Origin of the sequence: Synechococcus sp. 1G10 (genome assembly GCF_002252625.1) — a bacterium.
Classification (GTDB): Bacteria; Cyanobacteriota; Cyanobacteriia; order PCC-6307; family Cyanobiaceae; genus Regnicoccus_A.
Genome location: NZ_NQKW01000008.1, coordinates 1 through 53752, shown reverse-complemented (window position 1 = coordinate 53752; position 53752 = coordinate 1). Strand labels below are relative to the sequence as shown.

The window sequence follows — 53752 nt, the reverse complement described above, 5'->3', positions numbered from 1 at the left end:
CCATGTATTTTGACAGGACGCGATTAATCCTGTCTGCGTGGTGCTTCTTTGCATCCTTCTCGCTCGCCTCATTCATCCGTGTCATTTGGCTTCAGGGCAAGCTAATTAAGCTCTAGGCAGGTGGGCCTCTAGCGTGCATGAAAATTCAATCGCTTCCAGGGACCACGTCTTGCGTAGTGCGATCTCCTTCCTTGCTGATCAGCCCTCGATCATTGGACTGGATCACGCAAAACTTCATCCGCATCCCGGCGAGATCAGCCGCCAAAGTCTCCCCCAGCCTATGGGGTCTGGCGCTGATCAGCTCAGCACAGTCAAGTCCCCGCTCGACGGGTCCTATATCTGCAATCCGTGTGCTGAGGCGTCTGGACAGCTGAAGAAGCGCGCGCAGGAGTCCTCAGTGTGCACAGCCGCGCAAGGGCGTTGCACGTTCACCGAATCGCGCCTGTCTGTTATCATCAGCGGGCTGTCGATTCACAGCCACCAGCCAGCCACTGAGGCCATTTCAGCCTTCGTGTGCCTGGCTCTAGGGCTCCCCCTGTGCCTGCGCCTCCGGACAGATCAGATCCGCCGCCTGCCGCGCCTCGCTGAGCACCTGGAACAGCACCTTGGGCGTTTCCTTGAGCAGCTCGACCCAGTGCCCGAGATAGGTGGCATGGCTCTCGATCTCGCTGCCGATCTCCAGCCGATCCCCCAACAGCACCGCCCCCAGCTCAGCGACCAGCTCCTCACGGGCATAGCGCGCCTTCCCAAAGACACCGCCGAGATCCCGCTTCAGGCGCCATTCATGGCCGGTGGAGTGGACGGCTTCATGGGCCCAGGTGGCGCAGAACGCTGCTGGTGAGTGGAAGCTGGCGCGATCGGGCAGTTGTGACTGTGAGGCCTGGATCTCGTGGCGATTCGGGGGAGGGAGCAGGGCGGTGAGCCACCAACACCACCGCCTCTCACACTGAAGGATCAGGAGGCGATCCTCAACCTCTCCGAGTTGTTACCGTCTTGGTAACGAGGTAGTTCTATACACCATGTAACTTCACCTCTACCCAGCTTGGCTTAGAGCATGAACTCCGGGTCAACTGCAATTCTCGACACTACGATGTCAAGTGCAAAAATGTTGAACAGTGAGTATCTGGCAGTCCACAATCTCCGTTCCACTTGGTCAGTTAGTTGAGAGAACTGACTTCAGAGTCCACAGGACAAACCGACTTCAGTCGGCCACTAACTGGCTCAAGATCTCCGTTCAGGATGTGTGCTGATCAGTCTTAAGGCTGGCGGCTGCAATCTTTTCCTCGATGATGTCGATCTGCTCTAGACAGCGAGAGCTATGATAGGGCGTGTCGCTGACCGGGAGCATTTTCTTGTAGAAACTTAGTTCATCTTCAAGAACGTGCAAGGGAAGCGAACTAGTTCTTGGCTTTGTGGTTAGAGCCCTGGATCCGTCTTTCAAGGTTACCTCTTCCCATTCGATTCCAGCATTCCTGATTGCATCGGCATTGATCATGATTCGGGAGTTCTTGGTTTTGATTACCAGCTTGTCAATCCATTCTGGTTGGTCATAGGCGTCGATGTTGATCGTCATAGGTTTCCCAGCTCGGGCACGTGCAAACATCCAGCCCTCCTCCTTAAAAGGGCGCCCCCTCTTCGATTCACGTGGATGGTTCATGATCGCGATCCGCTCGTTCATGGAGGTCCTGGCGGGCTCGCTGGCCTGTTGGTCCCACAGCAATCTGTACCGCGCAATTCCTTCGTCCTCACCAGGCATGGGGATGTTCCGCACGGTCCACCGCGCCGCCCCGTAGATCCAGCGTTCCGATCGACCAAGGGTCCAGGGGTGGCCAGCAGACGCCAGATCCGAGATGCAGAGGCATCCCATGTCAGTCAGCTCAGCTTCTGAACACCAGTTCGTCGGACTCATGGAGATGCCGGAGCCGGGCGTTCCAGCGACCCCCAGCAGCCCCCTAGCGGAATCAATCTCCAAGTGAGTCATAAAACCGACTAGAAGCGACATCCTCAGGCTACCCACGCCTTCTCCATGGGCCACGGACGCCTTTGACAGCGGACCATGGCACGAGCATCAGCGGCTCGAGTTGGCCCGTAACCCTGCAGTTCATCGCAGCGCAGACAGCTATCGCCTTGTTCTGCCGAGGGTTCACAACAAGGTGGATTGCCTGGTGCTGCGCCCAATAAATGGAAGGCTCGACTGAATATTCGTCCATTTAATCGATCTATGTCCTCGTCATTTTCGACTTAGTGTTGTCCCGTGGGATTCATCCTGCTCATTCGATTCCTGACTGCCTTCACGATGTCGTTCTCTCTCACTACTGCGGAAGCCGCTGATCTGCTGCGTGTTTCAGATGTCACTCTTCGCCGTCTTCGGAAAAGTGGAGTCCTCAAAGCCGGAGTGCATTTCCGTGTCCAGGGTCTTGGCACAGTTCGGCCGCCACTTCTCTGGGATAAAGACGCTGTTGATGCCGAACTTGTAAAGCGAACTCGCAGGGCAATGGATATACCTTGCTGAGTTTCTAAGAGTGCATCAATTCGTCTAGGAGTGCACAATGCCTATTCCCGACCCCTTACTCAATAGTTCTCCTATTGCTGGGTCGGGCGTCAGCGCGAAGCTGTGGCCTCAGCATCTCGCCAAGCTCCGCCAGTCCGCCCTCAGCGACCAGCAGATCGCTGCCACCGGCTACTGGACCGACGGGGCGGGCCATCTCCAAATTCCCTACCTGTCCCCCGACGGAAAGCCTCAGACCTGCCGCAACGGGCGTCCTTTCTTGCGGTTCCGCCTCACCGACGCGGAGATTGCCGCCAACCCCGAGGGGGGCAAGTACAGATCCCCCAAGGGCAACGGCTGCCGCATCTTTCATTCCCGCCTCGCGATCGACGTCGGCGGTTACGAGGATCGGCTGGCGAACATCCATGTTCCGCTGCGAATCACCGAAGGAGAGTTCAAGACTGATTCCGCCACCGTCCACGACACCAAGCGGCTCACTATCGGGATCGGGGGCGTTAATTCCTGGCAGGACCGCTACGACGGCGGCGTGGAATCCCGGCCGATCGTTGAGCTTCAGGAAATCCCCCTAAAGGGCCGCGAGGTACGGCTCTGTTTCGACAGCGACGTTCACAAGCCACAAGTCCGTTCCGCCCTGGAAAAGCTCGCAACCTGGCTTCGAGACCAAGGGGCCCACGTCCTCATCGAGCGCTTGCCCAACGCCATGGCCCTGGACCCCGAGGGGGATCCAGTGCGGTTGGGGCTCGATGATCTGATCTATCGCCACGGTGCAGCGTTCTTCCTGGCGATTGCCGCTGCAGCGGAGCCCGCCTGGGTCATCAAAGGCAAGGGCGACAAGGCCGAGGAGGTGTTCCACCTGCCGTCCGAACCCATGGGGCCAGAGGCCACCTTCCGCCGCGCGCTCTGGCTCTATGGGCTGATCGGCTGCGAATGGCGCGTTGACCCCGAGAGCCGCGATGGCTGGTGGATGTGGACCGGCACCCATTGGCGCCGCGTCAACGGCAACGACCACCTACAAGAGCAGATCGAGGTGTTCTTCGCTCGGCAGGGCTGGAGGGAGGCCCTCACTATCGGCTCCGTCTGCTCCCTGCTGGCCGCCTTCCGCCGCCAGTTGGGAATCCTGAAGCCAGCCGCCATGGATGGCCTGGTTCCATGCCAGAACGGCGTCCTGCGCCTGTCTGATGGCGCACTGCTGCCCCACGACCCCGGCTGCCGAAACACATGGGCGCTCGGCATCCCGTGGCAGCCGCTGGCGGATCCCACGCGGATTGAATCCTTTCTGGCGGAGGCGCTGAACGATCCAGCCGACGTGGTTGTGATCCGCGCCGCGATTCGCCGCATGGTCGCCGGGCCCAGATGGAAGGGGTTCGTCGAGCTGACAGGCCCGCCTGATTCCGCCAAGTCGGTGATCGGCAACCTGTTCACCGCCCTCACCGGAGAAGGCGGTACGGCCTCGATCGAGCTGGCCACCCTTGAAGACCGCACCCAACGCTTCGAGACTCTCAAGCTGCGCGGCAAGCGGCTGGCGATCATCTCAGAAGCGCAGGACTATCACGGAAAACTGGAGCGGATCAAGGCGCTCACCGGCGGCGACCTGATCCGCGCCGAGCGGAAAGGATCCAACGAACACGTCGATTTCTATTTCAACGGGCTTGTCCTGGCGATCGGTAACGCCTCGATCCGGTCAACCGACGCCAGTGCTGCCGTGCTCAACCGGCGCCGTTCCGTCCTTACCCCTCGGGCCGTCCCGCCAGGGCGGCAGCGACCCATGCTGGACCGCACTGAGGATGGCGGCTGGACCGGTGAGCTGGCGCCACATCTCCCCAGCCTCCTGCGATGGGCTCTGGCAATGCCAGAGGCAGAGGCAGCCGCAGCCCTGGGCCGCTCGGCCCCCAGTCCCAGCCGGATCGAGGCCGAGCTGTCGATTCTCCTGGATTCAGACAACCTCGCCGCCTGGGCTGATGAGGCGCTGATCTTCGATCCAGCCGTCTTCACCAGAACAGGAGCCAGCGACGACTCCAGGCTTGAGTTCCTCTTCCCCAACTACCGACTCGCGCTGAAAGGGGACGAGGCCCAGCCCTTGAGCGCAAAGAACTTCAAGACCAGATTGGTCGGGCTGCTGCGCGACGCGCTGGACCTGCCGCTGCCCTCTGGTCTGACCAGCAGCGGGGCCTACAGGGTCCGGGGACTGGGTTCCGTGGTCCCCTGCGTCCGGTTCCGCACCGCGTTCGACGGCGACGCCCCTGGCGTGATCCGGTACGCCATGCAGCTGCGAATGTGTCCCAAGGAACCTGAATCGCCGGAGACTCCAGTAGGGAACGGATCGGCGGAATCGGGAACGGCAGCGGAACGGCAAGAACCCAGTGGGGACACGGATGGAATGGATGGAACGGAGAAATCTCACTCCGCGCGTAAGGGAGAAGCAGTAGAAGAAAACCCTCTTATAGGGGGGAGTGGGCCGCTATCCGTTCCATCCGTTCCACCCGCTCCTGGACAGGGATTTGGCCGTTCCGCTGCCGTTCCCACCCGTTCCCGATCCGTTCCCGGTCGGTCTGCGGAGGCCGCCGCCGAGGCTGATGGAGCTGATCGAGCCGAAACTGCCGAGTCCGTCAGTCGCCGGCCGGCGACGAACCGCCAGTGGGTTGAGGCCGCCCTCAAGTCGTTGAACCTTTCGCCGGACCCTGAAGCCGCTGGCCCGGTCTGGGGCTGGATCGCCGAGCACGGCGGCGAGGTTGGCCGCACCACGGTGCGCGAGACGTTGGACAGGTTGCAGGAGGAGGTTCAGATGGACCTTCTCACCGCTCATGGTCCACCACCACCACCTCACGCCACCGACGACGCCCCACCCGACCGACCGCTGGCCATCGGTGATCCGGTGTTGGTGCTGATCGGTGAACCGCCTGCATGGGCCAACGGCTACCGCATCGCACTGCTTGAGGGGGATCACCATCGCGTCGTACGCACCAACGACCCGGCTGACTGGCGAATCCTGCCGAGGAAGAAGGTTCGCCCTGTCTCCACCACCAGCCAGCAGTAGCCTACTTTGCCCGTTCCCGCTCTTGCCCAGTGGCGAGACGAGAGATAGATCACATGCAGTGGCAGCAGCACTGCTGGCCGATCCGCCGGCGGTTTTAGACCACGCTCGAGCGGGTGAGTGATCTGAGCTTTGACTGCTGGTTAATGACAACAAGTATTTTCGATCAATTAAGACTGCCTCTGCACTCTCAATTCTCTTGTAATCGCCTTGCTGGATGGAGGTGATTCCCAATCAAGCCCCTGCATCAATAACCATAACTTTTGTTCCGTCGGGCTGTATCTCAACCACGCCGAAGCGCTCCCACATGTCGGCCATGGCCTGAGGTCTGGTCCGGACGTGCACGATGGCCTCGCCGTCGCTGGTGCCCTGGTGCAGCTCTACCGCGTCTGCGCCATCAAGGTGCCGCACAACCATGAGGGGGGGCTGCCCCTGTTGCTGGGGCTGATGGAGCTGTACCGCCAGGCCGAGGGCCAATAGCCAGTCATTGAACTGCCGCCGGGTTGCTGGGTCGTGCCGAACAGCGGCCATGAACGCCTGCATCCTGGAGGCGATCTCCTGGGCCATGGCCTGGCCATCGGGGCGGGCCTTGAGCTGCTGAAGCTGGAGCCGGGCCGCATGGAGCCGGTCGGAGGTGGCCGCCGCTGCCGCCTGGGCATCCTGCACCGTCTTGCCCAGCAGTGTTGCGGTGGAGTGATCGAGCTTGCCGGAAGTGAGCAGCTTGGCCAGGTTGGCCTCAGAGTTCGCGGCTGCCTGCTGCTGCTGGGCTAGATGCTGCTCGAGGGCGAGTACCTTTTGCTCTTCTTGCTGGCGCTGCTGAGAGTCGGCTGGTCTGTGGAAAAACTCAGCCCAACGCCAGTGCATGAACAGCTCCAGTAGCTGGCTTTCGTCGTAGCGATGGTTCCTGATCTGGCAGTTGCCCGTCCCCTTGCCTTTACACACCAGATAGCGATGCATCCTGCCGGATGGCTTGGTCTGGGTCATCAGGCTGTAGAGCTGGCCGCAAGGGCAGCGCAACAGCCCTTGGAAGAGGTTGTGGCGCTTATCGGTTTTGGTCGGCTGCCGTGAGTGGTAGCTATCCCGCCCGCGCATGAGATGCTGACAGCGCTCGAACTCCTGCTGACTAATCGCTGGAGGGAAGAATCCGGCTTGCACCTTGGTTGGCACCCGCTTGCGGCGCCCGTCTGGCAGTTCTTGCAGCTCGCACCATTGGCGCTCACCAATCAGGCGCCGATCCCGCAGCACCTGGCCAATACCTCCTGGTGACCAGAGCCCGCCGCGTGAATTGCGGTGCCCCTCGGCGTTGAGGGTCTGGGCCGACTTGACCTGCCCCAGTCCTGCCAGGCAGAGATCCACGATCCGCCGGTAGGTTAGCCACCGGCTGTTGAAGGAGAAGGTCTGGATCTGTTCGTCGAAGTCGAGCCACTGGGGGCGGCAGTGGGGCAGCACATGCTCACCCGCAAGGCTGCGCTCGATTCTGCGATCTGAAGCCGCCTTGACCCGTTGGCTGAGCTTGCGGCTGTAGTCGTGCGCCGCGTCACGCCTCACCAGTAGCTGGAGTCGAACACCGATGTCGGAGTCGTATTTAGCACGATCAACAACAACGTCATCGCGCACGATGCCGAGGGCCAGGCCGAGATCCCACAGCTCGTGCAGTAGCTGCTCTGAGTGACTTGCGGCCTCCCTTGAGAAGCGGTCGAGATCCTCAACCACCAGCACGGAGCCAGGAATGATCTCACCCTGCTCAGCAGCGTTGATAAATGCCCCCAGAGCCCCCTGGCTGCGGTGGCCACCCCGGTAGGCGGAGAGACCCCGATCGATAAGGGGATCTGGGTTGGGGGTGAGCCCGTGCCGGTGGCAGAAGGGCAGGAAGCCACTGGCCTGGCGATCAATGCCGGTTCGGCCATCGGCTGCCTGCTCTGGTGATGAGACGCGCAGATAACTGAAGGCGATGGGCATGGCCCTTGGGGATCTGAATCGACCGTATCTCAGTAACGCATGATTCTTTGGCTGGTGATCGCAGAAGCCAACCGGATCTTCGGGTTCGACGGCTGGCAGCGCGAGACGGTTGCGCTGCGGTGCGTCTCCCAGGCGGAACGGCGCATCGGCCGTGAGCCGAGCAAGCCATCCGATCCACCGCAACGCGACGGCTGGGGCGTCACCTACACCGCCCGGGTGCGGGTGGTCGTCGGCGGAATCGTGCGGGAAGGCAGCGGCGCCGGTCACGGCATCGACGTCGACCTGGGCCAGGCCCATGAATCCGCTCTCAAGGAAGCGGAAACCGATGCCATGAAACGGGCGTTGATGACCTTCGGGAACCCGTTCGGGCTTGCGCTCTACGACAAGCAGCAACGGGAAGTGACCCGCTCGGTAGGGCAGAGCACTGATCAGAGTCCTGCCAGCAATGGCACGCGGTCGATCCACCGCAGACCCTCGCCTACCGCCCCAATCGCTAGCGACGACCCAGGACTTATGCCCCTAGACACGGCCACCACCCGCCAGATCCTCGCCACCCTGCGCGGTTTACCCAGGCCTGTGCTGGATGGCTTCACCAAGGCCTTCCGCAAGCGGTTCCAGGTGCCGGAGGACGCCACATCCATCGCCGATCGGATTTGCCAGAGGCGGCATCACGACTGGATCGAGACGTATTTGGTTCAGCAGCAGACTGTCGCCTGAGATCCAGTCATCCGGCAGCTCATCCGACTTGAGCTGCTTACCATTCAAGAGACCGGCCGCCCTGAGAGCCATGACCACGCAAACAGATCTGGGCTGGGCTGGGCAGGCTGCAGCGCTGTGGAAAGGGATCCTCAGCACTTGAGCGGCGCATGGGTATTCCGAGGCACCCGGATTCCAGTGGCGGCTCTGTTTGAAAACCTAAGCTTGCAAATAAGTCACTCGCTCAGGTATGAGGACTGGGCAACAGCGCTACGCAATGAATCAAGCTATTCATCAACCTACGACCTCGCAGGAATTCTTAGTGTCGATGCATCAGCCAACCCGATTCACTGCCAGATTGCTGATTGTGGCAGCGTTTACACTTATCGGAGCAAGTAGCTCAGCAACTGAGCATCCTTTGCGCCTCCTAGCCCTGCCATCTCCCATCCTTGCCCAGAGTACGGAGGGAGTGGATTCCGAACAACCACAGGGCCATACCAGTGGGGTGACCTCCGTGGTCTGGAGCCCTGACAGCCGCCGCATCATTTCGGGATCAGATGACCGTACTCTGCGCTTCTGGGATGCCACCACTGGAAGGCCCATCGGCCAGCCTCTTCAGGGCCACAGTGGTTCCATCCGTGCTGTGGCCATCAGCCCTGACGGCCAGAGAATTGTCTCCGGATCCTTTGACAAAACAGTGCATCTCTGGGATGCAACCACCGGGAAGCCCATCGGCTCACCCTTGGAGGGTCACAAAGACTGGGTGTATGCCGTGGCGTTCAGTCCTGATGGCCGTTGGGTCGTCTCTGGCTCAGGCGATTTCAACTTACGCATCTGGGATGCGACAACGGGAAAGCCCATAGGGTCACCGCTTGAGGGACATTCAGCTGGGGTGTCCTCTGTGGCCTGGAGCCCTGACGGTCTGCGTATTGCATCTGGTTCCTACGATGCAACTGTTCGCTTATGGGATGCACGCACCGGGAAGCCCATCGGCCCACCATTTGGAGGCCATACCAATACGGTGACTTCAGTTGCCTGGAGCCCAGATGGACGTCGGATCTTTTCCGGCTCCTACGACACCACGGTTCTCTCCTGGGATGCAGTCACCGGGAAGTCCGCCAGCCCTTTGTTCCATGGACATACCGGTGGTGTTCTCTCCCTTTCCTTGAGCGCTGACGGGAAGCGCATGGTCACTGGCTCCGAAGACAAGACCGTGCGCCTCTGGGACGTCTCCACCGGAAGGTCGTTGGGCGAACCCTTGAAAGAGCATGAATTTAATGTCAACGCCGTGAGCTTCAGCCCCGATGGTCGTCGCATCGTCTCAGGGTCAGAGGACAACAAGATCTGCATCTGGGATGGTGCCACAGGCCAGCTTGTCTTTGTGTGCCACTGAGGCCACACCGCCCAGCTGTGCTGTGCCTCAAGCCGGGCGATGAGTTCAAGATCAAACTGGGCAAGAAACAGATCCGGCTGGTTCCGCTTTGGGGGCAGCGACGAGGAGGGATGGGGCACTGCCGCCTCAATCGTTCTCAGCCGGGGTAGTGGAAGAAAGCGACTCCTTGGCTGAATTCGTCGAACTGTTCCCAGGGGTGAGCCTCGAGCAGTCACGGCTGGTCCTGGAGCACGCCGCTCGGAGCAGGAGGGCTACGAGCTTCTGATTACCACCGATACGAACCTGCGATATCAGCAGAACCTGAGCGGGCGCAGCATCGCGACCCTGGTGCTGACAACAACCAGCTGGCCGCGGATTCGAAAGAGGCGGCTACGAGGAACTGTTCATTCCCTGAACACCTCAACGCTGCAGCAGCCAGCGCAGCAGCGACAGGCCGATGATCAGCCCGACGCCGGTGTTCCACAGCAATGAGGACCGCTGGGATAGGCGTTGGAGCCAGCGCGGCATTCGATCGGCCCAGCGCTCCAGCGCCAGCACCGCCAGCAGCAGAAGGACCACGGGGAGTCCGATGGCCAGCACAAGCTCACGCAACATTCCATCGCTCGCCTTTACAGGCACCGTATCCAGCTAGATCCAGAGCGGCAGCCGGTTGGCGGCCCTGACCTGAGGCTGCGAATCCGCCGCTAGTTCCTACGATTGGCCTATGCCTTTTTCCCGCATCAGCCACGATCCTGCAGTGATGGGGGGCAAGCCCTGCATCCGCGGGCTGCGAATCACGGTGGGCACGATCGTGGGGCTGATGGCCACTGGCAGCAGCCGCGAGCGAATCCTGCAGGCCTACCAGCAGCTTGAGCCTGCGGACATCGATGAGGCCCTGGCTTACGCCGCCTGGCGCATGGAAGAGAGGGAAGAGGCGCTGGTCCTGAGCTGATGGCCAGGCTGCTGGTCGACATGAACCTGTCGATCGAGTGGATCCCGCTGCTGACTGCCGCCGGCCATGAAGCTGTGCACTGGTCAGAAGTGGGCGATCCACGGGCGCCAGATACCGACCTGATGCAGTGGGCCACTGCCTATGGCTATGCGGTGTTCACCCATGACCTGGATTTCGGAACGATGCTGGCGTTGAGCGGTGCCAGGGGGCCAAGCGTCCTGCAGGTGCGTGGGCTGAACGTGCTGCCGGAAGCCATTGGTTCGCTGGTCCTCAGCCTGCTCAGCACCTATGCATCCGAGATCGAGCAAGGAGCCTTGCTGGTGGCCGATGAACGGCGCCAGCGGGTGAGAATCCTGCCGCTGGCCCGAGCATGCTGAATCAGGTCTGCCCCAGCTCCTGCATCCGCTTCCAGAAGGCACTCTTGCGGGCATGGCCTGAGCGGATGCCGGCCAGGTAGGTCTCATGGCTGGGGATGTCGCCCCAGGCCTCGATGCGTTTGCTGAGCAGAGCGCAGGTCTGCAGGTGGCGGGCCGCATGGCCGTAGCGGCTGGAGCGGGCCTCAGCGAGGGTGAATTCCACCATGCAGCGCAGAGCCAGCGTGGCCGCCAGGGGGTAGTCCTTGCTCAGCATTTCGGCAGACACACCCATCACCCCGTACTGGGCGCCTTCCAGTTCGCTGCGCCGATTCACCACCAGCTCAGCGGTCTGCATCAGGGCCGAGGGCCAGCTGAGCAGGAAACAGAGGCTCTGGGTGAGGCTCGGAAAAGCCAGTGCATGGGCGATCGCCCGCTGCTCGGCCTCCACGTCCTCAAAGGCTGGCAGCTGATCGAGGTAGGCACGCAGCAGGGTGCCGTCGAGGCAGCGCTCAAAGCAGTTCCAGCGAGCCGCCTGGGCCTCTTCAATGCGACCCAGGGCCTGCAGTGCTGCGATATGGGTGTGCTCCCACGTCATCTCCGGCCAGCGCGAGCGATCGGGGATGGCCCTGATGAGGAAGCCCAGGGCCTCCTCGGCGCGACCTGCGGCCAGCAGGCGCCCTGCGATGTCGGCGGCGATGCGGGGAAATCGTTGCTGCTCCGGGGTGTACTGGTCGATGAAGCCATCCACATCGCCGCTGACTTCCGCCACGGCCCGCAGGCCGAGTTTCACGGTCCACTGGCGTGAGCTCTCGGCCAGCTCATGGGCAAAAGTGGGCCCGCCGGAGCCGTAGGACACCTGCTGCCACTCCTCCTTGGAAGGAACCGGCACCGGCTGCTCACCCAGCTGCTCAAAGCGCTGCTTGAGCGCCGCAAGACCCACCGGGCCGAGAGTCTCGGCCAGCTGCTGGATCACGTCGTCGTACACCCCATAGCCGTTGTGGCAGAAGGCCTCGAACACCTGCTCCGCCAGAGCCAGGGGCTCAGGCTTGGCGGCCGTGGCGATCGGGCCCAGCTGGCGGATGGCCTCACGGAAGATGTCACCGATCATTCCGCTGCTGTCATCGCAGCGGCCGAGCACGTTGTCCCCCAGCTCCAGGAACTGCCACAGCAGCGCCAGTGCGGCAGCGGGATCGCCCTGAGCGATCGGTCCGGTGATGGCGTTGAGCTGTGCCGTGAGGTCCTTGCGGATCAGCTGGCGCTGCTCGTGCTCCAGGAAACGTCTGGAGCGGCCGATCGTGGCCAGCCGCTGCCGCACTTGGGCGGCAGCGTCCTGGGGACTGGAGGTGGTGGCAACCGCCAGCTTGAGCTGCCGCTTGATCGCCGGGTCACTGGCGGCCAGCTCCAGCAGCAACTCGGTGAGGCGCTCTGGCCCAAGGGCCTGCAAGGCCTTGGCATCAAGGGCAGAGGTGCGAGGCATCAGGGGAGTGCCGCTGGGATGGTCTGGGCCTGCAGCGCAGACTCTGCCCTGGATCGTCGCAGTGGAGCCGCCAAATCCAGCGGTGATGCATTCCACGGGGCCATTGCACAGAGTCACCAGCAGAGACCAGCGTCTCAGTGCTGATGACAGAGAAGAACCGGATTGAGGTATTTCTGATGCAGCACTTAGTCGTCGCCTGAGGACCAGCACCCAATCGGTCAGCCGCTGGCCTTGTGCCTGGCACCGGGTGTTGATCCCATCGAGTCCTGCCGCTCTCTTGGCGCCACGGTGGAGCCAAGATCTCAGAGCGAGAGCTCTGGCGAGGGCGGCAGCAGCGGGGACGCTGAGAACCGCACAACCGAAGGCAGCGGCAGGGAGAACTGATCGGGTGATGCCCTTCTACCTGTTCCAAACATTGCTCCACAAGCAGGAGGGCTGGGTGGATGCCCATGTGCTGTTCCAGCTGCTCGTCTGAACCCAGCAGCCCGGTCAGCTTTGCTGTGGTCAGCTCAACAAAGCACCTGTTCAGGTCATTCCGTCCACGCGGAAGTAGCCAAGGATCATCTCGGGGTTACGGATGGCAATCTGGACATGAGTTCGGTCCTTGAATCCGGCCCCGGGATAAACGAGCCCCCCTTCTTCAAAAACTCCGTAGACAGTGTCGTAGGCATCCATGCCTTCATCCATGCGGATCTCATGCACCATTTGAATCACAGCGCAGTCCAATTGCCGCATCATGAAAATCCCCTTCTGCAGCACTGAATTTTTGGGAAGCGCCGTGCCTGCTGCTTCCGAAATACCTTTGGTGGCCTCGTAGGCGAGGGCGAGTTCATTCATCACCCCGTAATCGGTCAGATTCAGGCAATGCCCGGGGTACGCAAAGGAGCCAACCACTGACGGATTGTTTCTGCGTTCCTTGGCCCAATCCTTGGCCCTCTCAGGACTGTCGACCCAAAAGTAGATGCCAGGTCCAAGCCAGTCATAGTCGTTCTCGCTGGGCTGGAGGGTTGACTCCCCCCTCAGGACGGATTCAGCGACTTCCTTATCGCAGCCGTGATACAGAACCAGAGGACCCAGGCTGTTGTTAGGCCGTCTGGGCATCCTGGCTGCGGTAGGGGCGGGTGAGCTGGCCGTCAGCGTCGATTAGGCCAGCGTTCATCAGGAATTGGCGCGCGAGGCTGGGATCACGCAGCTTTTCCAGCAGCGTATCGATCTGCTCGCGGGTCAACTGCCCTGAGCTTTGGCTTGTCGAGCTCTTGATGGTGGTTGACGGTGCCATGCGGGTGGGGGATGCGATGGCGGTGCTTGACGGTAACTGCTTGGCGGGGGGCGGTTGGTGGGCCTTGCCACATTCATCATGAAGGCCCGGGGACCGGCTCGCCAACATTGCGAGTGGAACAGATCGAGCCTCCCCCGGCAGGACCTGGGGCCGCCTCGATCCGCTCGCGCAGCCTGACGGCCACAGCCAGCACAGCCTCAGTACTGGCGAACTCCTTGGGCACCAGCAGCCAGAGGCTCTCCACGAGCGGCTCCCACGGCCACACCGCCGTCAGCGCAGCCTGCCGCCAGGGGCTGCTCTGCAGCAGGGACGGGGGAACCGGCAGCAGCCCATCACCCCGTTGCAACTCCGCCATCCAATCGGTGGCAGCTACGGCATCGAGCGAGGTGATGGGGGCCAGCTGCTGCTCCTGCAGGGCGTGATGAAGCCCCGGTGCGGCCGCCAATGGCGGGGCCAGGAACCGGAATGTCCGGGGCGATGGCGCGGCGGCTGAATCGAGGCCGTTCAATCGGCAGGCGAGGAGCAATACCCAGGAGCCAAGGGGCAGCCAGGCCATCCCCTCCAGCGGAGCGGGGCAGACGCTCGCCAGCAGCACCGCCTCCAGTTCGCCAGCACGCAGCAGCTCACACCACTGGTTCAGGCTCCGCCACAGCAGCGGAGTGGGCCCCATGGGGGCGAGTCCGTCAAGCAGGTGCTGATGGAAGAGACCAGTGGTCACACGCAGGCCGGTGGCAGGGCGCAGGGGAGGTGGAATCGGAGCAGGCAGCGGATCTCGCGCTGGTCGTCGGGTGGCGGAATGCTCCTGCGACCACGGCCATAAACGGCCTTTGGTACTGACCGCCACCAGCACGGCATGCAGCGCTACCGAATCGTGATGGTTGCAGCAGGAAGGACACCGCCACTTGCTGCCCAATGGAGCTGGGGATGTGTCCCTCGATCCAACGCCCATGACTCGCTTATCTCCATCGACGACGGCCGAGCAGCGCCGCAACAACTCCGACTCGTCGGCTCGTCCGCTGCGCTGTCACCTGCTGATCGGCCCGCCGGCCAGCGGCAAATCCACCCTCGCCCGCCAACTGGCCACGCTGCTGAGCGGGCCCGGGGAGCTGCCGCCCTGTTACATCAGCAGCCGCGACATTCGCGCCGAAATCTTTGGCGATCGCGGTGTCTTTGGCCCTTGGGATGACATCGCCGCGGTGATGCACCAACGCATTCAGGAGGCTGTTCGCTCAGGTGCTCCAGTGATTGTCGAGGCCACTTTCTCGCGCCGCGCCTGGCGGCTGGCGATCACCCAGAAGCTGGAGCTGCCGGTCCCGGTGGAGTGGATCGGCTGGTGGCTGCGCACACCGCATGAGCTCTGCCAGCAATGGAACCGGCGCCGTGATCACAGCGTCCCTGAGCAGGTGATCGACAACCATGTCGCGCTGCTGGAGGAGGCCCCCTTCTCACCCAGCCGCTCGGAGGGATTCGCGGCGGTGGTCTGCGTTGAACCCCACCACCATGGGCAGCTGGAACCGCACCTGCATGTGGTGCTGGGGACGTTGGAGCGGCGGATCAGCGCCGCCCGCAACCGGGACGCTCGGCTGATTCCCCATGGCTACTCACGCCTGCTGGAGTGCGAGCGGCTGCTCCATCTGATCCAGCTGCTCAGCCGCCAGCCGGAACTGACCGCGACCAACGCCCTGCCGGCGGCGGACGCACCGGCAGGCCTGGCCGAGCGTGCGGCAGCCCAGCTCCGCCAGCAGCACGGGCCTTGCTATGCGGATGTCGGAGCGATCGCAGCCGACCTGGACTGGTTACGGCAACAGGGGTTCACCACCGCCTGGCACGTCAACTCTGAGCAGGGTGAGGCCGCGCTGATGCGGGCGGTCGAGCCGCCGCCCTGGCCGGCGTCGCAACCGCTCAGCGCGGGTGGCTGGTCAGCACTGGGCGATCGCGAGGCTTTTTGCCGTGCGCTCACCCTGCTGCGCCACATCCTTCATCACCCGTTTGATCGGCAGGAGGGGGTGGCGATCGACCACCACCTCGCTGCTCGGCTCAAGGCCCTCAGCGGCGGCCGTCATTGCTGGACACCCCGCCAGTTGCACCAGAGCATCACAGCGATCCTCACGCCCTATGGCTTTCGCGATGCGGCAGGCAGTGGCCGCCATGGCTATGCCCTCGGTGCCTCGCTGCTGCCCATGCCGCTGCAGGTGGAAATCCATGGGCTGCTGCAGGCCAATGCCGATCGGCTCGGTGATCCGAGCGGGCAGGCGATCGCCCGGGAGCTGGGCAGGCGGTTGCAACGCAGTGGCATCGTCATCGAGGCGGTGCCGCCGGTGCGGGCTTACTTCAACCGTTCCTTGCTGGCGGGAGATCAGCGCAGAAGCGGCACCCTGCTCAACACCGAGCAGGCCGAGCAGCTGCGCGGAGCCATTCAGCAGCACCAGCGGGTGGTGTTCACCACCTTGGCCGCCTCCCATGCCGGTCTGGCGAAATCCGTGGATGGCCCTTGCAGCTGATCTTCCACACCAGCGCCTGGTACCTGCTGTTTGAGCACGACCACATCGGGCAGACGGAGGGGTTGCTGGCTTGCCGGCGAATCGATCAGCTGGGGCTGCGCCGGATCGAAATCGGCAGTTGCCGCAGCCAGCCGTCCCATGCGGCGGCGCTGCGGCGCGGCGAAACCTTGCAGCACTACTGCGGCAGCCTTGAGTTCGGTGGTTCCCTCCAGGCGCAGCAAGCGGTCTGCGGATCGCCATCGGAGCAGCGCAGCAAGGCGATAGGCACCTTGCAGCTGAGCTGTGATGCCGCCGCCTTTGCCCTGCTCCGTGAGGAGGTGCGCCGCTTCCCGGCGGCGGCGGTGCGCCTGTCGCGGCCCCTGCCCGGTGATGGAGTGATCAGCCCGCCGGGCGATCAGCCGGCTCTGGTGCCATGCAGCCACTCCAGCCACCCCTACCCAGTGGAGATCGAGCTGCCGCTTTGGACCCTCGAGGGTGACCAGGACCTGCGCCGCTGGCTCTACGCCCTGGGCGGTGGGGTGCGAATCGAAGCGCCTCTGACTTTGCAGCGAGAGCACCGGCACTGGCTGCAGTGCGCCCTGGCGGCCTACCCCAGGAGAAGGGAGATCAAGAAACGGCAGCAGCCGCTGCGGCGGCGGGCTGCAGGAGCTTCTGGCCGGAAGGGAACGGTGCTGGAGGCGGGCGAGACTTGAGGGCAGGGCCGCCCTGCGGCTGTGTCTTCCATCCCAGCCCCGAGCACTACATCCCTCTCGGCCAGAGCACCCCGCTGCTGGGCCTGCCGTTGTCGCCTGCTGCCTCCTGCTGCGCGTAGAAGGGGTGCTGGGCCACACCAGGGGCGCCGAGGGCCACCGCGCTCCAGTCCGTCAGGAAGTCAGGCCCCAGCACAGGCCCCATAAGAACCGGACCCGGGGGCACTGCCGGGCAGAAATACAGCCGATCGGGGATCGTCTGCCAGCTGCTGAGTGAACCGATCGTGCTCCAGCCCGCCATTGCCGGCGTGCTCGGTGGCACCAGCACCCAGCAATCCATGCCACCGCTGTTGATCGCCGCACCGAGTTGATAGAAGGTCCCAGGCCCACCCGGGTTGCTCACCCGGCCCAGACGGCGCGGGTCCGAGTACTGGTTGCTGCCGAACCAGAAGAGCTGTGGCAGCGGCAGCCGTTCCTGCTTGGTGCCGTAGGCGAACATCTGACCCGGCCCGAAGCCGGACGGGATCAGACCAACACCCGTCACCAACATCTGCTCCAATCCACTCGGCGCCACCGGGTATGTGACAGCCGCCTGCAGCACATTGTTGTTGTAGCAGTAGAAGTTGCGGCTCTCAAACATGCCCGCCAAAGCCTGTGAGCGCAGCAGAGCCACATTCCAGCCGCTACTTGCTGAGCCACGGAACAGCATCAACGTGTGATTCTGCGCGTAGGTATCACCATTGGTCGTGGCGATGTTGCAACAGAAGAACTCAGATCCCGGCGTCGTGTCCATCAGCACGATCAGCCGGCCGTCGGCATTGAACAACGGGCTTCCGCTCGGCCCGTAGTACGACATGCCCGCACTTACGCTCGCCAGCATTGAGCTGAACTGCCCGTAACCACCGAACGTCCCATCGTCGGTGTAGGCACTCTCGAGCGCCAGGGTGAAACTCGCCGTCGATGATGAAGCACTGGAGCCCTGGTTCCTGCTGGTGTTGTAAAACCGCAGCAGGTACGGATTCAGCGGATGACCGAGCCGCCAGATGTAGCCAAAGTTCGTGGTGCCGGTCGCTGAACTGTGATCCTTGACGAGCTGCAGAGGAACACCGGCATTGCCGGGGTTTGCGTTCACCGCTGCCGCAAATGCCGTGAATGCCTCCGTAAGCCGCAGGCCCACCGATCCGGCCGCCTTGCTCACCCAGTCGTAGGGCGTCCAGTTCGCCGCCGAAACAGTCAGCATCAGGCGCCTCCGTCCTTGACTTTCACCGCCAGGCGGGCTGGCCCCAGCTGCAGCCACTGGGTACCATCGCCGCCGATGAAGTACCCGAAGCTCCCGAAGGTGCGGTTGTAGAGCGCCAGATCAGCCGGCAGCACCACCGGGTCGAACCACTGCACCGGCGGCTGCGGCTGAGGTGCCTGTGACGCTATGCCCGGTGTGATCGGGTTCCACTGCACCGGCTGAGTAAGCATCAGCGGCGTGGCCGAGGAGAAGTAATCAAGCCGGATCGAGGTGGAGAGCACCGCGCCGGGCCGGTTCGCAATCCAGGCCACCGCACCCAGCGCTCCGGCCATGTCCGTGAACGACAGATGCCACTGGCCTGAATACACATCCTTGGCGATCAGCACCACAACCGCCTGGCGGTTGGTGAACGTGTGCTGCGTGATGGAGAAGGCGAAATACTCCTGGCCTACCGCCAGGCTGCTCGCCACCACAGCTCCCAGCGGCAGCGGCTGCGGCAGCAGCGTGATCAATGAGCTGGTCGTGCCAACCCCGCCCGTGAGGGCGCCATAGCCGCCCAGCGCCGCGCCTGGCGTGTACCCGCTCACCAGGCCGCAGTGCGTGGTGAGCGCGCCCGTCGTCAGGTTCGCCACCCACTGGCTCATCAGCTCCACCGGCTGCCCGGCGTCGAGCACCGCCAGCCGGGCCTTGATCACCCAACCCGTGAAGCCAAGCACCTCCCCAGGGGCCTTCACGATGCTTAGCTGCTGCAGCGGGTTCTGCGCATTGGCTGCCGCCATCCAGGTGCGCAGCAGGCCATCCGCAGCGGCGAACACCTGCAGCACCACAAGCCCGCCGGTGTCACCACGGCGGCTCAGGTCAACCAGCGTCGCCACCATCAGGCGACCCCGCTTGTCACGGTGTCGTACTCCACCAGGGCCAGCACGCCGACGGTGGCCGAGTGGGGCACCGCCAGCTCGGTGCGCACACGCGCCCAGACGCGCTGCTGCACCGGGTTGTCGGCATTGGAGTAGGTGGAGCCAGGCGCTGGTTCCAGCACCGTTGTGGTCCCGTCGAACTTCAAATCCAGCAGCACCCCAGCCGAGCGCGGCGGGTCATCGGTGATCGGCCGCAGCGCATCCGCTGCTCGCGCTGCCACCGACGCATAGAACGTCACCCAGGCCGCGATCGAGCAGCTCACCGAAAGGAAGCGGCCATCCACTCCCAGGTTGAGGAAGGTCAGGTCCAGCGCCGATGGCGCGCTCACCATCGCTGTGGTGCGCTCCTCGAGCACACGCCGCGGCGTGTCGATCCGAGGAATCCAGCTGGGCATCAGGGCAAGACCGCCACTTTGCGGATGGCCCGCACCTGCTGCTGGAACGTCTTGGAGTTCGGCTCCGGCGGCCCGTAGAACCAGTCCTGGATCACATGAGTGGTGGCCCCGTCCTGCGTCGAGCTGCCGTAGTTGATCGCCTCGAACGCCTCAGCATTGCCCGCCTGGAACGCCGTGACCGCAGTGGCGGGCGGCACCGATCCCGAGTAGTTGGCCGTGGTCGGCGGCACTGCGTAGGCATTCGCACCGAATCCAGGCGTGTTGCCCTCGCTGTTGTCCGGCTTGAAGCGCCGGAACAGGATCTCCAGCTCGAACTGCGCCGGGATATACCAGTCGCTGTAGCCACCGATTGACAGGGCACGCGCCCACTGGTTGGCCGGATGGGCCGCATCCTTGGCTGCCTCGGAGTTGGCGTAGCCATCGAAAGTGCTGCTGGTGCCGGCGGTCGCGGTGTTCGTCGTCTTGCAGGCCCGCAGGACGTGGCCCGTTGCCTTCGGGGCGATCACCAGGGCGTGTGTGGCCACACCATTCGCGCTCTGAGAGATCAGGCCGCCATAGAAGCCGCCCTGGAAGGCCGCACCGATCGCAGGCAGGTTGCCCACTGGGATGCCCGTAGGCCCGCTACCCAGCAAGTACACATCACCCGTCGCCTGGTCGAGGTACATGTCGCCGACGATCGAGCCGGGAATGTTGGTCGGTGGTGGGCCGCTGCCCACGAACCAGCCCGTGCCGCGAGTACCGGCAGGCCCTGCGACACCGGTCGGACCGATCGGTCCCTGGATGCCCTGCGGTCCCGTCGCGCCCGTGGCGCCAGCCGGTCCCGTGCCGCCCGCAGGCCCTGTGGGGCCAGCAGAGCCAGCCGGGCCAGCCGGGCCGGCCGGGCCGGAGATCGAGCCCGCATCCACCCATTGCGTGGTCTCGGTGTCCCAGACAAAGAGGACGTTGGTGCGATCGGGCGGCACCGTCGCCACCACATAGGCATCGCCGTCGAGCTGCCCGCTGCTTGGCAACTGGGCCTGAGTGGCCACATTGCCCTTGAGGTTGATGCCCGTGCCCGCCGCACCCTGCGGGCCAGTGGGGCCGGTCGGGCCAGCGGGACCCGTAGCACCAGCCGGGCCGGTGCTGCCCGCCGGTCCCTGGGCTCCAACGGCACCGACTGAGCCCTGCGGCCCGGCCGCACCCGTCGCTCCTGCTGGCCCTGACGCGCCTGCAGGCCCAGCCGGACCCTGCGGGCCTTGGGGGCCGCGAATGTTGCCGGTGCTGGTCCAGGACATGGGCCGCCGCGCTCTCGGGGGTCTCAAGCACCTATTGCCACTGATGATTCCGGGACCCCACCAGCACGGGCCGCCGCTCAGTCCTGCTCAGCGTTGATCGGCACCCACTGCGTTCCCGTCCAGCGGCGCACCAGCACCGGTAGCCACTCACCCTGAAAGAAGAACCGGGCTGGCTTCTCGACCCAGGCGCTGCCCGTCCACACCCGCAGCAGGCCGCCAGAGAGCGGCGTCGGCGCCGGCTGCGGATCACCGAAGAACTCCAGCGTGGCATTCAGACCGCCAGGCCCCGAGTCCCAGCGGTCGCCGCCAGCTCGGTACGGCGGATCATCCCGATCACGGATGCTCCTGGCCACGCTCAGCCCCCGATCATGCGGCAGACGCCCTTGCTCACGCCCGTGGTGGTGGTGGTGCAGAGCTGAATCAACTGCAGGCAGGCCTGCTCGTGAAGATCAGGCAGAGCCAGCGCCGCCCAGTCGAAGATCTCAGCCTTGTTCGCCACAACCGTGAACAATCCAGCCCGATACCGCGTGCAGGTCACCCCGAAGGCGCCAGCCGTGCCCGTCGTCACGGAGAGCGTCACGCTGTTGACCGCCTTGATCCCTTTCTTACCTGCCGCCGGCAGGATCTGATACAGGCCCGACGCCCGGCTGGTGGCCGCCAGCGCGATCACCACGTTGCCCGTGGTGTCGTCATCGAACGTGCAGTTCACCGTGGCGTTCGCAGCCGCGGCGCCGGTGTCCGTGTACCACTCCAGCCACCACTGGAGCTGGCTGAAGTCCGTCAGGCCGATCCGCTCCGCCGGGATGCCCGTCAGGTTCAGCGGCAGGTTGGTCGTCTGCGCCGTCGCCACCGTGCCCGAGAGGCCGCCCGGGTGGCAGAGGCGATCGTGGATCTCCAGCGTGGAGGTCGAAAGGCTCGTGGCCACATCGACCCAGGCCAGGTAATTCGTGCTCGGCGTATTGAACGGCAGGTACGGCAGGCCACCTGCCGTGGTGTTGAGGCAGATCGCCTGCGTCGTCGGTGTCGCCCCTGGACCCGGAAATCCAGTCGCTTTCCACAACGAATAGAAGCGCCCCGCCACCGCGTTGGCGATCGAGGCCTTATCGAACAGCACATGGCGCGACTGGCCCAGCGCCGCAATCAGTTGGTCCCGAGTCGTGATTGCCATCAGTTGGTGTCCACCCAGAGGTCATTGATCGCATGGCTCGGCGGCGGGGCTGGCCCCACCGTCAGCCGTGAGGCATTGAGCTTCTGGTCCAGTTCCGTCTGCAGGTCCGCCTGCGTGCTCAGCGTTCCCGCGATCCCACCCCACACCGACGGTCCAGCAGGCCCCGTCGCACCGGTGGCTCCCGTCGGCCCGGTCGGTCCCGTTGCTCCCGCCGGTCCAGCAGGCCCCTGGCTGCCGGCAGTGCCAGACGCACCGTCAGCCCCCTTGATGTTGGTCGTGAGCTCCCAGGTCTCAGGCATGGCTCAGACCACCAGCTCGTACACCTGCCCGCTGATGCGGTCCAGGTAGAGGTCGCCCAGGGCCGGCGGTGGTTGCAGCAGCTCCGTCAGGGGTGGGCCATCGCCCGAATACCAGCGAGTGGCACGGCCGCCGGCCTCGCTGTTCATTGCCGCCAGCGCAGGCTCCCCATCCACCGGGCTCGGCAGGAAGCCCAGGCCGCCGGTGGGGTGCAGCCGCAGTTGCCACTGCTGCGCCACCGAGCCGTTGTAGGGGTTGCCCTGCAGGCCAGCACCCGGCACCAGGGGCTCCACGCCAGCCAGGCCCCCGGCTCCAGAGCCAGCAGGCACCGAGTAGGGCGGCACCGGGCAGCCGATCAGGGCCACCTGCAGGCTGGCGATCGAAATGCCGATGGTGACGGTGACGGTCAGATCCTCACGGCTCAGGTACACATGCCGCGGTCTCGGCACATCACGGGCCATGGCGTCCCAGCCGATCGTCTCGGTGCTGCCATCACCCCAGCTCACCGCAATCGGCTGTGGTGCCTTCACCAACGGGTCGATGTGCAGCTCGATCGCCGCACTCGTGATCGGCTCATCCCACAGCCGATCAGCCGGATTCCAGTACAGCTCCAGCTGATCAGCGGGCACAGGCCCCAGCCGGTAGCCCATTCGCAACCAGCGCGGCACCTCATGGGGCACCACCCACACCTCGCGGTCCGGGCATCCCCTCGGCGGGAGCACGCGCATGCGCTCATCAGGGGCGCTGGGCAGCGGGTAGGGCATAGAAGGGCTCTGCCTCCTCTGGATTGGCGCTACCTCCCTTTGCCAGGAAGCCAGGGTGGAAGGGTCAGCCGAGCAGATCAGCGGGGATCGACAGATCCGGCTCAGGGACGAGGCCAGGTTCAGCAGCCGCAGGCGGCTGCTCGGGCGGAGCCGTCACCGACTCCTCCCAGAGCCTGGTGGCCTCATCAACCAGCACCGCTTTGGTCTGGCTGCCATCCAGCAACACGCCGTAGTTCTCCTCGCAGCTCTGAACGATCTGCGTCTTGGTCATCGACGCGAAATCAGGCCCGGCCACCTCAGCATCAAGGCTGGGGGCGGGCTCCGGCTCCAGTCCGACCGGCTCAGACCCGACAGGTACCGGCCTTGCCGGTTCCGGCTCGGCCGTTTCGGGCACTGCTGGTTTTGGCTCGGTGCCCTGATCCGGAATGGTTCCGGGCACCGTCACCACTTCACCGCCCAGATCACCCAGCACGTCCTCCGCCGGAGGGACGACAGGAGTCATTTGTGCCTGACCCTCATCGATCGTCACCGGCGGATGCACCTTCCAGCCATCCGCCGCCCAGCGGTCGGCATGGACGGGAAAGACGAACTGGTCCTCCTTGCCCGATTTGGAGATGCGCAGCATCCCCTCGGGCGGCAGTTCCAGCACGGGATCAGCAGTCGTCGGTTCCACAGGCACGGTTGGATCGGTGGGGTTGAGCGGATCGGTGGGCAGCTCGGGTGGCTGCTCAGGTGTCGGTGCGGTCGGCACGGTGGGATCCGTGCCCTCCACGTCCGGTTGCGATGGAGCCGTGGGGTGCCCAGGTTTGGTCGGCTTGGTCACCGGCTTGCCCGGCACACCGCCGGGCGCCTTGACCTCGGAATCGTCCATGGCCGCCCTCAGTAGTTGAGGCTGACGTGGGCGCCATTCGGGGTGGAAGGCGTCAACGTGGCTCGGGCATAGAAGAAGGCCGGCAGCTCAACGTTGACGGCATCAGCCGGTGCCACCGCCAGGCTGCCGCCCGCGATTGGTGCCTCCACCTGTCCGCCGGCGGCGGGGATCGCCACGGTGGCCGCCGTCACCCAGGTGCCGACAGTGCCGTCCTTGAGCAGCGGCGCCAGTTGCAGCACCACCGTCACCGCCCCGGCAGCACCGGGATGGCTGGCCAGCAGCGTGAAGTCATCCGCCGCATCGAGCGGCGTGGTCAGCCTGACCACCTCCGCACTGACACGCGTGCGCTCAAAGGGATCGGTGGCGTTGTAATTGACCCACCCCACCAGCGTGGTGGCGGCGTCGATCAGCTTGTTGCCCTGGTGGGCCATGGTCGTGTCCTCTCAGTGATGAATGGGGAGGGTTAATCAGGCCACAGCAGGGCCGACGTTGTAGAGGCGACCGATCGCCTTGTCGTGGCACACCGCAAAACCCACGTACCAATCGACGCGGGTGCGGAACACCGGGGCGTCCTGCACTTCACCGAAGTCCCGCACGGAGATCCCGTAACGGCCCTCGAACGGGCCCTGGATGCCGGTCATCAGCTCATCGCCGAACGCCACGCAGTAGATCGAGGTGGTGTTACCGGCCTCACCAAAACCCAGCACCTCGTGGCCCTGGGCGTCCTGATCCAGCACCAGGATCTCGGTGTCCTCGAACCAATGGCGGCCGTCGATCACCTGATACAGGTCGCCGCCCGCCTCACGGCAGACATGGCTGATCTGGCGCCGGCCCGCCTTGCTGGTGATGATCACCTTCTCGCCGCCGAGGGCGTTGACCGCATCGACCAGCGCCTCCAGCTTGGTGAGCTTCACGGTGCCGGAGATGTTGTCCACGGTCTGCATCTGGCCGGGGATCAGCCGCTTGCTGAGACCGTTGAACGCCCGCGGATCGAAGCTGGCGTCACCGTTGATGATCGCCGCCTCCAGGGTGAGCCGCATCGAGCGCACCTTCTGCTCGGTCTGGCTGGCGCGGGCCTCAGGGCCGTTGAGATCGACGATCGAGCGGTCCACATCGAGATCGCCACCGAACAGGTGGACGAACTCGCTCTCCTGCGCCACGGCGCCGTAATCGCGCCGGTAGCCCTCATTGACGGCCCGGAAGCCGACACGGGGCATCTTCTTCTCCTTGGCGAACTGCAGAGCCCCGCCCGAAAGGTTGCGGAAGGGCAGACGACGAAGCAGCTGACCTTCCACGAAGGTCTTGGACACCGCGAGCCGATCGACTCGGGTTTCATGCTTCATCGCCTCGATCAACGTGAGGCCCATGGTCACTCCCGGGGCCTGACCCCAGCAACGTCACCACCTATTGCCATTGATGATTCCGTCGTGCTGGGAAGCGGTCGCTGGCGGCCGTCTTGTCAGCAGGGAGGGCGCTGGGGTCACCTATCGTCAAAACACGTCAGCAAAATGGCGTTTTCTTAACTGGTGCCCAGCGACGTGTCAGCTTCCCGCGGCTTCCTGCAACCGCTGCCTCCTGCCGTCGAGCTGGAAACAGTGGCGGTCCTGCGGGCTCTGGCCGCCGCCAACCGCGCCTTGGCGGAGCTCAAGGGCCGGGCGGCGACGATCCCCAACCAAGGCATCCTGATCGACACCCTCGCCCTGCAGGAGGCCAAGGCCAGTTCCGAAATCGAGAACATCGTCACCACCCAGGATGAGTTGTTCCAGTTGGGCCTGTTCCCGGACGGTCTGGAATCGGGTGCGGCCAAGGAGGTCGCCCGCTACCGGGACGCCCTCAAGCTCGGGCTGACGCAGCTGCTGGACACGGGCGGGTTGATTCGCAACGCCACGCTCATCGACATGTACCGCTTCCTGAAGGCACGCAGCGATGGCTTTCGCTCAACGCCAGGCACTGCCCTGATGAACGACAGGACCGGGGAGGTGATCTACGTGCCTCCACAGGACCGCAACGAGATCATCGCCGCGATGTCAGCACTGGAGGCGTTCATCAACGACGATGAGATCTGCCGGCTCGATCCGCTGATCAAGATGGCACTCATCCATCATCAGTTCGAGAGAATCCATCCCTTTGCCGACGGAAACGGCCGAATCGGGCGCATCCTGAACGTTCTCTACCTGACCAGAACAGGGTTGCTGGACATCCCGATTCTCTATCTCAGCCGCCATATCAACCAGCACAAAGCTGAGTACTACCGGCTGCTCCAATCTGTGCGAGAAGAGGGCGGCTGGGAGGCCTGGGTGCTCTACATGCTTGAGGCCGTCGAGAAGACCTCCAGAACGACCCTTGCGCTGGTGGAAGGGATCCGGGAGCAGATGGCAGATGTGAAGCAGCGCATGCGCACCCATCTCCCGAAGCTCTACTCCCAGGATCTGCTGAACAATCTCTTCCGCCACCCCTACACCAGGATTCAATTCGTCCGGGATGACCTGAACGTGACCCGGCAGACAGCCGCCGACTACTTGGAGCAGATGGTGGAGAAAGGTTTCCTGGAGAAACACAAGTCTGGTCGGAGCAACTATTACATCAACACGGCCTTGGTGGCCTTGTTCCTGCAGGTCTCAGAAGGCCCCTGAAGCCCCATCGGTTCGGCTTGGATCAATTGTTCAGGCTTGGCTCGGCCTTCTTCATTGTCCGCAGCGGGGCAAGGGTCAAGACATGCCGTCCCGTTATTGCACTGGGCGGATCGCCCCTGACGGGGCTCAGCCGCCCGTGCCGTGGTGGCCGGCCCTTGCCCTCGCTGCGCTCACTCAGGCGTCCTTCGCTGGCGCCCCATGGCACCGCACATCCTGATGATCCAGCGCACCACGCTGCCCTGCAGTGATCACGCCTATTGCTCCATCAAGTCCCAGCTCGTTCACGATGAGGCGCTGCCGGCGGAGCTGCTGGCCTGGTTCTGCCACTGCCCGCTCGATGCCATCACCGCCTGGCGGGTCGGCCCGATCTGGCTCGCCCATGGCGGGGAGTGGGCGGAGCGCCAGGAGCTGGAGAGCTTCCGCTTGCCCCATCTCGGTGGCACGGTGATCCACGGCAAGGCCGTCGGTGTCATGCCCGATCACCACAGCGGCGGCTGGCGTGCTCTCACAGAAGGTGAGGCGGATCGGGCGCTGATGGTGCTCTGGCGGTTCATGGGCGGGATCACGCAGTCCTCTGCACCCACCGATCACAGCTTCACGGTCACCCTCAGCCATCACCAGCTGGTGGCCTATCGAGCGGCGGATGAGGCCGGCAAGCTCGAGTTTCGCCGCAAGGTGGTCAGGGAGCGCCGTGAATTGAGGGTGGCCATGGGCCTGGCGGCCTGAGGCCAGATCACTCGGGCCTCACCGGGCCGCTGTGGCGGCCCACTTTTTTTGCTCACAGGCCCAGGCAAGAGCAACAGACGCCGTACCAGCAGAACCGCCTGATCGGGGGCGACAAGGAATGGGCTACGCACAGGCCACTGCATGTCGGGGGGCGCCTCAAGGGCTGCGCAAGGCCGGACCTGCTGCGCCGCTGCGCGGCTATGTGGCGCCGCTTTCGCGCCGCGCAGGCGTGGTGCCGTCCCCTTGACCCACCCCCCGCCTGCTTCCGTGTCCTGCGCTGCGCCTCCGATGGCCACCACGCACCGCTCCACTCGCGCCCGCTTCTCCGCTTGCAGCTCCGAGGCCCTCGAGGATCTGCTCTGGATCGCAGAAGGCGAATCAGCTCCCTGCCGCCGCGTCGCAGGGCTGGTGGCTGATCTGCTCTTCCAGCGGCAATTGGCCACTCCCGCCAGTTGTCCGGTCTGGATTCGGCCCGAGGAGCTTCCCTTCTGAGCCGCGCCCGGGCGTTGCTTGCGGGGCATTGGCCTCACTTTTTTTCTGGCTCCGCCGGGCCTGGCAAAGGGAAGCATCCACCCCGCCGGCGCCCTGCGTCCTGCTGCCTGGCCAAGCAGATGAGCCCCGAGCGGTTCCAGGACCGTTTTGAAGCCTTCATCGGCGAGGAGCAGCAGGTGTCCGGCGTCTGGTTGCTCTTTGGCGCGATCACTGAGACAGAAGACGCCGCAGTAATCCTCGATGAGACGGCGCCCTGGGCACTGCGCTTCTCCCAGAAGCCACCAACGCCACCGCCGCCGGTTGGTGGCCTCGACCCGCGTGGCAGCGAGGAGGCCGGAATGGTCGGTCCCAAGCTCGCAGCACCGGTCAAACCGGGTGATTCCTACCTGCTCGTGAACGACCGCGACGAGGACCTGGAGGCGTTTGATCACACCGGCACGTTCCTGTGGAAGGTGCCGTGTCTGGCCCGGGGTCAGGGTGCTGACAACGACTGGAAACACAACAGCACCGACACCCCACCAGTGCTGTATCGGCTCGGCCAGCTCTATCCCGACTACGAGCAGAACCCCAACCCGCCCTGCAGCGATACCGCCATGTCCTACGGCTGGTACAGCTTCGACGTGGTCGAGCTGGAGAACCAGGAGGTAAAGGTCGGCCGCGCCGGGATCATGCTCCACGGCGGTGGTTCCGGTTGCGGTTGGCCTGGCGCCTGGGCCGCCAACCAGCAACTGCTACCGACGCTCGGCTGCATCCGCCTCCACAACGTTGATCTGCGCGACAAGGTGCTGCCCCTCTACCGGAAGGGGACCGTCTATGTCGGCGTCTTCCAGGAGACCTGAGCCAGTGGAGGAGCGGCCCTTCAACCGCGAGCGGTTCCTACTGCGCCTGGTCGCTGTGGTGCTTATCGCTGAGGTCTCGCTCTACTCCTTTGGCGCGGGTGTCTGCGCCTGGCGCAGCGCTCAGCGACTGGTGCCCCAGGGAGGGCTGTGTACCCGCTTTGACAGTGCCGTCCACACCGCGTTCGGCGTCGCCCTCAACACCTTGCTTGCGCTGCTCGGCGGGAAGGCCTTGAGCGACAGCAACAGACCGCCAAGCCAATAGGCCACAGCAGGTCCTCGATCGATCGAGCTGGGAGTGATCGGACGTTCCATCTCGGCAGGGTCCGTCGTGGTGGTCGGGCTCGGTTGGTCGGGGTGGGCTGTCCTGCTGCTTGGCCTTGCTCAGCTTGGCCTCTTCCTTCGTCGAGGCCTTGGGTCGCGCGTCCTTCGCGATCAGGTCATGGCCCATACCCAATCCAAAGCCGATGCCCTTTTCCACCAGTTCCGTCCTCTCGCCGATTCCATCGCCCGCCGCTTCGCTTTCAAGTCCCAGCCACTGATCGAGTTTGAGGATGCCCGGCAGGTGGCCCACATGCAGCTCTGGCTTTCCTGCTACCAGATCAACGAAGCCATCACAGCCCCCGCCTATCACAGCCGCTGCATCAAGGGCGCGCTGCTCCATCACCTCCGCGATCACGGCCGCCTGGTCCGCGTCTCAAGGCGGGAGCACGAGAAGGGCACCCACCCCTGGCGGCACCACAGCCTTGATGTCACACCTGCAGGCGCCTTCACCAGCGGTCTCGATCTGCTCGAATCTCCCGAGTCAGATCACCAGCAGGAAGAGCCAGGCACCGCAGAAATAGAAGCGCTGCTCGATCGGCTGCCCGCCAATCAGGCAGCGGTGATCCGGCTGCACATCCTCGTAGGGCACTCCTTCCGCCAGGTGGCGGCCGAGCTGGGCATCAGCGCAATGAGCGCCCTGCGCCAGGAGAAGGCCGGCCTGGCCACCCTCCGCTGTGAGCTGGCCTGAGGGGCCCAGAGGGCCAAGGCCAGCGGGCCAGCTGCGGCTGGCCCAGCAGCCATCACAGCGGCAAATTTGGGGAGCAGGTCTTCCAAATTCGGGGAGCTGCCAACCAAATTCGGGGAGCAGTTCAGGGAGCCCCGCGCCTGGGGGTGCGCCGCGCAGGCCATCCCATGGTTCCCGGCGGGGCAAGGGCTGCGCAAGCGGCTCGTGCCTCGCCGCCCTGGCCCGCGCCGGGAGGGTCCATGGGGTCCTGCGCCTGGCTTCCCGTGCCCCGCAACACCTGTCGTTCCGATGAGCTGCTCGATCTGCTCCGCAGCTGCGGTTCTGATCTCGATGCCCTGCCCCTGAACACCTTCCACCTGCTGAGGGTGCTGATCACCCATGTCAGGGAGCAGGATCACCGCATCAGCGAGCTGGAGCCCCGCTGCAAGGAGCTGGAGCGCAAGCTGGCCCAGCTCCAGGAAGCCACCGGCCAGCCGGAGTGGCAAGGCAACGAGTTCATCGAACTCCCGGCATCGCTGTTCGAGGAGGCCTTCGCCGATGGCGAGGAGCCCGAGAAGAGCAGCTGAGTCCGCTGGGGTCGCTGCTCAGGGCGGCCCCTTACTGAGGGGGCCGTGCCGGGTTGCCGCAGTCTCCGCCGGGGGCAAGGGCTGCGCGAGTCGGCCAGGCCGCTGCGCGGTGGCCGCCCCTTGCCTTCCCGGCGGACTGGCGGGCGTCCCGTCACCGCGCCACCGAGGTGCCATCGGCCATGTCCTGCTATCTCGATGCGATCGCCCGCAAAGATCCCGTTGGCCTGATCGAGCAGTGCCACCTGCACCTGCTGCAGATCCTGCGCTCTCAGCGATGCAGCCCGATCCAGCGGTCCTGGATCAGTGATCAGCCCTATGGCGAGGAGGAGATCACCCTGCTGGAAGAAGAGCTGATCCCCGCGATGGAGGAGTTCCTCTCCCGCATCAAGGAGATCGATGATTTCCTCCTCGCGCAACAGGAATTTCTAGGGAGGTGCCAGCTGGAAGCCGATCGTGATCGCGCCCATGCCACAGAGGCAGCCGCCGCCTGAGGCGATCAGGGGCTGGTGCCCGCCAGCCCTTTCGGGGCTCTGTCCCTCGGGGCCCTGCCCCTCACCAGGCTTTGCCCTTACGCAGGTAACTCTCCAGTTCCGCCTTGCGGATCACCCGCGACTCGCGGTTGTTGCTGATCTGCACCAGGCCACCGGTCATGGCCGCCGTGGCTCGCCAGGGCCCGGGTTCAGCAGGCTCCGCCGGCGCTTCTCCCAGCAGAGCTGCCAGTGCCTCTCGTGCTCCAGCCATCGAACCTCTTGCCTATCCACAGCTCTTGCCAGAGCGGATCAACAGACGGCACTGGCTACGTGGTTCACCACCACCAAAAGGCTTGACCGGTAAAGCCGTCTGCGCCTGATTTGGAACAGATTGGGGCCATTGCAGAGGTGGGTGTGCTGACTGACGGCCGTTCACTAGCTCTGATCTGTGGACTGGGGCTGCTGGCGCAGGCATCGCCTGCCCGCACAGACGAGGTGATCGGCCGACCTGGCGACGGCGGGGTCATCACGGTGCGGCCAGCCACGCAGCAAGACAGCCGCCAGGGTCTTGGGCGATTCGTGGGCATCTCTGGTGCCAACAGCGGGGCCCGCACGCTCTCGCTCAACCGCATCGTCATACCGCCCGGTGCCAAAGCCAGGGCTCATCGCCACCGCAACTACGAGACGGCGATCTATCTGCTGCAGGGAACGGTGGAGACCCGATATGGCGCCGGTCTGCGCCAGCGGGTGGTTAACCGCGCCGGCGATTTCATCTTCATTCCAGCCGATCTACCCCATCAACCGGTGAATCTCAGCGCCACGGAGCCAGCGATCGCGATCGTCACCCGCTCCGACCCAAACGAGCAGGAAAGCGTGGAGCTGCTCGACGATGCCGGTCAGCCCCTGCCAGCTGACCACCAGCACGGTCCCGCCCATCCCTGAGCAGATCGGCTGCCAACAGGTGGGAGTGCGCTGCCCATGAAAGAACCTCCATCTGCAGCAGCGCCACAGCCTGCTTGAGCCGGCGATCGAAGCAGGCAAAGGTCAGCGGTTGTTCACTGTTGATCTGCAGTTCATGGGCTGCTGCCAGCTGCACGCTGTCGTAGGCACGCAAGGCAAAGACATCAGCAAACCGCCCGGCTGTCTCGACGAGGCTCTGGCTGACCTCGACGATCGTGCAGAGCGGCCAGCTCTGGATCAGTTGCACGCCGGCCTGCTCGAGCATCACGGCATCGCCGGGGACCTCTCGCCCACGGCGGCCCATGCCCGCCATGACTTCTGCCCAGGTGATCCGGCACACCGCAATGGCCTCGGCTTCAATGCTGGCTTGCAACATCTGATCGGAGCCAGGCTCGCTGATCAGCAGCTTGATCAGCGCACTGGTGTCGCAGAACAGGATCACCATCTCAATCCCGGCCTTCCAGCACGGTCTCACTCACGAGCTTCCCGCCATCGTTCAACTTCACCGGCGGAGGAAAGACCGGCTTCTGGCCGTTCCAGGTGATGACGCCGGCATCGATCGCTTTCTGCAGCGGATGCGGCGAGGAGGATGGATCTGGCTGCTTCACGGCGGTGATTTGAGGTGGGTCTTGAGATCCCGCACCGACACCTGCTTTGCGACCACATCAGCCATGGGCACTGCTGCTTTTGTGACTACTTTAGAAAGTTGGCTAGAAATGCGGCGCTCAGGCTTTCTCACTGACTCAAGTGCGCCGCTGGAGGCGATCGTCGCCTGCGTGATTGATCTGGTTCAGTCTTCGTTGTCGCCTGACATGCAAAGTTCCATCGCTTATCCCGCTGCGGCCCAATCCACCAGGGCCAGACCTTCGATGCGGGCGAATTCACGCACGTTGTGGCTCACCAGGGTGGCGCCAAGGGCCAGGGCATGGCAGGCGATCCAGAGATCGTTGCCGCCGATGGGTGTGGCCTGCCGCTTGAGGGTGTTGGCCTGAACGGCGTAATGGCGGCAGATGGCAGGGCCATCGGGGTAGAGCACCGGCATCTGCCGGGCCAGGGCATCGAGCTGCTGGAGGGTGGCCTCGCGGCGCTGGCTGCCCTCGGCACCGCGCAGCAGTTCGGCCCAGGTGATGAACGACATCGCCAGGCTGTCGTCACCGGCGAGTTGATCGATGCGCTCGGCCACCTGCGGCGGCCGGTTCTTGATCAGGTAGATGAGGATGTTGGTGTCGAGCAGGTAGATCAAAGGGTCTCCCGGTCCTGCACCGGGCTCGGACTGGCCTGCAGCGCCTGCAGGCTGGCCACGAAGCTGGGCTCAAAGCCCGCGAGGGTGTCAAGCAGGGCCTGGCCACGCTGGGGCGGACAGGGATGAATGATCAGATCACCGCTGGGGCTGCGGGTGATCTGCACCCGGTCGGTGGCAAGTCGGAACTCGGCGGGGATGCGCACGGCCTGGCTGTTGCCATTCATGAACACCTTGCTGGGAAGCACGTCCATGGCGTTCTGACTTGTACGTACGGGTATGTGAGTACATCGTAGTCGAAAGACCGTGGCCTTCTCACGCTCGCGAGCAGCATGGCCCGCGGTCCCACACCTCAGAACAACGAGCGCCCGCCTCCCGGAAGGGGCATGGGAACAGTTGCACGGGCTTCCTCATGGTCGCCCCACGGGCAAGGGCTGACGCAAGCGGCTTGGCGACAGGCGCCGTCGCCGCCCTTGCCTACGCGGGGCACCACTCGGGCGTCCCGCGCTTTGCCTTTCATGGCCGCGTCCAAGTCCCGTTCCCGCAAAAGCATCGCTGGCCCCACGGCCGAGGAAAAGATCGTTGCCGCCTTGATCGAGCTGATGGAGGCCGGCTCGGCCCCCTGGCGGCGGCCATGGGATGGCACTGGCGGTGGCCACCACGTCAACTTGATCTCGGGTCATCGCTACCGCGGCGCCAATCCGATCCTGCTCACGCTCGGAATGCACATCCGAGGTTCTGCTCTGCCGTTCTGGTGCGGCTTTGCCGAGGCCAAGATGCTCGGGATCTTCCCCCGCAAGGGCAGCAAGGCGGTTCACATCTTGCGGCCGCAGCTGCACAGCCGCGAGGAGCCAGGCGAAGGCGGTGAAGTCAACGTGCGTAGCTGGGCCAGCTACCGGCCGGTGGCGGTCTTCAATGCCGCCGATCTCGAGGGCGAGGTCCTTCCCGGCCTGATCGAAGCACGCAAAGCGGCAGAAGGCGTGGAGCCCAGGCCGGAGCCCGAGCGCCTGGAAGCGGCGGAAGCCGTGGTGGCTGCCTGGCCGGTGCCGGTCAGCTTCGGGGGGGATCGGGCCTGCTATCTGCCCGGCATCGATCGGATCCAGCTGCCCGATCGCGCCAGCTTCCACTCACCCGGTCCATTCTGCGCCACCTGGGCCCATGAGCAGATCCACTCCACAGGCCACGAATCCCGCCTGAAGCGGGATCTGGGCGGTGCCTTCGGGAAGCCGCGCTATGCCCGTGAGGAGCTGGTCGCTGAGCTTGGGGCGGTGCTGCTGGGTGATCGGTTGGAGATCGGCAGCGAGATGCCACTACTCCGGTGGAAGAAGCGAACAACCATCATCCAAAGACGTGATCTGAACAGCCTGTGGCCGAAATCCTTCTGCTGTCTGTCCCGGTATTCGGCCATGTCAAGCCGATGCTGGCCCTTGCCCGGGAGCTTGTCAGCCGTGGTCATCGGGTGCGCTGGCTGGCTGGAGCGGCTTTCCGGGACCGCGTCGAGGGTACGGGTGCTGAATTTTGTGGTTTCCAGCAGGGCTTTGATTACTCCCGCCCTGATCTTGTGCCCGAAAACCTGCAGGCTGTTCGTGATCGACTGCGCGGTCTTGCGAAGTTGCGCTTTGATCTCGGCACGTTCTTTATCAGCCCCTCCGAGGGCTTCTGCAGGGATCTGATCCGCCTGCACGAGGAGTCTCCCGCAGATCTTTTGGTGTGCGACAGCTTTCTGATGGCGGGTGCCTGGTGGTCGGAATGCACCGGGCGTCCCTGGGTTCAGTTGTGTTGCACCGTCCTGACGTTGCCCAGTCGCGCGCTGGCACCGTTTGGGCTTTCATTGCCTCCGGATGATTCCTGGCTGGGCCGGATCCGCAACCGACTGCTGCAGGGTCTGGTACGCAACGTGCTGTTCCGATCGCTGCGCCGCAGCGCTGATCAAGCCAGAGCAGCTCTGTCTTTGCCACCGATGCGGCCCTGGCTGTTTGATGTTGTCTCACCGCACCTCGTTCTCAGCGGGACGGTGCAGAGCTTTGAGTATCCAAGGCCAGACTGTCCACGCCAGGTGGTCTTTGTCGGACCTCTGCTGGAGAACAAAGATGAAGCGTTCGCACCTCCGGCGTGGTGGGGTGAACTCGATAACACCACGGTGGTTCACGTCAGTCAGGGCACCATCAGCAATGACCCAACTCAGCTCCTGCGCCCCACGCTTGAGGCACTTGCGGATGAGCCTGTGCTGGTTGTGGCCTGCACGGGCCGCCTTGATGGGGGGCTTGATGCCCTCGGTCCCCTGCCGCCCAATGCCAGGGCGGCTGGGTACATCCCCTATGGAATCCTGCTGCCGAAAGTCTCCGTGGTTGTGACCAACGGTGGGTTTCAGGGTGTGCAGGCGGCACTGCGCCACGGGATTCCGATGGTCACCGCTGGTAAGAGCGAGGACAAGCCTGAGGTCTGTGCGCGATTGCAGCTGACCGGTGCGTCGATTGATCTGGCGACTGCAACTCCGGAACCGTCGGCCATTAGGTCTGCAGTCAGACGAGTTTTGGAGGAGCCATCGTTTCGTATCTCGGCCGCAGCTCTCGCCCAAGAAGCTGCTGAAGCCGGTGGAGCCCATGGAGCGGTGGATGCGATCGAAGTTGTTCTGGGCTCCGCCAGGTAGTGAGTGGTCCAGCTGAAATTCAGGAGCTCCAGCAGCACTTGCTGGTTTGGTGGGAAATCCATGGCCGCCTTGAACGGGTCCAGAAGCCGTGGATGTTCACCGGAGATGGGAGGTAGCCAGAGACTGGTGAGCACTTACATCCCTATCCAATTCACGTGGCCGAGGTGAAGCTTGAGTTGGATGGCTTTTATTGGACAGCCCGGACCCCTGACATCGTTAACTCCGGACGGGGGGAACAGGGTTCTGTCTCAATGTAGACCTCATGGGGAGTTCTGCCTCCCAGGGCGCTGTAAGGAACCCAGGCCCTCCATCTGTAGTCAGCCGAAGGGTTCTCCTCGATCCGCTCCTCAGGCCCCCCGAGAAAGGCCTCCAGATGCTCCCGCCGGCGTGCGCGGACCAGCAGCCGACCACCAGATGGGTCGCTCCTGTCGGCCACGATCGATACGAATCCCTCTGGCAGGAAGACCCACATCAGCCAGCCCCCAGACTATTGAACGCTGATCTCAGGGTGGCAAGTCAGAGCCGTTTTGGCTTATTGGCGGGCCTGGTGGGGAGGGGATTCGGAAACTTTTTTGAGAGAGGGGAGGAGAAACCCTCCGGTCCGGCCGCCCGATCAGGATCAGGCTGAATGACCCGGAATTCAGGCGCAGGGAGTCACGTTGAAAATGGCTCCAGCTCCCCAGGGCGACGCAGCATCTTGTTGACCTCATCGAGATGCATTTCTTCAAGGACAATCATTTCGCGAGCATACTCTTCCAGCAGAACTGATCGATTCTCAGCAAGAGCAAGTAATTCATAGTAGGCCTTCAGGGCCATCGATTCATGCTCAAGGCTTTCGCGAAGAATGTCGCCAATGTCGTGCTTCTGGGTTTCCAGCAGGGTGCCAATGCGCAGCGAGGGATGTCCACCAAGCAAGGTGACCATTCCTCCGGCCTTGTGCGCATGCATCAAACCCTCCGTGGCATTTCCCTTCAACCACGACACAATCGGTATCCTGTTGTAGCCGTACACCATCAGCGAGTAGTGGGTGTACTTCACCACCCCTGCCAGCTCCAACTCCAGGATCCGGTTGAGGGCCTCCACCATGGCTTGCTTCTCCGGAATCTCGATCGTTTCCATAACCCACACCTGTGCTTGGAATGGACGAACGCCCCGACCGTAGGAGGGGCTTATGGGCCTTCGCTCAAAATCAATCCTAGGAGCGTGTTACGCATAGCGCCCACCGGAAACGTCAGCAATGTTGACGGCCTAGGCCGAATTGGGGTATCTCAAAGAGGAATCACTGCAGCACGGGCAAGAAGAGGCAGGATCTGCCTCTTCTTGGCTTTTGAGCCGGTGCGGCCCCATGCCCTTCCGCTTCCGCCGCTCCGCCCGCCTCGGCCCACTGCGTTTCAATTTCGCCAAGGGGGGCCTGAGCTCGATCTCGTTGGGCGGCCGGGGTGCCTCGTTCAACATCCCGGTGGCTCGCAGTGGTGCCCCCCGCACCACCGTGGGGCTGCCCGGAACGGGCCTCAGCTGGAGCGTGGAGCACGCCCATGATCGCCCCGCCGCCATCCCCGCCGGAACGGGCGAGGGCCTGCCCAACACCCGCCGGCTGCGGCCCGGCCAGCTCGATGCCCTCAAGCAGTCGCTGCTGGCTGTGCTGCGCCAGAAGCTGTTCGCTCCAGGCTCGACAGGTGATCGGTTCTGGGACTACGGGCTGGTGAGCCGTCTGCTCGCCGATGGCCCGCTCGGTGCGCGCACCACGGGTCTGCTGGCACTGATCGAAACACCGGAAGCGATGGAGGCCTACGTGCTGCGGTCCCAGGGCCAGGACGATCTCAAGCGCCGGGCCCATCGCTGCATCGAGGCGGTCCAGGAAGCAGGCCGGCTGGCCAGTGCTCGGGGGTGCCTGCCTCAGGCATAAACCCCTAATGGGGTATCCGGATGACGGCATTATGATTGTCCCGTGATTTCTTCGCCGGTGGCTGGGGTGCACCACCCCGTAAATCTCGTGGAAATGCGCTCGTGGTTCCCTGACGACGCGGCGTGCCTGGACTATCTTGACTGGCCTTCGGCTCCTGCAGGCTGCAGTGCGCGCGGGGCCGACGTCGATGCCGGAACTGAACAAGGTCCCGAACCCACACCCCGTCGCGATGCACCCACCGGTAGGGCCGAAGTGGCCCGAAAGCCATGCAGCAGGCTCACTTGTCCGCCCATGGCGAGCCGAAGACCCGTCTGATCTACTGCCGTCATCCGGATAGCCCTTAACCCCTATTGCCCCTGCCCTCTGGCCGTCCGATCGTTGGTACATCGGTTTCGGAGGCCCAACGATGGATGACACTCCCCCTGGTCAGGCGTCAGGAGCGCGCTGACGATCCGGTCCCTGCTCCAACACTCTCGACGGATCACTGACCTCCCCGGCGTGTCGCAACGTCGCCATCCATTGCACCGTTAACGGCCTCGCCTCAGGTGCCCAGGACCGGCAAGGCCCAGGCCGATCAAAGAAGACGATCGCCTAGAACCAGATGCCGCGCCCCTCATGGCGACGGGCGGGGTTCTGCCCTAGGGGTTGGCGCCGGTGTGGGCCTGAGCAGGTAGGGCAGGGCCGACTCATAAAAGAACAGGTCGACCCCGGTCCACCCCCGCTGGCGCACCAGCTCAAGCTCCTGCTGCAACAGTTGCGGATCCTTCGGCGCGCTTTTCAGACCCGCCAGCAGACCGATGCGCATCGGCACCCGCTGGGCGGCCTGCTGGAGGCTGGGCCGCTCCAACTCCCCCTGCAAGGCCCCCAGGTCCCGCCGGTACATCTGCACCACCACCTCATCTACCAGACCCGCACTCACCCAGCTCGGCCAGTCCGCCAGATAGGCCTCGAGCGAGAACGGCATCGGGTTAGTCGACACCGAGAGGGCCACCCCCGGGCAGGCCTTGGCCATTCCCTGCCGGATCTCCGCCAGCAGCGTCGTCACCAGGCCCGCCCGCCAACGCAACCAGGTCGGATCGTCGGCAGTCGGCAAGGGCTGGAGACGGCCAGCCGGGGTGGCCCGCCACAGGGCCAGGGTGGCCGGGTCGTAGCCGAAACGGGCCGGATAGCCCAGATGGTCGTCGAACTGGAGGGCATCGAGCGGCAACCGCCTGCAGGCATCCACCGCCAGTGCCACAAGGGCCCGGCGCACCTCCGGCAAGGCTGGGTTCAACCAGACCCGATCAAGGCCTGGACTCTCGCTCCAACGCACTTGGCCATTCAGGTCTTGCAGCAGCAGCCCTTGGCGCCCAACCAGCCAGGGGGCGTCGACCGGCGCCATCAGCCCGAATTCCATCCAGCCCAGGGTCTGTATGCCTTTTTCGCGCAGGTCCCTCAGCAGCTGAGTCGGGGCGAGGGGATCGCTCAGGCGTGGATCGACGGCCAGCTGTAGAGGATTGCTGGTGGTTGTCACCGGCCAATAGGCGTAACCCCCGGTGTAAATGGGCACGGCGACCCGAGTCACGCCTTGGCGTGCGAATAGCTCCACAGCCCGAGCGGCGGCCTCCGGATCGAACATCACGGCGCTGTCCACGGTCGTGAGCCAGACGCCAAGTGAATCCGCAGGTCCCTCTCTGCGGCGCTCAAGGGGCGACTGGGGTGGCGGGGATGCGATGGGCTGTGCGGCGGCGGAACCGACGATTGCTTCGGTGCCCCCGAAAACGAACGCCAAGGCGGCCAACAGCGGCCATGGGCTCAGGAGCCCAGCGGTGCGCCTTCCTAGGCTCACGGCACCCAACAGGCATCGCCCGTTCGACCTCTGCAAGCGATCGCCATTGACCCCGGGAGCAAAAGCCTAGGGGTGGCCCTGGCACTGGCTCTCCAGTTGACGACACTGCTCCCTTCCGCCGCTAGAGCGACCCCGCCGCGCAACTTGGCGACCTGCCAGATCAAGGGTCAACGCCACGCCGATGTGATCGTGTTTGGCGATGAACCTGCCGGGCTGATGACGGCCCTGGAGGTACGGCGTCAGCTCCTGCGCCTGGGGGGTAAATCCATGCCGAAGGTGCTGGTGGTGAGCGATGCCGACATAAGCGCTGGCCTGGGGGGCACTATCGCCCGGTCCGGCCTGGCCTACCTGGATCGCAACCAGGTGCCCCGCGACATGCGCGCACTGCTGGGGCCGTTCGCCGCTTCGTCTGAGCTTTACGGACGCATGTTGAGGCTCATGGGCGTACGAGTGGTGGCCGTGGATCCCCGCCGGGCCTCCCGAACGTTCCGCCGGGCCCTGGCAGCTGCCGGCATACCTGTGCTGCCACGGGCCAAGTTCTGGGGGGTCCAGCGGCAGGGACCTCGGCTGTGCACGCTGCGCACGAGCCGCTACGGCAGCCTTGGGGCCGATCTGTTCATCGACGCCAGCCTAAGTGCGCAGGTAGCTCACCGAAGTGATGTGGCGTTTCTTGAGGGTCTTGGGCCACGAACGCTGCGCGACGACAGCCTTGCCCTGGGCTGGATCTTCGAGGTAGAAGGTCTTTCCCTCAATGACCTCCAGCGCCAGGAGGAGCGACTGAGCCGCCGTCTGCTCGATCCAAGTGATCTTCAGGCTCAAGGCTGGTTGCACTGGTGGCCCGACTACTCCCAGCATCCCCGGCGCCTGCTGGCCGACCTGCTCGACGAAGGGGGGCGCTTCTCGCTCGCCTACCCCAGCACCAGCGACTCCGCTGACGTGCGCAGCCCCGCCCTGACCGTGGCCTTCCATGGTCTGTCTGGTTGGCGGCCTGTACCTGCGGGAGGGAGAGTGCTGTTGGATCAGGCCAACATTGCCCTGCTGCCGGGTCGTCTGAGCTTCAACGCGCTGCTGTTTCCCAACGACGCCGTACAAAACCGTCAGGTGTTGGCGGGCGGCAATCGTCCGCTTCCCTGGATGCGGCCCCCAGCTACAGCTGTAACGCGGTTCTTTCGCAGCCTTGGGGCCACAAAGGTGGTCTGGATGCCGGAGTTGTACGTGCGCTCCGCCGACCAGATTGCGCTTCCCGCTCAATCCCTAGGTGTTGGACAGATGGCCGTCGGCGGGGTAGATCGCTCAGAGGCCCTAGGGACCTTCACTTATCCCCTCGACTTTCGCGGCGATGCGTCCAGGCTGCTGCCAAAGGCCAGGCCCACGTTCAATTTCGGCTACCGCCACACCTTGCCCCGGGAAATCGACAACCTCGCGGTGCTGGGGCCAGCCGCTGGCTATGCCGGACCCGGCGAAGGGATTGGCCGCATCGTGGAGTTCAACGTCTCGGTGGGCCAAGGACTGGCCATCGCCACCGCTCTTGCACTGGTTCGCCATCAACCTTTGGCGGCGCTTGACCCCCGGGAGGTAGCCAGGCTCATGCCGGGAGGCGTTGTGCCCTACGGCAGGCCCTCAGGGGCCACGGCCCTGCAACTGCTGCTTGATCAGATGAGCTACAGGCTGCAGCTGTTATGGACGGGCCACAGGCTCTGAGGTCGGCGCTTGGTGTCGATCCCTTTTCGACGTCACTCGCGCCCGCTGATTTGAGGCCAAGCAAAGCCGTATAGGCCCTGCCCAATTCTGAGAGGGTCAAAAACCGAAAGGGCGCTAAGGCCCCTCCGGCGTGATTCATGCCTGATGAGCGCGAGGCCAGGGGGGGCTAAAAGAAGGACGCGACGATGATGGGCCTGGCGCTGGAGAGAATCCAGCACAACCTGCGCATCCGTGCTTCCGACACCTCGACGGTCATCCACCGGGTCCTTCCACCACCAGAAGGCACTACGGCGACGGGCAACCGTGGCCTTCTGCGGCGGGCTCGGTGTCGCTCTGACGGCGATGCTGCCCCTGGGCCCCACCGCCCCTTGCCCAGTCGGTGATCACCATCCCCCTGCCGGAGCCCCAGGGCCAGACCCTGCTGATGCAGAGCGTCGATCGCGCCGACTACGGACCGCTGGCCGAGCAGTTCCTCACCCAGGCCAATCCCGCCTACTGCGGCGTGGCCAGCATGGTGATGGTGCTCAACAGCCTGGCGGTGCCGGCCCCGCCAGCGGCGGGCTTTGGCCGCTACCGCTTTTGGACCCAGGAGAACGTCTTCGAATCAGCCGCCACCAGGGCATTGCTCAGTCCCGAGCAGGTCGCCCGCAGTGGCATGACCCTGCAGGACCTGCGAGCGCTGCTGGCCAGCCATGGGCTGCAGGCACGTGCCATCCATGGAGTGGTGGTTGTGCGCAGGACCTGAGGGCCCCCTGCGTCAGGAAAGAAGTCCGCTCGGTGGGGAAGCTCTCATATGGCCTGGTTCAGTTTTTGGGGTCCACGTCAGAAGCATCTGCACACCCTGAAAAGTTTCCAGCGGTGCAGGGTCCACGCTTATCAATCAAAGATCACTTATGTCATGGAGTCTCTTCTTTTTCACCTGCTCCATTCGGAACTTCATATTCCTGGAATGATCCATCGGCATTCCTTAAGAGCAATTTTCTTGTCGCCCTGGTCAGTTTCTTATATCTTTTGAGCATTAATATTAATTGATCTTCGCTCAGGTCTTCAAGTCCAATGATGTCTTTACGCGCTCCCTTGGTTGTACGAATGAGTTCGTCAAGTTTGATCTGAATTGCATCTGTGTCTCTGCCTTGAGTATTTTGAATCAAAAAACCCATCAAGAAGGTGATAATGGTTGTTCCGGTATTGATCACCAATTGCCACGTATCGCTGTAGCCAAACAGCGGTCCAGTAATACCCCAAATAATAATAATTAATAATGCTATTGTAAACGTCGATGGTTGTCCAGCTGATTCGGCGGTTTTTCTAGCAATCAACCCATACCAACTTCTTGGGGTGTTGACGTTTTGCTCTTTCTTTCTCCTGCCTTTAATTTTCATGGTGATCTTTTGGTATCGCCTATGGATGTTACCTCTTTACCATCAGACACATCTGCTGTTCTTCGACCGGGGGTTCATCGGAAATTCGGTTGAACTGCTCTTCGTGTCAGGAGTCTGTCGATACTACTTTCGTTTTCTGAACTACTCAACGTCAATCTCTGGATTCACTGAGTGAGGTGGACTGGCTTTTCTGGACAGGTCCCATCGTTAGCCTTTGAGGCGGGGTACTGCCCCTGAAAGGGGCTCCCATCGATGAGCAAGCGCCGTACCCACAGCCCCGAGTTCAAGGCCAGGGTCACCATGGAGGCGATCAGTGGCCGCAAGACGATCAAGGAGATCGCCGAAGATCACGCCATCCACCCCATCCAGGTGAGCCAGTTGAAGCGGCAGCTGCTCGATGGCGCCAGAGAGCTGTTCACACGCGGCAACATGAGCCAGGACCCAATAAAGTCCAAACCCCTCAAAAGCCCTGTCTTACCTGGGCCTCGGAAACCCCTGTGGCACGGAAGTGGCACCATCGAAGCAAAACCCTGTGCCACTTTTATTTGCTTCGCTGAAGCGGGAAATCGGCAAAAGGACGCCATGCCCCCTTCTCCCCTCGGGAATTTCCAGTGGAATTGAGGTCAGAAGCAGAGGTACCGAGAGGAACAGCGGCGCGAGAAGGGAGCCTGCCCACCTCCCGGGTGGAGCTGATCGTCAGGTTCGTAATAGACGAGGAAGTCTGGTGGTCATGGCCTGACCCTTACCGACTTGTCCAATGAACCGGGGGAACCTCAAGGATCACTCACGAAGCCAGACGCGAGCATCTGCTGGCATCGTGAGAGAAGCGCCGTTTTGAATCCTGTGAGAACCTGATGGCCATGACCAGTGAACCCATCCGCTTCACCGATGGGGCCGGTTACGACCGTTTCATGGGGGTCTGGAGCCGCCTCGCCGGCCAAGAATTTCTGGGCTGGATCGCGCCGCAGCCCGGTCTGCGCTGGCTGGATGTGGGCTGTGGCAATGGCGCCTTCACGCAACTGATCGTTGAACAGAGCGCACCGATCTCGCTCGTCGGCATCGACCCGTCGGAAGCGCAACTCGCCTTCGCCCGGCAGCATCCTCTGCTGACGAGCGTCGAGTTTGTGAACGCCGACGCCATGGCCCTGCCGTTCCAGGACGCTGCGTTCGATCTCGCGGTCATGCCGTTGGTGATCTTTTTCGTGCCTCAACCGGCGCAAGGTGTGGCAGAAATGGCGCGTGTCGTTGCCCCGGGTGGCACCGTGGCCGCCTACGCCTGGGACATGGAGGGCGGGGGCTTCCCCTATCGAGACGTGACGGAAGCACTGAGCTCCGTCGGCCGCGCCACCCCAATGCCCCCCAGTCCGGAGGCCTCGCGCTTTGAGGTGCTGCGGGATCTCTGGATCACCGCCGGCTTGAGGGACATCCAGACGAGAGCGATCGCTGTGGAACGCACCTTCGGCGACTTCGATGACTTCTGGAATACCTTCCTTGGCGGCCCGAGCGCTGGTCAGGCCCTCACGGCCATGAACGAGGAGGAACGCTCCGGCTTCCGCGATTTGTTGCGGGCCCGCCTGCAGCCGGCCGGCAGCGGCCCGATCACCCTTTCAGCGCGGGCCCATGCCATCCGGGGCACGGTGCCAGGCCCTTGATGCACGTGCTGTTCGATCGCCATGGGCTCGGTCAAACCCCTGCAGCGGCAACGGTGCCGATAGAGGCGAGCAAGGGAATGCTGCGTGAGCTGGTGCTGGCCATCGGACTCCCCGTGGCCGCACGCTGGCGAAGAGATGATGCTGGCGTCTTGATCTAGGGACTCACGCCCCACCTCTGCCGTGGGGTTTATCAATGGCGATGTCTAATCGATGCGCCGTTGCAAGACGGAGCGGTCTGGGGAAGCTGCTCAGCTGGTGATTGAGGAGACATTGATCACACGCTAAGACAGCACCCACTGCTGCGCTGGTGGCGAAACGCTGCAGTGGTGGTGGTAACTAACCGGCGCAGCTAGCGCCGGACGCTCCGCCCCCCATCAACCAAACTTCTTCAGAGCCCGGTGGCCTTGTCGCCGGGCTTCGTGTCGGCGAAATCAGCTGAGCGCAGGAACGTGCTCCGCACAGGGGAATGAGAGTGATCCCTCAAAGCTAAGGGGGCCAGCGTCGAGACGCTGTTGCAGCAGGGGCAGAAGCCAGCGCCTCGCCCTGCCGGGGAGAGATACGCTATGTAAGCAAGCACTCACTCGTCAAGGGCCGTGGCCTCCGTCGACCTGCGCTCCCAATCCGCCGTCGCGCTGAAAACGGCACCCACCAATGGGGATGTGACTTACACGGCACCCGCCCCTCGTCGCAAGTGGGGTCACGCCAGGTTGCTGGCGATTCCACTGGGAGTGGTTGCCGCGACGGCCGGGATCGGCGGCTGGGTGATCGACCACTGGGGCGTGGTCGAAACCGACGATGCCCAGCTTCAGGGCACCCTCACCCCGATCTCCAGCCGTGTTCCCGGCAACATCACCATGGTGGCGGTGAAGGACAACCAGACCGTGCGGCTCGGCCAGTTGTTGTTCACCCTCGACGACCGCAATGACCGCGCAGCCCTGTTTAAGGCCGAGGCCGACCTGGCTCAGGCCCAGCGGCAGGCGGCGGCAATGGCCGACCAAGCCGGCGTCACCGCCGGCACCGCGGCGGCCAGCGGCAACCTGGCCATCGCCGACCAGCAGTCAGCCCGGGCCCAGCTGGAGCTGAGCCGCGTTGCTCTGAGCCGGCTCGAGTTCCTGCTGCGCCAGGGCGGCGTGTCCAAGCAGGACGTGGACCAGGCCCGCGCCACTTACCGCCAGGCAGAAGCTCAGGCCACCCGCAGCCTGGCCACCCGCCAGCAGGCCCAGGCCAGCATCACCCAGGTGGGGGCTGACCGGCTCAAGGCCGAGGCCGCCGCTGCCCAGGTGCGCCAGTCCGCCGTGAGCGTGGCCGCCGCACGCCTGCAGCTCTCCTACGACCGCATCGTCTCGCCGCAGGCCGGCCGGATCGGCTCCAAGCAGGCCGAACCGGGCATGCATGTGGTACCGAGCCAGCCGGTGATGACCCTGGTGGGCAGCCGCCCCTGGGTGGAGGCCAACTTCAAGGAAACCCAGCTCAATGCCCTGCAGACCGGCCAGCCGGTAGAAGTGCGACTCGACGCTTTCCCCGGCAAGGTATTCCATGGCCACATCCAGAGCATCGCGCCGGCCTCCGGAGCCCGCTTCGCCCTGCTGCCTCCGGACAATGCCACCGGCAACTTCACCAAGGTGGTGCAGAGGGTGACGGCCCGCATCGCCCTCGATCCGCTGCCCACCAGCGGATCGGACGGGCGCATCGGCCAAGCCCTAGTGCCGGGTCTGTCAGCCACCGTGCGGGTGCGCCAGCCGTGACCGCCACCGCCGGCTCCCTGGTGGAGCCGGCCCCCGCCAAGGGGTTGACCCCACGCCAGTGGGCCGTGGTGGTCACCGCCTCGCTGGGCGCCATGCTCGAAATCATCGACACCAGCATCACCAACGTGGCGCTGGTGGACATCCAGGCCAACCTGGGCGCCACCCTGGCGGAGGTGGGCTGGGTGGTGACCGGCTACGCCATGGCCACGGTGGTGATGATTCCACTGAGCAGCTGGCTGAGCAACGTGTTCGGCCAGCGCGGCTACTTCATCTTCTGCCTGGTGGGCTTCACGGCCGCCTCGGTGCTCTGCGGCCTGGCGCCCAACCTGCCTGTGCTCGTGCTGGCGCGCATCCTGCAGGGGCTGCTCGGCGGCGGCCTGCTGCCCAAGGCTCAGGCCATCATCTTCCGGGCCGTGCCCACCCACCTGCAGGGGATGACCCAGGGCCTTTTCGGCATCGTGGTGCTGGTGGGCCCGGCGATCGGGCCCACCCTTGGCGGCTACCTCACCGACAGCCTGGGCTGGCGCTGGATCTTCTTCATCAACCTGCCATTCGGCATCCTGGCGGCACTGCTGGCCCTCACCTTCCTTGAGCCTGATCGGCCTGAGGATCGGCTTCGCGGCGGCGGCATCGACACCGTGGGGATCCTGCTGCTGGCGGTGGGGCTGGGCAGCATGCAGATGGTGCTGGAGCAGGGCAACCAATACGACTGGTTCAACGACCACGGCATCGTGCAACTGACCGTGCTGGGGGTGGTGAGCCTGCCGATGTTCGTGGTCTGGGAGCTGTGGCGCCGTCGCCCTGCCGTTGACCTGCGGGTGCTGCGCCACCGCTCCCTGGCGGCTGGGAGCCTGTTCTCCCTCGTGCTCGGCCTGGGCCTCTACGGCACCATCTTCATCGTGCCGATCTTCGCCCAGAGCGTGCTGGGCTACACCGCCACCCAGACCGGCCTGTTGATGCTCCCGGGCGCCCTGGCGTCTGCGTTGTTCATGGGAGTGCTGAGCCGGGTGGTGACCCGGATCGATCCCCGGCTTCTGATCGCCACCGGCGCCTTGCTGATGGTGGGCACCATGTTCTGGATGAGCGGCATCGGTCCCGGCACGGGTGAGGAGTCGCTCTGGTGGCCCCTTATCTGGCGCGGCGTCACCACGGTGATGATGTTCCTGCCACTGAGCCTGGCCACGCTCGGCCCGCTACCTAGGGAGGACGTGGGGGCGGGAAGCGGCTTCTACAACCTCACCCGCCAGCTGGGCGGCACCTTCGGCATCGCCCTGCTCACCCTGGTGCTCGACCACCAGCGGGAAGTGCACCGGGCGCAGCTGGTGGAGCATCTGAACATCACCAACCCGCTGGTGCAGCAGCGGCTGTATCAGCTCCAGATGCTACTGCACTCTCCTTATCCCGATCAGGGTCCGTGGAACGATTCAGCTCTTCGGATTCTCAGCGATCAGGTGAACCGTCAGGCATCGCTGCTGGCCTTCGGTGATGTGTTCAGGACCGTGGGAGTGCTGTTTCTGCTGGTGCTGCCCCTGGTGCTGCTGCTGGGCAAGCCGCGGCCGTACGCCCGGGCCTGAGGTCGGCCAGCAGCAGCCCATGGGCCCTGCCGGCCCGTTCCACCAGACCCTCGAGGCTGTTCTGCACCAGCCCCTGCAGCATCAGCCCCTGATTGATGGCTACGAGCAGACCGGCACGTTCGAGCGGTTCGATGGCGGACACCAGGGCAGCCTCACGCTGGGCAGCCTCGATGAGCCACGCCAGGCGCTGCCTGAAGCGATTCATGAAAGCCTTGCCCTCCTCCCTGGCCGGGCTTGTCTGAGGTCGCTGGAGCTCGGCGAAGAACATCCGCAGCAGTCCAGGATGGTTCTGAAGAAACCCCACGTGGGACTGCAGCAGCAGCGTCACCGCTTCAAGAGGATCGTCTGTGGCGGTTCCAACAGCATCGAAGCGCTGGTCCAGTTCAGTGGTGGCCCATTGCACCGCCTCGGCCCAGAGGGCGTCGCGGCTGGGGAAATGGCGGAACAGGGCAGCATGGCTGACCCCCATCCGCTGGGCGATGGCGGCGGTGCTGATGTCGTCAGGCGCGACGCTGCAGGCCAGCTCCAACAGGGCCCGCACCGCATGAGCGCGACGCTCGGCCGCTGGAATGGAGGGAGCCCTGCCCACGCGCCACCAGTGAGTACTCACTCACTTTAGGTGGTGCGCCCAAGCACTTGCCTAACCGCCGCGTCTCCATGGTCGCCCCGCCCCGACCCCAACACACATCGGCACCTGCTCTGAACTCTGCTATTGCCGCTCCAGGTAGTCCATGGCCCACACCACCGGGGTGATGCCGCTGGGATTTTCCGCTCGTAGGCCGTGCTGCGCAGGGGCTGAGGGTCTGGTGGATCCGCAGCAGGTACCAGGTGGTGCCATCGAGGCCTCGTCCTGATCGGCGTCCTCGATCGAATCGTGTAGCAGGCCGGCGATCGCCTGCTCCTCATCGCCGCCGTCCTCCTACACCAGGCCGCTTACGGCGATGAGATGGGAGATGTAGGGCACGGGTTTGCCCTTGCGCCGCTGGCGGCTATGCAACTGGGCGGCCCAGCCCAGGGCATCGATGTAGCGCGGGCTGTGGAGATGGGGCTGTGTGGTCATCAGCGATCAGCGGCCGGCGGGGGCAGCCGCTCCAACAGCAGTTCCAGCTTGCGGTCCTGCTCGCGCAGCACTCCCAGGAAGCCGGCAGCGGTCAGAGCCAGCGCGGCAAGCCAGGCCAGGGAAGTCCACAGCACGGCTTTCAGGACCCCGGTGACTCCCACCGCTGCAGGCGCGACATCGGCTTGGAGGACCGTCACGGCGGGTGATGTGTCAACGGTGTCCAAATTGAGGACCAGCCGCAGCACTGCTTCCGGCGTCACCGGAACGATGGCGGAGCTCAGTGCTGGCGATTGCGAGGTCTCCAGCAGCTCCTGGCGGCAGCGATGCAGTCCACCAGCTGCCCAGAACATCCCCCAGGCTCTGTTGTTCCGCTGCAGCACCACCCACCGCTCGGGTCTGGCATCAAGTCGCGCCAGCTGAGCGGCCTTGGCCAGCGACCAGCTGCGGCCAGCCGCAACCGAGGGATGGGCCTCCAGAAGCAACTTTCCTTGCGGGTCACGGGTGAAACCAGTCACCACCTGCAGCGCAAAGACATCCAAGATCTGGCATGGCACCGCACGCTGGTCTTCTCTCCACTCCGGTGCCATGAACAGCAGTGCACCGCCGTGGCGGCGCAGGCAGTCGTTGACGAGCTTGTTTTCGTGCACTCTGCCCCTGTGCCAGGGGCAGCAACGCTAGGGAAAGTTGTGCCTCAAGCCAACAGCGCCTGAGGCCTTGATGCCACCCGTAACAGAGGTGAATGCTCCCTCAATCCTCATCGTCGCTGCCGCCAACGGGGATCAGCCGGATCTGCTTCTTGCCCAGCTTGATCTCGAACTCATCACCAGGCTTGAGGCCAAGCTGGCCTGTGTACGCCATGCCCACCATGAGGTTGCCGTTGAACTGCACCTTGGTGATGTAGCTCAAGCTGCGGCCGGCCTTCCCTTTGCCGTTGCCACCGCCATCTCCAAGGCTGACGCCCTTGGCTTCCAGCAACGCCTCATAGAACGCCGTGAAGTTCAGCCGCTCGCTTCCGTCCTTCTTGGTGCTGAGGTAGCCGGCGGCTCGCACCAGATCCGACTTGGAGGCATCACCAAGCTCTTTGACCTTGGCGAGCAGGTCAGATCCAGTAAGAGCCATGTTGCGCAGGCGTTGTTGGCCGGACCTTAACGACCAGCCAGATCGCTGCCAGAGCAAGAAGGTGCGGGTGCCCGTCCCTTCATCGGAGGCTTTCGCAGGCCTCGCCATCACCATTGGAGTCCAGATAGGTGTGTCCCTGACGCAACAGCACCTGGGCTTGCTGATAAGAGCCGATCTCCTTGCAGCGATACTTCCGGCCACCAGGAATCGACTCTGTCGTTCTTGCTGATCGCCCTTCTGATCGGCTGCGGCGGAAGTCCCAGGGGCGGGTGATGCCGCCGGGCACCTGCCACACGCCATAGCGGCTGCGGGAGGCCCGGAACTCGGCATCCAGGTACTCCTTGGCATCGCACTGGCCCAGGTATTTCCGGTAGGCAAAGGCCATGCCGTCTTCCACCAGTGCCAGGTTGATGTTCACGCCACTGAAAACCTCAGCCACGGTGCGGCCGTAGCGATCCACTGTCTGGGTCCTGAGGGTCACGCTGGAGCCCAGCCGCAGCCGGCTCTGCAGGTAGCTGCGGGCCTTGGCGCCATGGGGGGCCTGGGCCATCTCGGGCGCATCAATGCAGGCCAGCCGCACCGTGATCCGCTGCTGGCCCTGCTGCACGCGGATGGTGTCGCCATCGCCGATCGAGAGCACCTCTGCCTGCCCAGTCTGGGCCGATCCGGCAGACGGCAAGGCGGCAACCAGTGCCAGCAGCAGGGTCAGCCAGCAGGATGCCATTGCTGGAGTCCGCATCGCTGCCATTTCGATGCGCTGGGTGCATGAATTTGCCGCCTGCCAGTTCAGAGGGCAGCCTTGGGATTGGGCCAGAAGGGCGTACCGCAGAACCATGGGCTTCCGCTTCCGCCGCTCCGCCCGCCTCGGCCCACTGCGTTTCAATTTCGCCAAGGGGGGCCTGAGCTCGATCTCGTTGGGCGGCCGGGGTGCCTCGTTCAACATCCCGGTGGCTCGCAGTGGTGCCCCCCGCACCACCGTGGGGCTACCCGGAACGGGCCTCAGCTGGAGCGTGGAGCACGCCCAGGATCGCCCCGCCGCCATCCCCGCCGGAACGGGCGAGGGCCTGCCCAACACCCGCCGGCTGCGGCCCGGCCAGCTCGATGCCCTCAAGCAGTCGCTGCTGGCTGTGCTGCGCCAGAAGCTGTTCGCTCCAGGCTCGACAGGTGATCAGCTCTGGGACTACGGGCTGGTGAGCCGTCTGCTCGCCGATGGCCCGCTCGGTGCGCGCACCACGGGTCTGCTGGCACTGATCGAAACACCGGAAGCGATGGAGGCCTACGTGCTGCGGTCCCAGGGCCAGGACGATGCCAAGCGCCGCGCCAAGCGCTGCATCACGGCCGTGCAGGAGGCCGCACGCCTGGCAGCTGGGCGGGGCTGGCTCGCCTGACCATGCAGCGACAGGTGCCCGCAGGGCCGGTTCCCCGTATCCGGCCGCACCTGCCGGAACGCCTCAGCGGGCCAAGGATGGAGCCGGAAAGAAGGAGATACCCCGCATGCGTGAGGTCGTGTTCCGCCTGGAGGCTGAACGTCCCGGCCACCTGGTGGAAGCCCAGGCCGAAACCCTGCCCATCCACATCACCGCCCCGACCCTCGAGGAGCTGCAGCACGAGGCCCGCGAGGCCCTGATCGAACACCTGGGGCCGGCCCATTGCACGGTTCGGGTGCGAATGCGCCGCGGCCCCAGTGCTGCCGTCAGCAGCATCCGTCCGGTGGTCCGCCCTGCAGCCCTTTGCTGTTGAGCCCCCCCTTTATGAAGGGCTGTTGCCCCCGATGAAGAGCGCGATCGCTGCGGTGCTGTTCTCTATTGAGCTGCTGTCTGCTCGAACGCATAGCCATCCATCGCGATCACGTGATCGGTGATGCCGCGGTGGATGGCATGTGCCTGTGCTCCAGCCCCGGCGGCACCGAGGGCGGTGAACAACGGCAGCAGATGCTCGTCGCGCGGCTGGGCCCGCAACGCATCGCTTTGGCGCTGCCGGTAGTCCAGCAGGGCCGCGGTGTTCCCACTGAGCAGCTGCCCATTGATCCAGTCCGAGAAGCGCTGGGCGTAGCTGCTGTCGATGGAGGCGCCCATCTCGGCCTGCTGCCAGTCGCGGAGGTTGTGGGTGATGTTGCCCGTCGCCACGATCAGCCAGCCCTGCTTGGCCAGGGGCGCCAGAGCCTGGCCCACGCGGAAGGCGTGATCAGGACCGCCGTGATGCTGAATCGACAGGGGAACGATGGGCACGTCGGCCTGCGGGAACAAAACCCGCAACGGCACCCAGGCGCCGTGGTCGAGGCCACGCTGCGCATCGGTGCGCAACGGCAGTCCGGCGGCCTCCAGCGCAGCCACAACCTCTTGCGCTCCCTGAGGTGAACCCTGAGCCGGGTACTGGATGGCATAGAGCGCCGGATCGAATCCCCCGAAGTCGTGGATGGTCTCAAGCTGGCTGGCTGTGCCAACCGTGGCGATCTCCGTTTCCCAGTGGGGGCTGATCACCAGCACAGCGCTAGGCCGCGCCAACTCATCGGCCAGGGCCGTAAGTGCCGCTCCAGCCGCACCGGGCCGGATGGCGAACATCGGCGAGCCATGGGCCACGAACAGAACGGAAGGGGCTGGTGAGGGAGTCATGGGTGACAACAGGTTCCTGGTGTGGCCAGGAGAGGGCAAACGGTGCGGTGCAGCAGATCTGATCAGCCCCAGAACTTCCACCACGGGCCCTGGCTCTGGGGTGTGGAGGCGCTCAGTTGGAGATGGCTGCCATCGCAGAAGGGCTGCTTGGCGGAATCACAGCAGCTGCACAAATAAACGGTCTGCTCCTCTTCGAGATTGAGGATGCGTGGGGAATGGCTGCTGCCCTGGTGGCTGCCGTCGCAGAAGGCTCCGTTCTTGCTCAGGCCGCAGCTGCAGAGGGCATGGGTGCCGGCCGGCAGGGTGAGCGGGGAGGGGTGCGTGGCGGTGGTCATGACGGACATCGGGAGTGGGGATGCAACGAGGGGATCGCTGCGCCCATTCACCTTGTAATGAATCCACGGGCAGGACAATCCCTCATTATCGGGATAAACTGTCCCGTATATGGGTCAGTTTGATCTCAACGGCGCCCTGGTGCTGGTGCGCGTGGTGCAGGCGGGCAGCTTCCGCGCCGCCGCCGAGCGGCTCGGCATGCCCAAGACCACCGTGAGTCGCAAGGTCTCCGAGCTGGAGGCCCAGCTGGGGGTGCAGCTGCTGCAGCGCACCACCCGCAAGCTGTCGCTCACCGACGCGGGCTTGGCCTTCGTGGAGGAGGCAGAAGCGGCGATCGCCCGGCTGGAAGCGGCGCAGGAGGCCGTGACGGAATTACAGCGGGAACCCAGGGGCCGGTTGCGGATCACCACCGCGGTGTCGATCGGCGAACTCTTTCTGGCGCCGGTGCTCAGCCAGTTTCTTGAGGCCTATCCGGCGGTGGAGGTGGTGTTGCTTCTCAGCGACCGCCTGGTGGATCTGGTGGCGGAGCGCTTTGACGTCGCGATCCGCGCCGGGCAGCTGCGGGATTCGAGCCTGATCACCCGGCGGATCGGCAGCGCTTCCGACCGCGTTGTCGCCAGCCCCGCCTATTTGGCCTGCCACGGCACCCCGCAGCGCCCCTCGGATCTGTCGTCCCATGCCTGTCTGCGCTTCTCGCGCGCTGGGATGGAGGTGCGCAGCAGCTGGCCGTTTGGCGCCGGGGCCCGCAGCAGCGAGGTCACGGTCAGCGGCCGGTTGGTCAGCGACGACTTTGTGGTGCTGCGCACGGCGGCCGAACAGGGCCTGGGCATCGCCCGCCTGCCTGGCCTGCTGGCCCATGAGGCGATCCAGGCCGGACGGTTGGTGCCGCTTCTGGACGATCAGGCAACCCCACCCACGCCAGTGCAGCTGCTGCTCCCCGGCGGAACCCGCCTGCCGGCCCGCACGCGGGCCTTCATCGAGTTCGTGCAGCCGCGGCTGACGCAGGCACTGGCGGGGGCAGGGCTAGTTGCTGGATCCAAGCTCAGCTCAGGCCCCCCAGACGGATAAAGGCCCCCACCACCACGAAGGCGATGGCCAAGGCGGTGATGCCACGGATGTGCCATGCCAGGCCGCCCAGGGTCTCGTCGGTGAGGTTGGGGATGAGCCGCAACCGGGCGTGCAGGGCCAGGGCGGCAGTGCCGGCCAGCAGCGACAGCTTGACGCCCACCAGCATCCCGATCGGGTTGGCTGGGCTGAAGAGCCCCTGGAACCCCGGCAGATAGATCCAGCCCATCCACAGCCCCGTCAGCACCCAGGGCTGATTCAAAGTCTTAACTCGAGCTTGGTGCTGGCTTTCTCGTCGCCATCGCCAGTAGCGCCGCGATGTCGTGAGTTACGGCTTGCATGCCGGCTCTGATCGACTGAAATCCAGCCAGTCGGAGCAGGTTGAGCGCTGCCGTCCGCAGCGTCGCCATCGCTCCGGCCCCGTTGCCGCGGTAGCGATGGGCGTC

65 protein-coding genes and 2 pseudogenes are annotated in these 53752 nt (G+C 64.4%); 32 read left to right on the top strand and 35 right to left on the bottom strand.

Annotated features, from left to right (window positions below):
- Positions 1-523: 523 nt before the first annotated feature.
- Both CJZ82_RS08925 and CJZ82_RS08920 read right to left on the bottom strand, forming a co-directional pair.
- A complete protein-coding gene (locus CJZ82_RS08925; protein WP_233130164.1) occupies positions 524-865 on the bottom strand; it encodes a zincin-like metallopeptidase domain-containing protein in 342 nt (113 codons plus the stop codon).
- 369 nt (positions 866-1234) lie between these two features.
- The gene (locus tag CJZ82_RS08920) at positions 1235-1756 is read right to left on the bottom strand and encodes a hypothetical protein (protein ID WP_143593588.1); all 522 of its coding nucleotides are present in this window, start codon (positions 1754-1756) and stop codon (positions 1235-1237) included.
- Positions 1757-2296: 540 nt separating this feature from the next.
- Between CJZ82_RS08920 and CJZ82_RS19590 the strand changes: the two genes are divergently transcribed.
- Both CJZ82_RS19590 and CJZ82_RS08910 read left to right on the top strand, forming a co-directional pair.
- The gene (locus CJZ82_RS19590; protein WP_369820041.1) at positions 2297-2512 is read left to right on the top strand and encodes a helix-turn-helix domain-containing protein; all 216 of its coding nucleotides are present in this window, start codon (positions 2297-2299) and stop codon (positions 2510-2512) included.
- Between the two features lie 37 nt (positions 2513-2549).
- Complete coding sequence (locus tag CJZ82_RS08910) at positions 2550-5543, top strand: DUF3854 domain-containing protein (RefSeq protein WP_094555429.1); 2994 nt, start codon at positions 2550-2552, stop codon at positions 5541-5543.
- Between the two features lie 231 nt (positions 5544-5774).
- Here CJZ82_RS08910 and CJZ82_RS08905 read toward each other — a convergent pair whose 3' ends face one another.
- The gene (locus tag CJZ82_RS08905; RefSeq protein WP_094555428.1) at positions 5775-7499 is read right to left on the bottom strand and encodes a recombinase family protein; all 1725 of its coding nucleotides are present in this window, start codon (positions 7497-7499) and stop codon (positions 5775-5777) included.
- 39 nt (positions 7500-7538) lie between these two features.
- Here CJZ82_RS08905 and CJZ82_RS08900 point away from each other — a divergent pair, with 39 nt between their 5' ends.
- The 3 genes from CJZ82_RS08900 (at position 7539) to CJZ82_RS08890 (ending at position 9588) form a co-directional block, all read left to right on the top strand.
- Positions 7539-8216: a Rad52/Rad22 family DNA repair protein gene (locus tag CJZ82_RS08900; RefSeq protein ID WP_094555427.1), complete on the top strand. Its 678-nt coding sequence runs from the start codon at positions 7539-7541 to the stop codon at positions 8214-8216.
- A gap of 117 nt (positions 8217-8333) precedes the next feature.
- A complete protein-coding gene (locus CJZ82_RS19350; RefSeq protein WP_255380862.1) occupies positions 8334-8594 on the top strand; it encodes a DUF433 domain-containing protein in 261 nt (86 codons plus the stop codon).
- Positions 8524-9588, top strand: a complete 1065-nt coding sequence (locus CJZ82_RS08890) for a WD40 repeat domain-containing protein (protein WP_255380860.1) — start codon at positions 8524-8526, stop codon at positions 9586-9588. The genes CJZ82_RS19350 and CJZ82_RS08890 overlap by 71 nt, the downstream gene beginning before the upstream one ends.
- A 399-nt stretch (positions 9589-9987) precedes the next feature.
- Here the strand turns inward: CJZ82_RS08890 and CJZ82_RS08885 are convergent, their stop codons facing one another.
- Positions 9988-10182: a hypothetical protein gene (locus tag CJZ82_RS08885; RefSeq protein ID WP_094555424.1), complete on the bottom strand. Its 195-nt coding sequence runs from the start codon at positions 10180-10182 to the stop codon at positions 9988-9990.
- Between the two features lie 109 nt (positions 10183-10291).
- On the opposite strand from CJZ82_RS08885, the gene CJZ82_RS08880 reads away from it, so the two are divergent.
- Together CJZ82_RS08880 and CJZ82_RS08875 are read left to right on the top strand one after the other, a co-directional pair.
- Positions 10292-10519: a DUF433 domain-containing protein gene (locus CJZ82_RS08880; protein WP_094555423.1), complete on the top strand. Its 228-nt coding sequence runs from the start codon at positions 10292-10294 to the stop codon at positions 10517-10519.
- Positions 10519-10896 (top strand): DUF5615 family PIN-like protein, encoded by a 378-nt coding sequence (locus CJZ82_RS08875; RefSeq protein WP_094555422.1) that lies wholly within the window; start codon positions 10519-10521, stop codon positions 10894-10896. The genes CJZ82_RS08880 and CJZ82_RS08875 overlap by 1 nt, the downstream gene beginning before the upstream one ends.
- A 1-nt stretch (position 10897) precedes the next feature.
- Here the strand turns inward: CJZ82_RS08875 and CJZ82_RS08870 are convergent, their stop codons facing one another.
- The 4 genes from CJZ82_RS08870 to CJZ82_RS08860 all read right to left on the bottom strand — a co-directional run bounded on the left by CJZ82_RS08870 (position 10898) and on the right by CJZ82_RS08860 (position 14349).
- Positions 10898-12352 (bottom strand): DUF6880 family protein, encoded by a 1455-nt coding sequence (locus CJZ82_RS08870; RefSeq protein WP_094555421.1) that lies wholly within the window; start codon positions 12350-12352, stop codon positions 10898-10900.
- 525 nt (positions 12353-12877) lie between these two features.
- A complete protein-coding gene (locus CJZ82_RS17795) occupies positions 12878-13189 on the bottom strand; it encodes a hypothetical protein (RefSeq protein WP_143593587.1) in 312 nt (103 codons plus the stop codon).
- Between the two features lie 247 nt (positions 13190-13436).
- On the bottom strand, positions 13437-13631 hold the full coding sequence (locus CJZ82_RS17790) for a hypothetical protein (RefSeq protein ID WP_143593586.1): 195 nt from the start codon (positions 13629-13631) through the stop codon (positions 13437-13439).
- Between the two features lie 76 nt (positions 13632-13707).
- A complete protein-coding gene (locus CJZ82_RS08860; protein ID WP_094555419.1) occupies positions 13708-14349 on the bottom strand; it encodes a hypothetical protein in 642 nt (213 codons plus the stop codon).
- Between the two features lie 229 nt (positions 14350-14578).
- On the opposite strand from CJZ82_RS08860, the gene CJZ82_RS08855 reads away from it, so the two are divergent.
- Both CJZ82_RS08855 and CJZ82_RS08850 read left to right on the top strand, forming a co-directional pair.
- On the top strand, positions 14579-16132 hold the full coding sequence (locus CJZ82_RS08855; protein ID WP_094555418.1) for an ATP-binding protein: 1554 nt from the start codon (positions 14579-14581) through the stop codon (positions 16130-16132).
- A complete protein-coding gene (locus CJZ82_RS08850; protein WP_158218521.1) occupies positions 16123-16824 on the top strand; it encodes a WYL domain-containing protein in 702 nt (233 codons plus the stop codon). Before CJZ82_RS08855 ends, CJZ82_RS08850 begins: the two co-directional genes overlap by 10 nt.
- Before the next feature lie 46 nt (positions 16825-16870).
- Here CJZ82_RS08850 and CJZ82_RS08845 read toward each other — a convergent pair whose 3' ends face one another.
- The 11 genes from CJZ82_RS08845 to CJZ82_RS08795 all read right to left on the bottom strand — a co-directional run bounded on the left by CJZ82_RS08845 (position 16871) and on the right by CJZ82_RS08795 (position 25114).
- Positions 16871-18061: a hypothetical protein gene (locus CJZ82_RS08845; protein WP_094555416.1), complete on the bottom strand. Its 1191-nt coding sequence runs from the start codon at positions 18059-18061 to the stop codon at positions 16871-16873.
- On the bottom strand, positions 18061-18939 hold the full coding sequence (locus CJZ82_RS08840) for a hypothetical protein (RefSeq protein ID WP_094555415.1): 879 nt from the start codon (positions 18937-18939) through the stop codon (positions 18061-18063). The genes CJZ82_RS08845 and CJZ82_RS08840 overlap by 1 nt, the downstream gene beginning before the upstream one ends.
- Positions 18939-19373 carry a hypothetical protein gene (locus tag CJZ82_RS08835; RefSeq protein WP_094555414.1) on the bottom strand — a complete coding sequence of 145 codons (435 nt, stop codon included), beginning with the start codon at positions 19371-19373 and terminating at the stop codon, positions 18939-18941. The genes CJZ82_RS08840 and CJZ82_RS08835 overlap by 1 nt, the downstream gene beginning before the upstream one ends.
- Positions 19373-20647, bottom strand: a complete 1275-nt coding sequence (locus tag CJZ82_RS17785; protein WP_143593584.1) for a collagen-like protein — start codon at positions 20645-20647, stop codon at positions 19373-19375. The genes CJZ82_RS08835 and CJZ82_RS17785 overlap by 1 nt, the downstream gene beginning before the upstream one ends.
- A gap of 77 nt (positions 20648-20724) precedes the next feature.
- Positions 20725-21000 carry a hypothetical protein gene (locus CJZ82_RS08825; protein WP_094555413.1) on the bottom strand — a complete coding sequence of 92 codons (276 nt, stop codon included), beginning with the start codon at positions 20998-21000 and terminating at the stop codon, positions 20725-20727.
- A 2-nt stretch (positions 21001-21002) separates the two neighbouring features.
- Complete coding sequence (locus CJZ82_RS08820) at positions 21003-21815, bottom strand: hypothetical protein (protein WP_094555412.1); 813 nt, start codon at positions 21813-21815, stop codon at positions 21003-21005.
- Positions 21815-22114 (bottom strand): collagen-like protein, encoded by a 300-nt coding sequence (locus CJZ82_RS18350; protein WP_158218520.1) that lies wholly within the window; start codon positions 22112-22114, stop codon positions 21815-21817. The genes CJZ82_RS08820 and CJZ82_RS18350 overlap by 1 nt, the downstream gene beginning before the upstream one ends.
- Before the next feature lie 3 nt (positions 22115-22117).
- The gene (locus CJZ82_RS08810) at positions 22118-22840 is read right to left on the bottom strand and encodes a hypothetical protein (RefSeq protein ID WP_143593583.1); all 723 of its coding nucleotides are present in this window, start codon (positions 22838-22840) and stop codon (positions 22118-22120) included.
- Positions 22841-22940: 100 nt separating this feature from the next.
- Positions 22941-23747, bottom strand: coding sequence for a hypothetical protein (locus CJZ82_RS08805; protein WP_094555410.1), 807 nt, complete (start codon positions 23745-23747; stop codon positions 22941-22943).
- An 8-nt stretch (positions 23748-23755) separates the two neighbouring features.
- A complete protein-coding gene (locus tag CJZ82_RS08800) occupies positions 23756-24178 on the bottom strand; it encodes a hypothetical protein (RefSeq protein WP_094555409.1) in 423 nt (140 codons plus the stop codon).
- 36 nt (positions 24179-24214) lie between these two features.
- Positions 24215-25114 (bottom strand): major capsid protein, encoded by a 900-nt coding sequence (locus CJZ82_RS08795; RefSeq protein WP_094555408.1) that lies wholly within the window; start codon positions 25112-25114, stop codon positions 24215-24217.
- A 171-nt stretch (positions 25115-25285) separates the two neighbouring features.
- Between CJZ82_RS08795 and CJZ82_RS08790 the strand changes: the two genes are divergently transcribed.
- From CJZ82_RS08790 to CJZ82_RS08755, 8 genes are all read left to right on the top strand, one after another.
- Complete coding sequence (locus tag CJZ82_RS08790) at positions 25286-26380, top strand: Fic family protein (protein ID WP_233130149.1); 1095 nt, start codon at positions 25286-25288, stop codon at positions 26378-26380.
- A gap of 198 nt (positions 26381-26578) precedes the next feature.
- Positions 26579-27106: a hypothetical protein gene (locus CJZ82_RS08785; RefSeq protein WP_094555407.1), complete on the top strand. Its 528-nt coding sequence runs from the start codon at positions 26579-26581 to the stop codon at positions 27104-27106.
- 288 nt (positions 27107-27394) lie between these two features.
- Entirely contained in the window at positions 27395-27598 is a 204-nt protein-coding gene (locus CJZ82_RS08780; RefSeq protein ID WP_094555406.1) for a hypothetical protein, read from the top strand.
- A gap of 119 nt (positions 27599-27717) precedes the next feature.
- The gene (locus CJZ82_RS08775) at positions 27718-28437 is read left to right on the top strand and encodes a L,D-transpeptidase (protein ID WP_233130148.1); all 720 of its coding nucleotides are present in this window, start codon (positions 27718-27720) and stop codon (positions 28435-28437) included.
- Positions 28412-28699: a hypothetical protein gene (locus tag CJZ82_RS08770; protein ID WP_143593582.1), complete on the top strand. Its 288-nt coding sequence runs from the start codon at positions 28412-28414 to the stop codon at positions 28697-28699. Before CJZ82_RS08775 ends, CJZ82_RS08770 begins: the two co-directional genes overlap by 26 nt.
- Before the next feature lie 177 nt (positions 28700-28876).
- Entirely contained in the window at positions 28877-29446 is a 570-nt protein-coding gene (locus CJZ82_RS08765; RefSeq protein ID WP_094555404.1) for a sigma-70 family RNA polymerase sigma factor, read from the top strand.
- Between the two features lie 260 nt (positions 29447-29706).
- Positions 29707-30009 (top strand): hypothetical protein, encoded by a 303-nt coding sequence (locus CJZ82_RS08760; RefSeq protein ID WP_094555403.1) that lies wholly within the window; start codon positions 29707-29709, stop codon positions 30007-30009.
- Between the two features lie 179 nt (positions 30010-30188).
- A complete protein-coding gene (locus CJZ82_RS08755) occupies positions 30189-30500 on the top strand; it encodes a hypothetical protein (protein WP_198949716.1) in 312 nt (103 codons plus the stop codon).
- 61 nt (positions 30501-30561) lie between these two features.
- Here CJZ82_RS08755 and CJZ82_RS17780 read toward each other — a convergent pair whose 3' ends face one another.
- Positions 30562-30750, bottom strand: coding sequence for a hypothetical protein (locus CJZ82_RS17780; protein ID WP_143593581.1), 189 nt, complete (start codon positions 30748-30750; stop codon positions 30562-30564).
- A 137-nt stretch (positions 30751-30887) separates the two neighbouring features.
- Between CJZ82_RS17780 and CJZ82_RS08750 the strand changes: the two genes are divergently transcribed.
- The gene (locus tag CJZ82_RS08750; protein WP_233130147.1) at positions 30888-31421 is read left to right on the top strand and encodes a cupin domain-containing protein; all 534 of its coding nucleotides are present in this window, start codon (positions 30888-30890) and stop codon (positions 31419-31421) included.
- On the opposite strand, the gene CJZ82_RS08745 is transcribed toward CJZ82_RS08750, so the two are convergent.
- The 4 genes from CJZ82_RS08745 to CJZ82_RS08735 form a co-directional block, all read right to left on the bottom strand.
- Entirely contained in the window at positions 31321-31884 is a 564-nt protein-coding gene (locus CJZ82_RS08745; protein ID WP_233130146.1) for a type II toxin-antitoxin system VapC family toxin, read from the bottom strand. The two genes, CJZ82_RS08750 and CJZ82_RS08745, sit on opposite strands and share 101 nt — an antisense overlap.
- Before the next feature lies 1 nt (position 31885).
- On the bottom strand, positions 31886-32047 hold the full coding sequence (locus CJZ82_RS18345; protein WP_158218519.1) for a hypothetical protein: 162 nt from the start codon (positions 32045-32047) through the stop codon (positions 31886-31888).
- 221 nt (positions 32048-32268) lie between these two features.
- Positions 32269-32682 carry a type II toxin-antitoxin system VapC family toxin gene (locus CJZ82_RS08740; protein WP_094555402.1) on the bottom strand — a complete coding sequence of 138 codons (414 nt, stop codon included), beginning with the start codon at positions 32680-32682 and terminating at the stop codon, positions 32269-32271.
- Complete coding sequence (locus CJZ82_RS08735; protein ID WP_094555401.1) at positions 32679-32933, bottom strand: antitoxin; 255 nt, start codon at positions 32931-32933, stop codon at positions 32679-32681. The genes CJZ82_RS08740 and CJZ82_RS08735 overlap by 4 nt, the downstream gene beginning before the upstream one ends.
- Before the next feature lie 78 nt (positions 32934-33011).
- Here CJZ82_RS08735 and CJZ82_RS08730 point away from each other — a divergent pair.
- The 3 genes and pseudogenes from CJZ82_RS08730 to CJZ82_RS08725 all read left to right on the top strand — a co-directional run.
- Positions 33012-33971 (top strand): annotated as a pseudogene (locus tag CJZ82_RS08730) (zincin-like metallopeptidase domain-containing protein); the annotation flags it as partial.
- A gap of 125 nt (positions 33972-34096) precedes the next feature.
- Positions 34097-34261, top strand: a pseudogene (locus tag CJZ82_RS19585) (glycosyltransferase); the annotation flags it as partial.
- Positions 34262-34474: 213 nt separating this feature from the next.
- Positions 34475-35329: a glycosyltransferase gene (locus CJZ82_RS08725; RefSeq protein ID WP_369820040.1), complete on the top strand. Its 855-nt coding sequence runs from the start codon at positions 34475-34477 to the stop codon at positions 35327-35329.
- Positions 35330-35983: 654 nt separating this feature from the next.
- Here the strand turns inward: CJZ82_RS08725 and CJZ82_RS08715 are convergent.
- Positions 35984-36448 (bottom strand): bacterioferritin, encoded by a 465-nt coding sequence (locus tag CJZ82_RS08715; RefSeq protein ID WP_094555398.1) that lies wholly within the window; start codon positions 36446-36448, stop codon positions 35984-35986.
- A gap of 226 nt (positions 36449-36674) precedes the next feature.
- On the opposite strand from CJZ82_RS08715, the gene CJZ82_RS08710 reads away from it, so the two are divergent.
- On the top strand, positions 36675-37235 hold the full coding sequence (locus CJZ82_RS08710) for a DUF4236 domain-containing protein (RefSeq protein WP_094555397.1): 561 nt from the start codon (positions 36675-36677) through the stop codon (positions 37233-37235).
- Positions 37236-37848: 613 nt separating this feature from the next.
- On the opposite strand, the gene CJZ82_RS08705 is transcribed toward CJZ82_RS08710, so the two are convergent.
- Positions 37849-39015, bottom strand: coding sequence for a family 10 glycosylhydrolase (locus CJZ82_RS08705; RefSeq protein ID WP_094555396.1), 1167 nt, complete (start codon positions 39013-39015; stop codon positions 37849-37851).
- Between the two features lie 192 nt (positions 39016-39207).
- Between CJZ82_RS08705 and CJZ82_RS08700 the strand changes: the two genes are divergently transcribed.
- Both CJZ82_RS08700 and CJZ82_RS08695 read left to right on the top strand, forming a co-directional pair.
- Positions 39208-40764 (top strand): FAD-dependent oxidoreductase, encoded by a 1557-nt coding sequence (locus tag CJZ82_RS08700; RefSeq protein ID WP_094555395.1) that lies wholly within the window; start codon positions 39208-39210, stop codon positions 40762-40764.
- Between the two features lie 379 nt (positions 40765-41143).
- Positions 41144-41509, top strand: coding sequence for a phytochelatin synthase family protein (locus CJZ82_RS08695; RefSeq protein ID WP_233130145.1), 366 nt, complete (start codon positions 41144-41146; stop codon positions 41507-41509).
- Positions 41510-41660: 151 nt separating this feature from the next.
- On the opposite strand, the gene CJZ82_RS08690 is transcribed toward CJZ82_RS08695, so the two are convergent.
- Entirely contained in the window at positions 41661-42146 is a 486-nt protein-coding gene (locus CJZ82_RS08690; RefSeq protein WP_094555394.1) for a low affinity iron permease family protein, read from the bottom strand.
- Positions 42147-42398: 252 nt separating this feature from the next.
- On the opposite strand from CJZ82_RS08690, the gene CJZ82_RS19345 reads away from it, so the two are divergent.
- The 5 genes from CJZ82_RS19345 to CJZ82_RS08670 all read left to right on the top strand — a co-directional run bounded on the left by CJZ82_RS19345 (position 42399) and on the right by CJZ82_RS08670 (position 47117).
- On the top strand, positions 42399-42767 hold the full coding sequence (locus CJZ82_RS19345; protein ID WP_255380831.1) for a transposase: 369 nt from the start codon (positions 42399-42401) through the stop codon (positions 42765-42767).
- 239 nt (positions 42768-43006) lie between these two features.
- Positions 43007-43798, top strand: a complete 792-nt coding sequence (locus CJZ82_RS08680) for a class I SAM-dependent methyltransferase (protein WP_094555542.1) — start codon at positions 43007-43009, stop codon at positions 43796-43798.
- The gene (locus CJZ82_RS18340) at positions 43798-43956 is read left to right on the top strand and encodes a hypothetical protein (RefSeq protein ID WP_158218518.1); all 159 of its coding nucleotides are present in this window, start codon (positions 43798-43800) and stop codon (positions 43954-43956) included. Before CJZ82_RS08680 ends, CJZ82_RS18340 begins: the two co-directional genes overlap by 1 nt.
- Positions 43957-44391: 435 nt before the next feature.
- Positions 44392-45543 carry an HlyD family secretion protein gene (locus tag CJZ82_RS08675; RefSeq protein ID WP_094555393.1) on the top strand — a complete coding sequence of 384 codons (1152 nt, stop codon included), beginning with the start codon at positions 44392-44394 and terminating at the stop codon, positions 45541-45543.
- Positions 45540-47117 carry a DHA2 family efflux MFS transporter permease subunit gene (locus CJZ82_RS08670; RefSeq protein ID WP_233130144.1) on the top strand — a complete coding sequence of 526 codons (1578 nt, stop codon included), beginning with the start codon at positions 45540-45542 and terminating at the stop codon, positions 47115-47117. Before CJZ82_RS08675 ends, CJZ82_RS08670 begins: the two co-directional genes overlap by 4 nt.
- Here CJZ82_RS08670 and CJZ82_RS08665 read toward each other — a convergent pair.
- The 5 genes from CJZ82_RS08665 to CJZ82_RS08645 form a co-directional block, all read right to left on the bottom strand.
- Positions 47035-47706 (bottom strand): TetR/AcrR family transcriptional regulator, encoded by a 672-nt coding sequence (locus CJZ82_RS08665; protein WP_158218517.1) that lies wholly within the window; start codon positions 47704-47706, stop codon positions 47035-47037. The genes CJZ82_RS08670 and CJZ82_RS08665 overlap by 83 nt on opposite strands.
- A 330-nt stretch (positions 47707-48036) precedes the next feature.
- Complete coding sequence (locus CJZ82_RS19580) at positions 48037-48177, bottom strand: hypothetical protein (RefSeq protein WP_198949715.1); 141 nt, start codon at positions 48175-48177, stop codon at positions 48037-48039.
- Complete coding sequence (locus CJZ82_RS08655) at positions 48177-48824, bottom strand: hypothetical protein (RefSeq protein ID WP_094555391.1); 648 nt, start codon at positions 48822-48824, stop codon at positions 48177-48179. The genes CJZ82_RS19580 and CJZ82_RS08655 overlap by 1 nt, the downstream gene beginning before the upstream one ends.
- A gap of 100 nt (positions 48825-48924) precedes the next feature.
- A complete protein-coding gene (locus CJZ82_RS08650) occupies positions 48925-49296 on the bottom strand; it encodes an AbrB family transcriptional regulator (protein ID WP_094555390.1) in 372 nt (123 codons plus the stop codon).
- 79 nt (positions 49297-49375) lie between these two features.
- On the bottom strand, positions 49376-50020 hold the full coding sequence (locus tag CJZ82_RS08645) for a thermonuclease family protein (protein ID WP_094555540.1): 645 nt from the start codon (positions 50018-50020) through the stop codon (positions 49376-49378).
- Positions 50021-50129: 109 nt separating this feature from the next.
- On the opposite strand from CJZ82_RS08645, the gene CJZ82_RS08640 reads away from it, so the two are divergent.
- Both CJZ82_RS08640 and CJZ82_RS08635 read left to right on the top strand, forming a co-directional pair.
- Complete coding sequence (locus CJZ82_RS08640) at positions 50130-50684, top strand: DUF4236 domain-containing protein (protein WP_094555389.1); 555 nt, start codon at positions 50130-50132, stop codon at positions 50682-50684.
- 106 nt (positions 50685-50790) lie between these two features.
- Positions 50791-51036: a hypothetical protein gene (locus CJZ82_RS08635; RefSeq protein ID WP_198949714.1), complete on the top strand. Its 246-nt coding sequence runs from the start codon at positions 50791-50793 to the stop codon at positions 51034-51036.
- Between the two features lie 62 nt (positions 51037-51098).
- Here CJZ82_RS08635 and CJZ82_RS08630 read toward each other — a convergent pair whose 3' ends face one another.
- Both CJZ82_RS08630 and CJZ82_RS08625 read right to left on the bottom strand, forming a co-directional pair.
- Positions 51099-51908, bottom strand: a complete 810-nt coding sequence (locus CJZ82_RS08630; RefSeq protein ID WP_094555388.1) for a class III extradiol ring-cleavage dioxygenase — start codon at positions 51906-51908, stop codon at positions 51099-51101.
- A 62-nt stretch (positions 51909-51970) separates the two neighbouring features.
- Positions 51971-52243: a CDGSH iron-sulfur domain-containing protein gene (locus tag CJZ82_RS08625; protein WP_233130143.1), complete on the bottom strand. Its 273-nt coding sequence runs from the start codon at positions 52241-52243 to the stop codon at positions 51971-51973.
- A 109-nt stretch (positions 52244-52352) separates the two neighbouring features.
- Between CJZ82_RS08625 and CJZ82_RS08620 the strand changes: the two genes are divergently transcribed.
- Complete coding sequence (locus CJZ82_RS08620; RefSeq protein WP_094555386.1) at positions 52353-53309, top strand: LysR family transcriptional regulator; 957 nt, start codon at positions 52353-52355, stop codon at positions 53307-53309.
- Here CJZ82_RS08620 and CJZ82_RS08615 read toward each other — a convergent pair.
- Complete coding sequence (locus CJZ82_RS08615) at positions 53284-53553, bottom strand: CopD family protein (RefSeq protein WP_233130142.1); 270 nt, start codon at positions 53551-53553, stop codon at positions 53284-53286. The two genes, CJZ82_RS08620 and CJZ82_RS08615, sit on opposite strands and share 26 nt — an antisense overlap.
- Positions 53554-53752 lie beyond the last annotated feature (199 nt).

Coding starts and splice junctions, on each gene's coding strand:
- CJZ82_RS08800 (WP_094555409.1), bottom strand. CDS start 24,178: ATGGCCCACCAGGGCAACAAGCTGATCGACGCCGCCACCACGCTGGTG.
- CJZ82_RS08770 (WP_143593582.1), top strand. CDS start 28,412: ATGTCGGCGTCTTCCAGGAGACCTGAGCCAGTGGAGGAGCGGCCCTTC.
- CJZ82_RS19590 (WP_369820041.1), top strand. CDS start 2,297: ATGTCGTTCTCTCTCACTACTGCGGAAGCCGCTGATCTGCTGCGTGTT.
- CJZ82_RS08900 (WP_094555427.1), top strand. CDS start 7,539: ATGATTCTTTGGCTGGTGATCGCAGAAGCCAACCGGATCTTCGGGTTC.
- CJZ82_RS08710 (WP_094555397.1), top strand. CDS start 36,675: ATGCCCTTCCGCTTCCGCCGCTCCGCCCGCCTCGGCCCACTGCGTTTC.
- CJZ82_RS17785 (WP_143593584.1), bottom strand. CDS start 20,647: ATGTCCTGGACCAGCACCGGCAACATTCGCGGCCCCCAAGGCCCGCAG.
- CJZ82_RS08875 (WP_094555422.1), top strand. CDS start 10,519: ATGGCCAGGCTGCTGGTCGACATGAACCTGTCGATCGAGTGGATCCCG.
- CJZ82_RS08805 (WP_094555410.1), bottom strand. CDS start 23,747: ATGGACGATTCCGAGGTCAAGGCGCCCGGCGGTGTGCCGGGCAAGCCG.
- CJZ82_RS08810 (WP_143593583.1), bottom strand. CDS start 22,840: ATGCGCGTGCTCCCGCCGAGGGGATGCCCGGACCGCGAGGTGTGGGTG.
- CJZ82_RS08765 (WP_094555404.1), top strand. CDS start 28,877: ATGGCCCATACCCAATCCAAAGCCGATGCCCTTTTCCACCAGTTCCGT.
- CJZ82_RS08890 (WP_255380860.1), top strand. CDS start 8,524: ATGCATCAGCCAACCCGATTCACTGCCAGATTGCTGATTGTGGCAGCG.
- CJZ82_RS08635 (WP_198949714.1), top strand. CDS start 50,791: ATGCGTGAGGTCGTGTTCCGCCTGGAGGCTGAACGTCCCGGCCACCTG.
- CJZ82_RS08775 (WP_233130148.1), top strand. CDS start 27,718: ATGAGCCCCGAGCGGTTCCAGGACCGTTTTGAAGCCTTCATCGGCGAG.
- CJZ82_RS08795 (WP_094555408.1), bottom strand. CDS start 25,114: ATGGGCCTCACGTTGATCGAGGCGATGAAGCATGAAACCCGAGTCGAT.
- CJZ82_RS08715 (WP_094555398.1), bottom strand. CDS start 36,448: ATGGAAACGATCGAGATTCCGGAGAAGCAAGCCATGGTGGAGGCCCTC.
- CJZ82_RS08880 (WP_094555423.1), top strand. CDS start 10,292: ATGCCTTTTTCCCGCATCAGCCACGATCCTGCAGTGATGGGGGGCAAG.
- CJZ82_RS08745 (WP_233130146.1), bottom strand. CDS start 31,884: ATGGTGATCCTGTTCTGCGACACCAGTGCGCTGATCAAGCTGCTGATC.
- CJZ82_RS08835 (WP_094555414.1), bottom strand. CDS start 19,373: ATGCCCAGCTGGATTCCTCGGATCGACACGCCGCGGCGTGTGCTCGAG.
- CJZ82_RS08755 (WP_198949716.1), top strand. CDS start 30,189: ATGTCCTGCTATCTCGATGCGATCGCCCGCAAAGATCCCGTTGGCCTG.
- CJZ82_RS18340 (WP_158218518.1), top strand. CDS start 43,798: ATGCACGTGCTGTTCGATCGCCATGGGCTCGGTCAAACCCCTGCAGCG.
- CJZ82_RS08885 (WP_094555424.1), bottom strand. CDS start 10,182: ATGTTGCGTGAGCTTGTGCTGGCCATCGGACTCCCCGTGGTCCTTCTG.
- CJZ82_RS17795 (WP_143593587.1), bottom strand. CDS start 13,189: ATGAATGAACTCGCCCTCGCCTACGAGGCCACCAAAGGTATTTCGGAA.
- CJZ82_RS19580 (WP_198949715.1), bottom strand. CDS start 48,177: ATGACCACACAGCCCCATCTCCACAGCCCGCGCTACATCGATGCCCTG.
- CJZ82_RS08735 (WP_094555401.1), bottom strand. CDS start 32,933: ATGGACGTGCTTCCCAGCAAGGTGTTCATGAATGGCAACAGCCAGGCC.
- CJZ82_RS08785 (WP_094555407.1), top strand. CDS start 26,579: ATGGCACCGCACATCCTGATGATCCAGCGCACCACGCTGCCCTGCAGT.
- CJZ82_RS08870 (WP_094555421.1), bottom strand. CDS start 12,352: ATGCCTCGCACCTCTGCCCTTGATGCCAAGGCCTTGCAGGCCCTTGGG.
- CJZ82_RS17780 (WP_143593581.1), bottom strand. CDS start 30,750: ATGGCTGGAGCACGAGAGGCACTGGCAGCTCTGCTGGGAGAAGCGCCG.
- CJZ82_RS08910 (WP_094555429.1), top strand. CDS start 2,550: ATGCCTATTCCCGACCCCTTACTCAATAGTTCTCCTATTGCTGGGTCG.
- CJZ82_RS08845 (WP_094555416.1), bottom strand. CDS start 18,061: ATGCTGACTGTTTCGGCGGCGAACTGGACGCCCTACGACTGGGTGAGC.
- CJZ82_RS18350 (WP_158218520.1), bottom strand. CDS start 22,114: ATGCCTGAGACCTGGGAGCTCACGACCAACATCAAGGGGGCTGACGGT.
- CJZ82_RS08905 (WP_094555428.1), bottom strand. CDS start 7,499: ATGCCCATCGCCTTCAGTTATCTGCGCGTCTCATCACCAGAGCAGGCA.
- CJZ82_RS08625 (WP_233130143.1), bottom strand. CDS start 52,243: ATGACCACCGCCACGCACCCCTCCCCGCTCACCCTGCCGGCCGGCACC.
- CJZ82_RS08630 (WP_094555388.1), bottom strand. CDS start 51,908: ATGACTCCCTCACCAGCCCCTTCCGTTCTGTTCGTGGCCCATGGCTCG.
- CJZ82_RS08820 (WP_094555412.1), bottom strand. CDS start 21,815: ATGGCAATCACGACTCGGGACCAACTGATTGCGGCGCTGGGCCAGTCG.
- CJZ82_RS19345 (WP_255380831.1), top strand. CDS start 42,399: ATGAGCAAGCGCCGTACCCACAGCCCCGAGTTCAAGGCCAGGGTCACC.
- CJZ82_RS08650 (WP_094555390.1), bottom strand. CDS start 49,296: ATGGCTCTTACTGGATCTGACCTGCTCGCCAAGGTCAAAGAGCTTGGT.
- CJZ82_RS08620 (WP_094555386.1), top strand. CDS start 52,353: ATGGGTCAGTTTGATCTCAACGGCGCCCTGGTGCTGGTGCGCGTGGTG.
- CJZ82_RS08645 (WP_094555540.1), bottom strand. CDS start 50,020: ATGGCATCCTGCTGGCTGACCCTGCTGCTGGCACTGGTTGCCGCCTTG.
- CJZ82_RS08680 (WP_094555542.1), top strand. CDS start 43,007: ATGACCAGTGAACCCATCCGCTTCACCGATGGGGCCGGTTACGACCGT.
- CJZ82_RS08855 (WP_094555418.1), top strand. CDS start 14,579: ATGACTCGCTTATCTCCATCGACGACGGCCGAGCAGCGCCGCAACAAC.
- CJZ82_RS17790 (WP_143593586.1), bottom strand. CDS start 13,631: ATGGCACCGTCAACCACCATCAAGAGCTCGACAAGCCAAAGCTCAGGG.
- CJZ82_RS08840 (WP_094555415.1), bottom strand. CDS start 18,939: ATGGTGGCGACGCTGGTTGACCTGAGCCGCCGTGGTGACACCGGCGGG.
- CJZ82_RS08640 (WP_094555389.1), top strand. CDS start 50,130: ATGGGCTTCCGCTTCCGCCGCTCCGCCCGCCTCGGCCCACTGCGTTTC.
- CJZ82_RS08920 (WP_143593588.1), bottom strand. CDS start 1,756: ATGCCTGGTGAGGACGAAGGAATTGCGCGGTACAGATTGCTGTGGGAC.
- CJZ82_RS08780 (WP_094555406.1), top strand. CDS start 27,395: ATGGCCACCACGCACCGCTCCACTCGCGCCCGCTTCTCCGCTTGCAGC.
- CJZ82_RS08690 (WP_094555394.1), bottom strand. CDS start 42,146: ATGAAAATTAAAGGCAGGAGAAAGAAAGAGCAAAACGTCAACACCCCA.